This is a genomic window from Rhodococcus sp. Q (genome assembly GCF_005503035.1).
GTDB lineage: Bacteria > Actinomycetota > Actinomycetes > Mycobacteriales > Mycobacteriaceae > Rhodococcus_G.
This window is the reverse complement of sequence record NZ_SCOY01000001.1, coordinates 112,965-168,373: the sequence shown is the minus strand read 5'-3', so window position 1 is coordinate 168,373 and position 55,409 is coordinate 112,965. Positions and strand designations below refer to the sequence as shown.

Here is a 55,409-nt window from a genome sequence, read left to right as displayed (position 1 = left end):
GCTCGCCGAAGCCCGCATCCGGACGAAGGTGCTCGAGATCCTCGAGTTCCGCACCCTCTCCGCCGGTGTCGACGTCAACGGCGCCGCGTCGTCGATGCTCAAGGTCCTCGCGACCGAACTCAGCCAGCGCATCACCGAAATCGCACTCGAGGCAGCCGGTCCGCGCGGACGGGTGTACCAGCCGCACGCCACCGCGCCCGGCGGCCCGATCGCCGACTTCGTCGTCCCCGAGGGCGGCTACGTCAGCGGGCAGCCGTGGCAGGCCGTCGCGCCGCTGCGGTACCTCAACGACCGAGCCGGCTCGATCTACGCCGGTAGCAATGAGATTCAGCGGAACATTCTCGCCAAAGCAGCATTGGGGCTCTGATGGACTTCTCCCTGACCAAAGAACAGGAACTTCTCCGCGACGGACTGACCAAGTTCCTCGCCGCCCGCTACACCCTCGAGGAGAGCCGTGCCGCCGCGAAAACCGGCATCGGTTGGCAGCCCGAGATCTGGCGTAGCTTCGCCGAGGAACTCGGCATCCTCGGCGCCACCCTGCCCGAGGAGAACGGCGGACTCGGCGGCGGCGCAGTCGAACTGATGATCGTGACCGAGGCGCTCGGCCAGGCACTCGTCGTCGAGCCGTTCGTCGACACCGTCGTCATCGGCACCGGACTGCTGCGGCGCGCAGGCGGTGACCGCGCGGCCGAGATCATCGGCGAGATCGTCGAAGGCAACGCCATCACCGCATTCGCCGCGCTCGAGGCCACGTCCGGCGACAACTACGCCGAGGTGACGACCACCGCCCGCCGCGACGGTGACGAGTGGGTGCTCAGCGGCACCAAGATCGTCGTCACCAGCGCACCGCTCGCGAGCCACCTGCTGGTCACCGCCCGCACCTCGGGCGATCAGCGCGACACCGACGGCATCTCGTTGTTCGTCGTTCCCCTCGGTCTCCACAGCCTGCCCGGGCTGGACAGTCACAGCTTCCGCACCGTCGACGACCGTCAGGCCGCGGACATCACGTTCACCGACCTGCGACTGCCCGCCGATGCGCTCCTCGGAGTCGAAGGCGGCGCGCTGCCGTCGATCGAGTACGCCATCGACGAGGCAACCGCGGCGATCGCGTCCGAGGCCGTCGGCCTGATGCGCAAGGTCCTCGCCGACACCGTCGAATACGCCAAGCAGCGCAAGCAGTTCGGGCAGGCGATCGGCACCTTCCAGGTGCTCCAGCACCGCATGGTCGACATGTACATGGAAGTCGAGCAGTCCGTGGCCGCCGTGTACCTGGCGATCCTCAACCTCGATGCCGCCCCTGTCGACCGTGCGCTCGCCGTCTCCGCAGCCAAGGCGACCATCGCGCGCGCCGCACGCTTCGTCGGACAGAACGCGGTCCAGTTGCACGGCGGCATGGGCATGACCGAGGAACTGGCCATCGGCCACTACTTCCGGCGCCTGACCGTCATCGAGCACGAGTTCGGCTCCGCCGACCGGCACATCGCGCGGTTCGCGGCGCTCACCGCAAACCGGTAACGATCCCCGGCGGTTCCCTGATGTCACATTGGGTCACTTCACGAACCCCGATGTGACATCAGGGAACTCGTGTTTGTGGGGGTAGGCGCCTGGCGCGCCACGCGGCGACGGTGGCGTCGGCGTCCACCCTGTGGACGGGAACGATCGGTGCGCTCGGCGCGCGGATGTAGTCGGCGATGCGACGGTTCAGGTCCGCGACGTGGTCGCGAACGTCCCGCTCGCCGAGTAGATCGGCGACGGTCTCAGGGAGTCGCTCGATCTCGCGTCGCAGTTGCAGTGACGCCGGCAGCAGCGCCTCGGTGGACAGGCCCTCGGCCGCGAGTTTGCGCTTGACCCACCATAATTCGTCGGTGTCGGCGACATGTGGCAGCGGCTTGCCTGCACCTTCGAGGTTGTCGAAGTCGCCGCGCTCCTGAGCGAGCCGGATCTGCCGTTCGACCCACGACTCGAACGGGACGTCCCACGGTTTCCGCTCCGTCATCCGTCCATTGTGCGCCCGCGCGATCCCGTCCGAACCTCACGTGTGCTCGGACACCAGTACCGCGCGGGTGCCGGGCTCGAGGGCCTGGAAGATGTGCGCGACGTCGCCGGGGTAGGCGATGTAGTCGCCGGCGCCGAGTTCGACCGGATCCTCGCGGAGTCCGACGAGGGCGCGGCCGGCGCTGACGATGACGTGCTCGACGACGCCCGGCAGGTGCGGCTCCGATTCGCGCGGGGGCCCGGGTTCGACGTCGAGGCGGTAGATGTCACGGCGCGCATTGGGCGGGCAGGACGCGACGAGGGTGACCTGGTAGTCGGTGCGTTCGGAGTACAGCACGGGGCCTTCCCCGGCGCGGATCACCTGGACGCGGGGTCGCGGCGGGTCCACGAGCTGCGCGAACTGGATGTCGAGCGCGACGCTCAGCGCCCACAGGGTTTCGACGCTCGGGTTGCCGGTGCCCGCTTCGAGCTGCGACAACGTGGACTTGGCGATGCCGGCGCGTCGGGCGACCTCGGTCAGGGACAGTCCGGCACGGTCGCGTTCGCGGCGCAGCGAGCCTGCGATGACGTCGAGGGGTGCCTTGCTGCCGTCCGCTGCCATCTGTTCACTGTATCGGCTTATTTGTTCGCCTTGACGAACGATGGCAGAACGTTCACTATAAAGATCATGCGTTCGATCTGGCGAACAATCGATGGTGGTCTCCGCCGGGACATCGCACTGGTGTCCCTCGCGGACGGACTCGTCGGGATCTCGTACGGCGCGATCGCCGTCGGACTCGGCTTCGCGCCCTGGGTGCCGGTGCTGATGTCCGTGGTCGTCCTCGCAGGTGCGTCCGAGTTTCTCTTCGTCGGCATCGTCGCGGCAGGCGGCAGCCTCCTCGCCGCCCTCGCGGGTGGGCTGATCGTCAATGCCAGGCACCTCCCGTTCGGCCTCGCCGTCGGTGACACCGCAGGCCGCGGCTGGCGCCGGGGCCTCGGAGCCCACCTCCTCAACGACGAGAGCACCGTCTTCGCCCTCGGTCAGGCCGATCCGCGGCGCAGGCGGGCCGTGTTCTGGCTGAGCGGAATCGGGATCGGCGTCTGCTGGCCGCTCGGTGCCCTGATCGGCGCGACGGCGGGCAGCCTCATCGACGACATCGACGCCTTCGGGCTCGACGCCATGTTCCCGGCCGTGCTGATCGCGCTCGTGCTTCCCGCTCTCCGGGACCGCGCGACCGCGAAGGTGGCCCTGCTCGGGGCCGCGATCGCCGTCGCCGCGACCCCCTTCCTGCCGACCGGCGTTCCCGTGCTCCTCGCCCTCGCGGCACTCGTCGCGCTGATCTGGATCAAGCCTGGCCAACCCGAGGCGGTGCCCGCATGACCGCGACCCTGCCGCTGGTGGTGGCCGTACTGATCCTCGCCGCGGGCACGTTCGCGTTCCGGTTCGCGGGCCCGGCGCTGCGTGCGCGGGGCGTCGTCCCGGACCGGCTCGAATCCGTGCTGGCCGTCGGCGCGGTGGTGCTGCTCGTCGCGGTCGCGGTGACCAATGCGGTCACCGAGGACGGCGGCGTCGCGGGTATCGCGCGCCCCGCGGGTGTCCTGGTCGGTGGTGTCCTGGCGTGGCGGAAGGCGCCGTTCGTCGTCGTCATCCTTGCCGCCGCCGCGACCGCCGCGGTCCTGCGCCTGCTCGGTGTCCCCTGACCTCGAGGTCCCGACACGCCTGCACTTCCTGAATGGCCCATCCATTCAGTCCAACTGAATGGATGGGCCATTCAGGAAGAAGCGGCGGGAGCCCGGAAGGGAACGGCGGCGGAAATCAGGGGAGGGTGACGGCGCGGTCCTCGGTGAAGTCGACGGCGAGCGCCCGTCGGGCGATCAGCCAGCGGCCGTCCACTCGCCGGTAGGTGTCCAGGTAGCGGATCGCGACGGCGTTGTCCCGCGCCGCGCCGTCCCGGCCGACGTACAGGTGATGGGCGAGGCAGTACACGACCGCGGACGCATCGTCCTCCACGACGTCGACGACCACCTGGTGCACGGCGTGGTGCGTGCCCTTCAGGTGTGCGGTGGCGCCGAGGACGGCGGCTGCGATGGCGGCCGCGCCGACCGTCACGACCTCGCCTGCACCGCGGGTCAGCGCCGGCGGTTGGACGAACTCGGCGTCGGAGGTGAACAGTGCCGCCACCCCGTCCGCGTCCCGGGTGTCGACGGCGACGGCGTACCGTCCGGGGAGGTCGAACGGTTCGTTCATGTGAACGATTATGCGGATGACTGACGGGACTGGGGCTCGGAATCCGGTGAGCGGGAAATCGTTCCCGCCCCAGAACTTCCGTGTCATAGTCTCGATTACTGAAGCTAAATAGTTGCAGGGAGTGTGCCAGTGACGACAGCAGTGCGCGGGGGACGCGCGTCCGCCCGGCTCGTCGTCGTCGCCCTGGCGTCCTGCGGCATCGTGGTGTCGCTGATGCAGACCATCGTGATGCCGCTGCTCCCCGAGTTCCCGCGACTGCTGAACACCACCCCCGGTGGTGCGGCGTGGCTGGTGACCGCGAATCTCATCGCAGGCGCGGTCTGCGCTCCCGTCCTCGGACGTCTCGGCGACATGTACGGCAAGCGGCGACTGCTGCTCGTCGCGCTGGCCGTCATGGCGGCGGGCAGTCTGCTCGGGGCGGTGTTCGACACCTTCACCATGGTGCTCGTCGCCCGGGCGTTGCAGGGCGCCGCGATGGGGGTGGTGCCCCTCGGCATCAGCATCATGCGTGACGAGTTGCCCGCGGAACGGGTCGCGGGCGGGATCGCGCTGATGAGTTCGACGTTGGGTGCGGGCGGTGCGATCGGGTTGCCGCTGACCGGTGTGGTCGCCGAACACTTCAGCTGGCACTGGCTCTTCGGCGGCGCCGCCGTCGTGGGGCTGCTGGGGATGCTGGCGATCTGGTGGGTGGTGCCGGAGTCGCCGGTCCGCTCCGGCGGCAAGTTCGACCTCGTCGGTGCGGTCGGGCTGTCGGCCGCCCTGGTGTGCCTGCTGCTCGCGATCACGCAGGGCAACGGGTGGGGCTGGGGCAGCCCCCCGGTGCTGGGCCTGTTCGCGGCGGCGACCGTGCTGTTCGCCGCGTGGGGTGTGTACGAGATGCGGTTGGCGCCACCCGGCAAGGAGGCCGTACGGCAGCCGCTCGTGGATCTGCGGGTGTCCGCGCGCAGGCAGGTGCTGCTGACGAACATCGCCTCCGTCCTCGTCGGGTTCGCGATGTTCACGTCGTTCATGGTGAGCGCCCAGATCTTCCAGGCTCCCGAAGACACCGGCTACGGATACGGCATGTCGTTGACGCTCAGCGGTCTCGCCCTGCTGCCCGGTGGTCTCGCGATGATCGCGTTCTCCCCGGTGACCGCCCACCTGTCGCGCAGTCGCGGGCCGCGGATCACCTTCCTGATCGGGACGACGATCCTGGTCATCTCCAACTTCACCCGTGCCGTCACGCCCCACCAGTTGGTGATCGTGATCGTCGCGACGACGGTGACGTCGATCGGTGCCGCGCTCGCCTACGGCGCGATCCCGTCGATGATCATGCGGGCCGTCCCGGTCTCGGAGACCGCGGCCGCGAACAGCCTCAACGCGCTCGCGCGGTCGCTGGGCACGTCGACGTGCAGCGCGGTGGTCGCAGCTGTCACGACGGCGTCGGTGATGACGGTCGCGGGGGTCGAGTTCCCCACCCACACGGCGTATGCGGTGGTGTTCGGGATCGGTTCGGCCTCGGCGTTGGTGGCCGTCGTCGTCGGCCTGTTCGTTCCGCGTGACCGGGCACCCGAGGCCGGGAATCTACCGCTCAGTGAGACCCGACAGGACCGCGTCGACATCACTCCGTAACGTCCGACCTGGTGGGAACGCCAGGAATGGGAGATGTGCGATGGAGTTGAGGGAGTCGGCGTCGCAGCTGGAGCTGCGACGGGAACTGCGCGCGTACTTCGCGGGCCTGCTGCCGGAGGAGAAGCGGCGCACGGCGGGCGAGCAGGGCGTCGGTGGCGAGCACTTCCGGGAGGTCGTCAGCCTGCTCGGCGCGGACGGCTGGCTCGGCATCGGCTGGCCGACGGAGTACGGCGGACAGGGCCGGTCCATCGAGGAACAGTTCGTGTTCTTCGACGAGGTGCAGCGCGCCGGACTGCCGTTCCCGTTCGTCACGGTCAACACCGTCGGACCCACCCTCATGAAATACGGCACCGAGGAGCAGAAGGCCCGCTTCCTGCCCGGCATCCTGTCCGGTGACATCGTCTTCGCGATCGGCTACACCGAGCCGGAGGCCGGTACCGACCTCGCCTCGCTCAAGACCCGCGCCGTCCGCGACGGCGACGAGTGGGTGATCGACGGCAACAAGATCTTCACCTCCGGCGCGAACACCGCCGACTACGTGTGGCTCGCGTGCCGCACGGACCCCGACGCCCCGAAGCACAGGGGCATCTCGATCATGGTCGTGCCGACCGACGACGCGGGATTCTCGTGGTCACCCATCCCCACCGTCGGCGGCCTGACCGTCACCTCGACGTACTACAGCGGGATTCGCGTCGCCGACGAGAACGTCATCGGCGACGTCAACGGCGGTTGGCAGCTGATCGCCGCCCAGCTCAACCACGAACGCATCGGGCTCGCCGCGATCGGTGGTCGCACCTACGGACTGTGGCATCAGGTCCTCGACTGGGCCAAGGAGAACGGTGCCATCGAGATTCCCTGGGTGCAGCAGGAATTCGCGCGGACCCACGCCAAGCTCGAGGCCATGCGCCTGCTGAACTGGAAGATGACGGCCGCCGTCGCCGCCGACACCCTGTCCGGCGCCGACGCGGGCGCCACGAAGGCGTACGGCACCGAGACCCACATCGACGTGTACCGGACGCTGCTCGGCATCCTCGGCGCCGCCGGACGTATCCGTCCCGAGTCGCCGGGTGCCCTGCTGGCCGGGCAGATCGAGCAGATCTCGCGGCAGGGCATGGTCAACACCTTCGGCGGCGGCGTCAACGAGGTCCTTCGCGACATGGTCGCGACGATGGGCCTCGGTCTGGTCCGGGAGAAGAGGGTCAAGTGAGCGACTTCCTCACCACCCTCAAGGCATTCGAGGGCAAGACCCTGACCCCGGAGACGTGGGGGCCCGACGAGGTCAACACGCCGATGATCCGGCACTGGGTGGAGACGATGGGTGACACCAACCCCATCCACCTGGACGACGACGCGGCCCGCGCCACCGGTCGTGACGGCGCCGTCGCGCCCGCACTCATGACGCAGGTGTGGACGATGCGCACCTTCGCCGACAAGATGGCGAACAACGACCCGTCGCAGGTGTGGACCGACCTGATCGGCACCCTCGACACCGCCGGATTCACCTCGGTCGTCGCGACCGACTCGGACTTCGAGTTCTTCGCCGAACTCCGTCCCGGTGACCGGGTGTCGCTCACCGAGGTGATCGAGTCGATCTCCGAGGAGAAGACCACCGGACTCGGCGTCGGGCACTTCGTCACGACACTGAAGACGTACTGCAACGGCGGCGGAGACGTTGTCGCGACACAGCGCTGGCGCACACTGCGTTTCACACCGAAGGCGGCAGGCAAGCCGAAGGGGCTGCGTCCGCGCCCGGCCCTCAACGCGGACAACGCGTTCTGGTTCGAGGCCGCGAAGGAGCACCGTCTGGTGATCCAGCGTTGCACGGCCTGCGGCACGCTGCGTCACCCCACCGGACCGATGTGCGGGACCTGCCGGTCGCTGGACTGGGACACCGTCGACGCCTCGGGCCGCGGCACCGTCTACAGCTTCGTCGTCAACCACCACCCGCAGATCCCCGGATTCGAGTACCCGCTCGTCGTCGCGACGATCGAACTCGAGGAGGGCACCCGTCTGATCGCGAACATGACGGGCGTCGCACCGGACGAGGTCGAGATCGGCATGCCGGTGGAACTGGACTGGATCGACGCCGACCCGGATCTGACGCTGCCCGCGTTCCGGCCGGCCGCACGTGAGGAGTACTGATGGACTTCACCTTCAGCGAAGAGCAGGAAGCCGTTCGCACCCTCGCAAGCGAGGTGTTCACCAGCAAGGCGGGAATCGACCGGGTCAAGGAGGTCGAGCGGAGCGACGAGCGGATCGACCGCGACCTGTGGCGTGAACTCGCCACCACGGGCTTGCTCGGGATCGCGCTGCCCGAGGATCTCGGCGGCGGTGGCCTCGGGCTGGCCGAGCTGTACGTGCTGCTCGAACAGCAGGGCAGGCACGTTGCGCCGGTGCCGATCTGGCCGGTGACGGCGGCCGCGCTCGCGGTCGCCGAGTTCGGCACGGACGCCCAGCGCGCCGCGTTGGTTCCCGGTGTCGCCGACGGCAGCGAATTCCTGACGGTCGGGCTCGAGGAGTTCGGTCCCTACACCGACGCACCGCGGACCACGGCGACCGAGACCGACGGCCGGTGGACGCTCACGGGAGCGAAGGCCGTCGTCCCGATCACCCACGTCGCGCATCGCGCGATCGTCTCGGCCGCAACCGAGACCGGTGCGGCGCTGTTCGTCGTCGACCTTGCCGCCGAGGGTGTCTCGATCGAGCAGACCCAGTCCACCGACTGGACGATCTGCGGGAACGTCACCCTCGAGTCCGCGCCCGCCGAACTTCTCGGACCGGCCGACGGCACCACCGCGCAGTGGCTGGTCGATCGCGTCGAGCTGGCTCTCGCCGCTATCCAGATCGGAGTGGGTTCCGGCGCCGTGGAGCAGGCCGTCACCTACCTCAACGGCAGGCACCAGTTCGGGCGTCCGCTCGCGACGTTCCAGGCGGTCGGACACCAACTCGCCGACTGCTACATCGACCTCCAGGCGATGAGCGTCACCCTGTGGCAGGCCACGCAGAACCTCGCGGACGGCGCGGATCCCGGAACCTCCGTCCTCGTGGCGAAGTGGTGGGCCACCGACGGCGGTCAGCGGGTCGTGCACCGCACCACACACCTGCACGGCGGCATGGGTGTCGACACCGACTACCCGGTGCACCGGCACCTGTTGTGGGGCAAGCAGATCGGTGCAACCCTCGGCGGGTCGGCATCGGATCTGGCGCGTCTCGGTGCCCAGCTCGCCGCCGGGGTCGAGGTCGCCGGATGACCGCGACGATCGATCGGACCGGCCGCGGCTACGACGACATCGCGGTCGGTGACGTGCTTCCCGAGTTGGCGATTCCGCTGACGCGCACGCTGATCGTCGCGACGGCCCTCGCCACCCGCGACTTCCAGGACGTGCACCACGACCCCGATCTGGCGCGCGAGCGAGGTTCGAAGGACGTGTTCATGAACATCCTCACCAGCAACGGGCTGGCGGGACGATTCGTGACGGACTGGGCGGGACCGCATGCGGCGGTGCGCCGCGTGAAGATCCGCCTCGGTGCCCCGAACTATCCGGGCGACACGATGACGATGACCGGTGAGGTGGTCGCGAAGGACGACGGCCTGGTCGAGGTGAAGGTCGTGGGTGCGAACAGCCTCGGCAATCATCTGTCCGGAACCGTCACCGTGTCGTACCCCGCCAGCGAAGGGAAGGACGTCTGATGGCCGTCAGTCCGCTCTCCGGTGCCGCCGCGATCGTCGGTATCGGTGCCACCGAGTTCTCCAAGAATTCCGGTCGCACCGAGCTGCAGCTCGCGTGCGAGGCTGTCACCGCGGCCCTCGCCGACGCAGGCATCGACCCGTCCGAGGTCGACGGCTTGACCACCTTCACGATGGAGACGAACGGCGAGATCCTCGTCGCCCGCAACTGTGGGCTGGGGGAGCTGAAGTTCTTCTCCCGCATCGGCTACGGCGGCGGCGCCGCGTGCGCGTCGGTGCAGCAGGCGGCGATGGCCGTCGCGACCGGTGTCGCCGAGGTCGTGGTCGTGTACCGCGCGTTCAACGAACGCTCCGGCATGCGTTTCGGCCTGGGTCAGCACGACCGCCCGATGGACAGCACGGCCGATCGGGCGGCGTACGCCTGGCTCACCCCACAGGGCCTCTCGACTCCCGCTCAGTGGGTCGCGATGTTCGCTCGACGCTACATGCACCAATACGGTGCGACGAGTGAGGATTTCGGACGGGTCGCGGTGGTCGCCCGTAAGCACGCCGCCAACAACCCCGCAGCATGGTTCCACGGGAAACCGATCACGCTCGAGGACCATCAGAACTCCCGGTGGATCGCCGAGCCGCTGCACCTGCTCGACTGCTGCCAGGAGACCGACGGTGGTCAGGCCCTCGTCGTCGTTTCGGCCGAACGTGCCAAGGACCTGCGCCACACGCCCGCGATCGTCAAGGGCGCCGCGCAGGGCAGTGGCAAGGACCAGCACATGATGGCGAGCTACTACCGCCCCGACATCACCGGCATCCCGGAGATGGGACTCGTCGGACGCCAGCTGTACGCGCAGGCCGGCCTGACGCCGGACGAGATCGATGCGGCGATCCTCTACGACCACTTCACCCCGCTGGTGCTCCCGCAGCTCGAGGAGCTCGGATTCTGTGGCCCCGGTGAGGCCAAGGACTTCATCCGCGCGGGCAACCTGGAGATCGGTGGCCGGTTGCCGAGCAACACCCACGGTGGTCAGGTGGGCGAGGCGTACCTGCACGGCGTCAACGGGATCGCCGAAGGTGTCCGACTGGTCCGCGGCACGTCCACCAACCAACCCGACAACGTCGAGAACGTGATCGTCACGGCGGGAACCGCGGTTCCCACGAGCGGTCTGATCCTGGGAGCAGCCTGATGACAACGACTCTGGATGCGGGAAGCTGGCGGGGCACCGACCTCGGCACCCGGACCGTGAGCTACACCGAACGCGACGCGATCCTCTACGCGCTCGCCGTCGGTGCGAAGGCGACCGACCTGGACCTCGTGATGGAGGACCGGCTGCGGGTGCTGCCGACATTCGCGCTGACACTCGCGCAGTGGGCGCCCGACGAACTGGGCTCGCGCGGCGCGTTCGACACCAAGACCGCGCTGCACGGCTCGCAGGAGTTGACGGTGCTCGCCCCGCTGCCGCGCTCCGGTGAGATCGCGTTGTCGGCCCGTGTCGGTGAGGTGTGGGACAAGGGGGCCGCCGCCGTGTTCGAGGTGGTCGTCGAGAGCGACTACTTCGTCGCGACATGGTCGCTGTTCGCGCCCGGCTACGGAGGATTCGGCGGTGAGAGAGGGCCGTCGAAGCCCGCGGGCCCGTCCGGCGATCCCACCGTGACCACGGACCTGGTGACCGCCGGGAACCAGACGGCGCTCTACCGGTTGCTCGGCGACATGCACCACATCCACATCGACCCGGTCGCCGCCGCGGTGATCGGGCAGCCCCGCCCGATCATGCACGGACTGTGCACCCTGGCGGCGAGCACGCTGCCGCTGGCCCGCGAACTGGGCTCACACCCCGCGGACCTGGCACAGCTGTCGGGACGCTTTGCCGCCCCGATGTTTCCGGGCGACACGCTGCCGCTCCGCGGCTGGCTCGGGGACGGCGGCGTCGACTTCGAGGTCGGCGGCGCGATCACCGGCGCCCACGCCCGATTCGAGGCGTAGGCATGGACAATCCGGCAGACTTCGCAAGTAAGGCGGTGCTGATCACCGGCGGCACCAAGGGCATCGGCCGCGTCGTCGCCGAGACGTTCCTCGCCGCCGGAGCCGACGTCACCGTCTGTGCTCGCAGTGCCCCCGACAGTGAGATCGAGAGCGGTGGTCGCCGAGCACATTTCGTCTCCGTCGACGTCCGCGACGCCGACGCGGTGAAGGCGATGGTCGATGCTGCGCACGCACGGATGGGCCGACTGGACGTTCTGGTCAACAACGCGGGCGGTTCACCCGACGCGGACGCCGCGACGGTCTCGCCCCGGTTCGTCGACAAGATCGTCGCGTTGAACCTGTTGGCGCCCTTCTACGTTGCGCAGGCCGCGAACGCGGTGATGCAGCAGCAGGACACCGGCGGCGCGATCGTCAACATCGGTTCGGTGTCGGCGCACGACCCGCAACCCGGCACCGCCGCGTACTCCGCGGCGAAGGCAGGCCTGCTGATGCTGACGAAGGCACTCGCGCTGGAGTGGGCGCCGAAGGTCCGCGTCAACCACATCACGACCGGACTGATCCGCACCGAGGCCGCGGCGTCGGTGTACGGCGAGGACGGCGGTGCCGCGGTCACCCGCACCCTGCCGATCGGCCGGATGGCGGTGCCGTCGGACATCGCAGGCGCCTGCCTGTTCCTCGCCGGACCGCTGTCGGCGTACGTCAACGGCGCCGACATCGCCGTCCACGGCGGCGGCGAGTACCCGGCCCGCTACCTGGCCACCCACCCCGAAATCTGATCGGAGCACGAACATGGGCATCCTCGACGGAAAGGTCGCGATCGTCACCGGCGCAGGCCAGGGCATCGGCCGCGGCATCTCGCTGGCACTGGCGAAGGAGGGCGCGGCGATCGCAGTCGCGGGCCGAACCGAGTCGAAACTGCACAAGACGGTCGCGGAGATCGAGGAGTTCGGCGGGCGCGCGATCCCCGTGCGCTGCGACGTCTCGGCCGCCGACGACATCGACGCCGCCGTCGCGACCACCGTCGACCAGCTGGGCGGTGTCGACATCATGGTCAACAACGCCAACGACTCCAAGCCCGGCAAGCTGCTCGACGTCGTAGACGCGGACTTCGAGCGGGCGTTCGCGTCCGGACCGCTTGCGACGCTGCGATTCATGCGGGCATGCCACCCGCACATGGTCGCGCGCGGCGGCGGGTCGGTCGTCAACCTGGTGACCTCGGCGTCCGTGCGGTGGGACGCCAGCAACTACGGCGTCTACGGGTCCATCAAGGAGGGCACGCGCGTCCTGACCCGTGCGGCCGCGGCGGAGTGGGGACGTGACGGCATCCGCGTCAACAACGTTGCCCCGCATGCGATGACGCCTGCGCTGCAGTGGTGGATGGACAAGAACCCCGAGGAGGCGGAGGCCTTCGTCGCGGGCATCCCCCTCGGCCGCGTCGGCGACCCGGAGTCCGACATCGGCCGCGCTGTGGTGTTCCTGTGCTCCGAGGATTCCCGGTACCTCACCGGTGCCACTGTTCCCCTCGACGGTGGCCAGTCCCGCTGGGGTTAGGCCCTGTCCACAACCTGTGCACACAGGTTGTGGAGTACGCGCAGGGGTGTTGTGCGCGCAATTCCTATGTGCACGTTGCAGTATCCGTGTGCGCAGGGGATTTCGCTGGTCGGATGGCGGTCCGCTACAGCACCCCTGCGTCGACGGCGGCGAGGCGGTACCACTCGGCGAGGGTGTCGACGGTCTCGTGCGCGTTGAGGCCGCTGGGGTTCGGCACCACCCACAGTGCCGCGCCCTCGAGATCGTTCGGTTGTCTCCCGGTCGATGCCTGACGAAGCCCGAATGCCGTGCGGTACGCCGTCACCCCGGCGACCGCGACGACGGCGGGACGCGTCGAGCGCACGACCCGACGCAGTCGCTCGGGGCCTTCGCGTAGCTCGGACGCCGTCAGTTCGTCGGCCCGGGCGGTGGCGCGTGGCGCGAGGTTGGTGATCCCGATCCCGCGGCTGAGCAACAGGTCCCGGTCGGCGTCGGACATCCCGGCGCTCGGGTCGATGCGGTGCGGCACGATGCCCGCGCGGTGCAGCGCGGGATAGAACCTGTTGCCGGGACGGGCGAAGTGCGCTCCGGTCGCCGCGGTCCACAGACCGGGGTTGATGCCGACGAACAGCAGTCGGCATCCTGGCCCGATCAGGTCCGGGACCGCGGCGTCGCGGAACGACTCCAACTCGGCGCGTGTGAAACCCATCGCGCCAGTAGATCATCCGCTCAGGCGTTGTCGAGCACAGACGTCCCCGACTCGACGCGCATCGCCTTGGATGTCTCGACGCCCGAGTTCGGGTTGAGCTTGTCGACGGCACGGAAAGCGAACCGTGCCTCGCTCGCGTCGACCTCGAGGATCCCGTAGCCGTGCGCGACCATGTCGGCGTGCTTGAGGTGCGGGTTCTTCGCGAGACGGCTCGCTTCCTCGGCCCTGGCCCCGCTCGTGTCGACGCCGCTGCTGGTGTAGCCGCCGTCGCCGGTGTTGGAGGACGTCACCGACGGAACGACGAACTCGACGCCCGCGCGCCGGGTCCCGGGCGCGTTCACCTGGGCGCCGCTCGGAGTTCCGGGAGCGAACCCGGTGTCCCACAGTTCGCCCGCCCAGCCGTCGTGGTCGTCGCCGGTGACAAGAAGGAGATTCTCGACGGATTGTGCTGCAGTGGAGAGAATTTCGTTGCGTTCGGCCCCGTAGCCGTCCCAGGTGTCCATGTACGCGCGGGTGCCCTGGTCCTCGACGACCATGCCCATCATCATGTTCGGGTTCGCGACGACCTTCCACCGGGCGTCCGAAGTGGTGAGTCCATTGAGGAACCACTGCTTCTGCTGTGCACCCAGCATCGTCCGGCCCGCGACGTCGGCATCCGCGCAGACGATGTGGTCGAGGGAGTCGCCGCATCCCTGCTTGTCACGGTACTGGCGAGTGTCGGGCGCGAACAGTTCGACGGTGCGGCCCACGCGCAGCGACCGGTAGGTGCGGGTCGGGTCGCCCGCGAATCGGGGGACGGGCATGTGCTCGAACCACGACTGCCACGCCTGCTGCTTCTTCTGCTGGAAGCCGATCGCGCCCTCGATCGGCGAGATGACGGGGAACGTCCAGCCGTCCTTGCTGTAGTTGTTGCGGAACTCGTGGTCGTCCCAGAGTGGTACGAACGCGTGACTGCTGTGCATCGCTCGCAGGTCGGCGTCGGTGCGGTATCTGCGGTACTTGTCGCGCATGGCGTCGAGGGTCTGAGGGAAGGCGTTGCTCTCCACCCCACGGACGCCGGGCTTGGTGAACTCGTACACGTAGTCGCCGAGACAGACGACGAAGTCGAGGTCCTCCGCGGCGAGGTGCCGGTGCGCCGCGTAGTAGCCCTCCTCGAAGCCCTGACAGGTGAACCAGCCGATGCGGACCGGTTCGTTGGAGTCGGCGGGCCGCAGCGTCCGGAACCGTCCGACCGGGGACTCGCCGCCGTCACCGCGGAACTGGTAGTAGTACGCCTCGCCGGGCGCCAACCCGGTTGCGTCGAAGTGCACCGTGCCGTCGGCATCGCCCGACACCTGCACGCGTTCGGCGATGACGGGACTGGACAGGTCCTCTCGCGCCGAGACGATCAGCGCCAGTTCGCCTCCGGTGGCACTGCTCCCTGCACTGCCGGTGGAGACGCTGCTGCCTGCCGCGCTACCGGCCCCGACCCGAGTCCACAACGTGGCACCGTCCGTGCGCGGAACACCGGCCATCACGCCGTTGCCGAACTCGGGGTTCCGGATCAGTCCCGGTCCGGCGTCGGGTGCCTGACGCAAAAGGGGTGCGGCGTTCGCGCCTGCGGGGAACAGCGCTGCCCCACAGAGAGCGGTGGCGCCGACCAGGAATGCTCGGCGGGAGACGTTGGTGGACGGGAAGGGCACAGGACACCTCGGAGGGGAGGGGACAGTTACACATTTACACTAGACGTAACTTTGCATTCGCTCCGAGTTTTCTCGATGTTCACCGATCGTTCCGTGCGGGGTGAAGTGCGGCCTCCACCGCATCGGCGGCCGTCACCGGGTCCTCGTGCTCCCAGATCCGGACCACGGTCCAGCCCGCCGCGGCGAGCCGATCGTCGGTGTCGCGGTCGCGGGCGACGTTCCCGTCCAGTTTCGTGGCCCACCACGCGGCGTTGTTCTTCGGCGACGTGGCGTGCCGCGGGCAGCGATGCCAGAAGCAGCCGTCGACGAACACCGCGACCCGGGCCCGCGAGAACACGAGGTCTGCGCGCCGGCGCATTCCGGGAAGGGGTGCCCGGTCGACCCGGTACCGGCGACCACGGCGATGCAGCTCCCTCCGCAACGCCAACTCCGGCGCGGTGTCGCGGCGACGCTGCGCACTCATCCTGGCGCGGGTCGCCGCCGAATCCGGAAGTGGCCGGGCCGTCATGGATGCCATTGTCCGTCGATCGTGGCGATCACGAGATGCCCGGCTGTTTCACCGGTGTTCACCGGTCCGGGGTTGCGCCGACCGGCCCTCTCAGTCTCCTGCCAGCTTCGCCCCGTACATTCCGCCCGTGCGTACCCGCCTCCTACCCCGGCACTGGCCCCTCGGGCTGGCCGCCCTGATCGTTGCTGCAGGCATCCTCGCCGTGTTCGGTCCGGCCGACATGGCGAGCAACCCCGTCATCGGCTGGTCGAGCTCCCTCTATCGGGACGTCGACGCCGTCACCGCGTCCTGGCCTGCAGGCGCGGGGACCGTCAGCGATCTCGTCGCGGAAGCGGGCCTGGTCGCCCTCGCGCTGATGCTCGCGGTGTCGTTGTGGTGGGGTCGCGGTGACACCCGCACCCTCGCAGTCGGCTTGGCCGCGGGCGCAGGCGCGGCCGGATCGGCCCTGGCGACTCTCGCCGTGAAGTCGGTCGTCACCGAGGAACGGCCCTGCACCGCACTCCCGGGAGTGCACGCACTCTCGGAGTGCCCACCGCTCGGTGACTGGTCGTTCCCCAGTAACCATTCCGGAATCTCTGCGGCCCTCGCCACTGCGGTGGTCCTCGCCGGCTATGCGGCGCGTCGGACGTGGATGTCCGTGCTCGCCTGCGTCACCGCGGTGATCGTCGGCTTCTCCCGGGTCGTCAGCGGGGTGCACTACCCGCACGACGTCGCCGCGGGGCTGGTGTTCGGCTCGTGCATCGCACTCGCCTTCGCAGTGGCCCTGACGCCGGTCGCGACGATCGTGGTGCGCCGCGTCGGTCTCGGCTCTCCCCAGCGCGAGCCCGCGCACTACTAGGGCATGTCGTTTCGGCGTCCCTGATACGGGCGGTGCTCGGCGAGCCTGCCTGGGTTCAGTCGACGAGGGCAGGTTCCTCGGGAACGGGCGCGGAAGCGCGGCGAGCAGGCGCACAGAAGCCGACAGCGACGGCGGCGACGAGCAGGATCCCACCCAGCACGTAGGCGGCGTTCGACATCCCGTCCATGAACGCCGATCGCGCGAAGTCGGCGAGCTGCTCCCCCTGCGGACCGGCCATCTTCGCCACTTCGAGTGCGGCCGCGAGGGACGATCCGACCGGTTCCTTCGCCGCTTCGGGGACCGCGTCGACGGCGGGCGCGATCTCGCGGCTGTAGGTGGAGGCCAGCAGGCTGCCCGCCAGCGCGATCCCGATGGCGGCGCCGACCTCACGGGTGGTGTCGTTGACGGCGGACGCGACGCCCTGTTTGTCGTCTGGGGTGTTCTCGACGATCGCGTGCGTGGCCGGTGCAGTGCAGAGGCCGAGGCCGAACGCGTAGATCATCAGGCACCACACCGTGGTCCAGTACCCGCTGTCGGCGTCGATGGTCGCGAACGCGAACATCCCGACTCCCGTCAGGCTCAAGCCGACGACGCTGAGCCAGCGCAGTCCGACACGCGGGAGCAGCCACGGGACGACCGCGGACATTCCCATCACCGGTATCACCATCGGAGCCAGCGCGATCCCGGACATCAGCGGACTGAATCCTCGCACCAACTGCATGTACTGCACGACGAGGAAGAACATCGCGAACGATGCGAGGAACTGCAGCGTCATGGACAGTGACCCGGCGCTGAACCCGCGATTGCCGAACAGTCGCACGTCGAGCAGGGGCTCCGCGCGGCGCAACTCGACCACGACGAATGCCGTTCCGCACACGACAGCGATCACGAGAGCCGTGACCGGCAGCGGGTCCGACCAGCCGCGGAGCGGACCTTCGAGCATGCCGAGGACGAAACCGCCGACCGCGCCGACCGACAGCAACGAGCCGGGCACGTCCATCCGTGGGGGGTGCTCGGCGCGCGACGGTGGGATGGTCCAGGTGACCACGAACAGTCCGATCGCGCCGACGGCGAACCCGACGAAGATCGACTGCCACGACCAGTGCTCGAGCATCAGGCCGGAGATGACCATGCCCGCGATGCCGCCGATCGCGGCGACGCCCGCCCAGATCGCGACACCGCGAGCACGATGTTCGGGCGGGAATGTGGCCACCAGCAGCGACAACGTCGCGGGCATCATGAAGGCGGCGCCGACGCCGGCGAATGCGCGGAACGCGATGATCCAGGTGGGGGAGTCGAGCCAGATCGGTCCGAGGGAGGCGATGCCGACGATCGCCAGACCGATGAGCAGCACCCCGCGGCGGCCGTACCGGTCGCCCAGCGCACCTGCGGGCAGCAGAAGCGCAGCCAGGGTGAGGGTGTAGCTGTCGATGATCCAGGTCAGTTCGCCCTGGGTGGCACCGGTGTCGAGGGCGATGGCGGGCAGGGCCGAATTGAGGGCAGCCATCGCGGCGATGACCAGGGCCACGCCCGAGCACACCACGAAAAGCGTCCAGATCTCCCGGGCGGTCAATCCGGTTCGTGCATTCATGCGCGGCCTTCCCCGAGGCAAAATGAGACTGTCAGTATCGTTTGTGGTGTCGGGGTTCCACAACCCACAGGTTTCGTGAGCGATGGGAGGGTGCCGTGAACGCGGACGTTTCGGGACGCGTCGACCCGCGCAAGGCGCGGTCGCGGGCGCGACTGCTCGACGCGGCGACGACCCTCCTCGCCCGCGGCGGGATCGACGCCGTGACGATCGACGCCGTCACCGAGGCCGCCCACGTCGCACGCGCGACGCTGTACCGGCACTTCGACAGCGGTACCGAACTGCTCGCCGCAGCCTTCGCGCGCCTGGTGCCGCCGGCGTCGTCGGTGCCTGTGGGTGCGACGCTGCGCGACCAATTGATCGCACTCGTCGAAGAACAGGACAGGCTCATCGACGAGGCCCCCGCACAGCTGACGGCGATGTGCTGGCTCGGGATGGGGCCCGGAATCGGCGGTCCCGTGTCCGTTCGCGCCGCCAACGCGGACCGAAGCGAACTGCACTCGCTGCGGCAGCGCATCGTCACCCGGTACCGGGAGCCGTTCGACCGCGTCTTCACGAGCGCGGAATGCCGCGAACAACTCGGCGAGTTCGACCACGACGTGGCCCTCGCGCAGCTGATCGGACCGCTCGTGTTCGTGCGGCTGGCGACACTGCCTCCCCTCGACGCCCGCGTGCGGGAACAGATCGTCGACGACTTCCTCGCCGCGCGAGGCCGGGCAGTGGGTCGCGACGTGGCCGCCGCGGAGGAGTGACACCGCACCACCGAGGTTCGGCGAATCGCAGCAAACGACTGCACGGGCTTGCGCATGCGCGGATACTGATGAGATACCTCCCGGCCACCCGTCGGTGCACCTGGCGCCCATCGCCGCCCCGCTGCGCCGCCGTCGGCACCGATACACACCCCGTATCGGCTCTCCACGCCGGACGGCGATTGCCCCGACAGGCGCATCTGAGGGAACCGAGAGGCATGCCCTGTGAGCTCGTCTCCCACGGACCGGGCGTAAGGCCCGGCGCGGCGAACCTCCTGGAGGTCGGACGATGGCCAAGAAGGCGACATTCGTGGTCGTGGTGATCGCGGCACTGATCGGATACCTGGGCGTGGGAACCTCCGCGGCCGCTCCACCTGCCGTGATGGGAGGAGGCACCGGCATCATTCTCGGCAACGAGGCGCTGTGCACGTTGACCGCCATCGGTCACGACAACAGTGGCAAACTCGTCGGTCTGACGGCAGGACACTGCGGCGAACCGGGCTACGAGATCGTCCCCGAACGCAGACAGGACGTCGGCATCGTGGGCCACATGGTCGGCAAGAGTCGCGAACTCGACTACGCGGTGATCGAGTTCGACCCCGCGAAGGTGGTCCCGGTCAACCGCATCGGGCCGGTCACCATCACCGCGGTCGGGACACCCGCCAACTTCCCGGACGTGGTGTGCAAGCAGGGGCTTCGCACCGGAAACACCTGCGGCATCGTGTGGGGCGACCTGCTGCGGACCAACGAAACGTGGACCCAGATGTGCGTGATCGAGGGTGACTCGGGATCGCCTGTCGTCCGCGGGACTACATTGGTCGGCATGGTGAACGCCTACTTGGGGGTCGCGTGTCTCGGCCCCGAACTCGGAACCGACATCGACATCATCCTGGCGGATCTCAACGCGCACGGCGGCGTTGGCGCAGGCTTCCGTCCGATCTGATCACGTATGCCCCCTCGCTCCCGGCTCGGTGACCGCCTCACCGAGCAGAATCTCACTGACCTCGCCGCCGCCATCGCAGATGGAAAACGCGCCACCGTCTACCTCAACGACGCCACACCGAGCCTCGGGCTGCCCGCGGGCTGTTCCGCGAAAGTGGTGTCGGTGGACGGCACCACGGTGCTGATCCGACCCAAGGGTGTCAATGACGAACTGCCTTTCGAGGCAGACGAATTGCGGATGACGCGGAACCCCTCGCAGCCCGCTGCGAAGCCGGCACCGGCGCCGAAGCCGGCTGCTCCGCCGGCCCGACCGCGGTCGGCAGCAGCGCAGGCCGCCCTCGACCGGTCCGCGGCCTCCGCGCCCAAACCGGTGTCGCCGCAACCGAAACCCCTCCCCACCACACCGAAGGACGCTGTGACAACTCCGACCCCCGACGCCGCGCCCGCGCCGGCGCCGAAGCGCCCCCGCCGCACGAAGGAACCCGTCGGCGTCAGCGTCACCCTGCACGCGGAGGCGGGAGGCGAATGGACCGTCACCGTCACCCACGGCGCGAAGCGTCCCGGCAAGGCCGCACCGGTGTCCGCGGATTCGGTCGAGCGGGCGGTCCACGAACTCGGCGATCCCGCTGCGGAGGAGGCTGTCGCGTCGGTACTCTCGGCCGCCCGCGAGGCCGCCGCGAAGCGCGTCGAGGAACTCAGCAAGCAGCTCGACGAAGCCCGCAGCGCGCTCGAGTCTTTGGGGTCCTAGCCCGCCCCACCTCACCTCTGCTTCTCCTGAATGGCCCATTCATTCGGTCAGACCGAATGAATGGGCCATTCAGGCAGGTGGGCGCTGGGACCGTCAGCGGCGCAGGGTGTACGCCTTGAGCCTGTTGTAACCGCGGACCCGCAGGGTGCGCATGGAGCGCACCTGGAACTCGTGCTCCGATTCGAGGGCGTCGGCCATCGCGGAGTCGATGAGGACGGTGCCGGGGCGGGCGGAGCTGGTGAGCCGCGCGGCGATGTTCACGACCGCGCCGTACACGTCCCCGAACCGGACGAGCACCTCGCCGAGGGCGAGCCCGACACGAAGATTCGGCAGTTCCTCGGTGCTCTGTGCGGCGTCTTGCAGCGACAGGGCGATGCGGGCGGCGTCGACGGGGTCCTCGGCCGCGAAGAGCACTTCGTCGCCGACGTTCTTGATCACCCAGCCGCGGTTCTGACTGATGACGGTGGTGACGGTGGACTCGAAGAACTCGAGCAGCGTGGTGAGTTCGGTGATGTCGAGCCGGCGGGTGAGGCTGGTGTAGCCGACCATGTCGGCAAACCCGATCGCGAGCGTGCGCCGGTCCGTGTCCTCGCTGCGCCGGTCGAGGAAACGGGCCGCGTTCGACGCGAGGTGCCGCCGCCACGCGTAGGACTGGAGCTTCTCGAGGGTGGGCAGCATCTGCTCGGCGACGAGGGAGGCGGCGGCGGCCACCGCGCGCGGGTCCACTTCGTCGCCTGCCTCGTGGTTGCGGACCCGATCGGCGACATAGGTGTTGAGCAGGCCCAGCTGCCACTCGGCGAGCCGTGAGAACGCCTGTCCGAGTGCGCGGGTCACCGACACCTCGAGGCCGGGGTCGATGATGCCGGCGTCGACCAGGGAGGTGATCGACTTGAGTGCATCGACGTCGGCGTCGGTGAACATCGGCTCGTCGGGTTTGTCGTCGTGGGCGAATCCCAGCGCGACCCACAGGCGTTGGGCCCGTTCGAGGGGGACACCGGCGATCTCGGCGGCCTGTTCGCGGGTGTACTTGAACTCTCCGCCGAGGAGGCTCCGTTCCACCTCGGCTTCGATCATCTCGAACTCGCGGGCGCGCCGCCGTTCGTGGTCGCGATCAGCCACACACAGCCCCGTTCGATGCCGAACCCACGAGTTTCGTGTACTTGGCGAGCACTCCGCGAGTGTACCGGGGCGGCAACGGCTCCCATCCCTGTGCGCGCAGCGTGAGTTCGCCCTGGTCGACGAGCACGTCGAGACGCCCGGTGCCGACGTCGAGGCGGATCGGGTCGCCGTCACGGACGAACGCGATCGGTCCGCCGTCGGCGGCCTCGGGTGCGACGTGCCCGACGCACAGCCCGGTGGTGCCGCCGGAGAAACGGCCGTCGGTGAGCAGCAGGACGTCCTTGCCGAGTCCGGCGCCTTTGATCGCGGCGGTGATCGCGAGCATCTCCCGCATCCCGGGCCCACCCTTCGGGCCTTCGTAGCGGATGACGACGGCATCCCCCGCGGTGATGGTGCCGTCCTCGAGGGCGTCGAGCGCGGCGCGTTCGCGGTCGAAAACGCGTGCCGTCCCGGTGAACACGTCGGACTCGAAGCCGGCCGACTTGACGACGGCACCGCCTGGTGCGAGTGATCCGGCGAGGATGGTGATGCCGCCGGTCGGGTGGATCGGTGAGTTCATCGCGCGCAGCACCTTGCCGTCCGGGTCGGGGGGTGCGATGTCCGCCAGGTTCTCCGCGAGCGTGCGTCCGGTGACGGTCAGGCAGTCGCCGTGCAGCAGACCCGCGTCCAGGAGGGCCTTCATGACGACGGGGACGCCGCCGATGTGGTCGACGTCCTTCATCACGTAGGCGCCGAACGGTTTGACGTCGGCGAGGTGCGGCACCTTCGCGCCGACGCGTTTGAAATCGTCCAGGGACAACGGGACCCCGGCCTCGTTGGCGATCGCCAGCAGGTGCAGCACCGCATTCGTGGATCCGCCGAACGCCATCACCACCGCGATCGCGTTCTCGAACGCCTCTTTCGTCAGGATGTCCGACGGGACGATCCCGCGGCGCAGCAGCTCGACGACGGCCTGCCCGCTGCGGCGGGCGTATCCGTCGCGGCGGCGGTCGGTGGCGGGTGGCGCGGCCGATCCGGGCAGCGACATGCCCAGGGCCTCGGCGGCGCTGGCCATCGTGTTGGCGGTGTACATGCCGCCGCAGGCGCCCTCGCCGGGACAGATCGCGCGTTCGATGGCGTCGACGTCCTCGCGGCTCATCAACCCGCGGGCGCACGCGCCGACGGCCTCGAACGCGTCGATGATGGTGACGTCCTTCTCGGTGCCGTCCGAGAGCTTCGCGATGCCGGGCAGGATCGATCCGGCGTACAGGAACACCGACGCGAGGTTCAGGCGGGCGGCGGCCATCAACATGCCGGGCAGCGACTTGTCGCACCCCGCGAGCAGGACGGACCCGTCGAGGCGTTCGGCCTGCATCACCGTTTCGACGCTGTCCGCGATCACTTCCCGTGACACCAGCGAGAAGTGCATGCCCTCGTGGCCCATCGAGATGCCGTCCGACACCGAGATGGTGCCGAACTCGAGCGGGTATCCACCCGCCGAGTGGACGCCGTCCTTCACTGCCTGAGCGAGCCGGTCGAGGGACAGGTTGCAGGGAGTGATCTCGTTCCACGACGACGCGACCCCGATCTGGGATTTGCCCCAGTCGTCGTCGCCCATCCCGACCGCGCGGAGCATGCCGCGGGCGGCGGTCTTCTCCAACCCGTCGGTGACGTCGCGGCTGCGCGGTTTGACGTCAGGGACGCCGTGGGGCGTGACGTCGGGTTCGTTCGTCATCGTGTGCCTCCTTCGGTCGGTCGGGGATCGCGCCCGGTGAGCGCGAGGAGTCGGTCCTGCAGCGGTGCGTCGTCCGGCACGGGGACCGGGGCAGCGAACAGTCCGCTGGCACCGAGCATGTCGCGCTGTTCGTCGAACACGTCCCACACGGCGGCGACGAGTCGGGTGTCGAGCGTTTCGTCGGCGCCGGTCGCGCGGGCGAGGTCCCACGCGTGGACGGTGATGTCGCAGACCTGTTCGCGCAGATAGTGATCCACCGTGACCACGGCATAGGACAGGTGTACGAGTGAGGACGCGGGCGCGACGTCCCAGGCGGCGGTCGCCAGCCCCGAATACTGATTCCACTCGGCGACCAGGTCGTCCTCTCGCAGCGGTCGGATCCGCTCCTCGGCCTCGCTGATCGTGAGCCCGCCGAGCAGTGGTGGCACCCACTGCTGTTCGACGACGACGTGCCGGACGAGGGCGGTGACGTCCCAGTCGGTGTCGGGTGTCGGGGCGGACCAGTCGGTGATCGGCTCGACGCGCGTGGAGAATTCGTGTTGAGCCTGGCGCAGCAGCGCCAACCACTCCAGGGCCACGGCGTCACCCCTCCTGTTGTGGGGGCTCGGGGTGGATGACGCTGAACACGCCGCCCGTCGGGTCGGAGAGGACGGCGATGCGTCCCGCGCCGGGAATGTGGAAGGGGTCGACGAGTGTCGCTCCGCCCGCGGCGATGGACTGTTCGGCGGTGGTGTCGGGATCGTCCACCGCGAAGTAGACCTGCCAGTGTGCCGGTGCTCCGGGGATCTGCGGTGTGGCGCACCCGCCGATGTCCTCGCCGCCTGCGTGCAGCACGGTGTAGCTGCCGTCCGGCATCGGCGTCGCCGTGGACGTCACGCCGAACACGGTGTCGTAGAACGCCAGCGCGGACGCCGGTTCGGCGGTGATCAATTCCGACCACACGAGGGCGCCCGCTTCGCCGCGCAGGCCCGCACCGATGTGCCTGCCTGCCTCCCACAGTCCGACGACGGCGCCTGTCGGATCGGCGACGAATGCCATGCGGCCCGCGTCACCGACGTCCGCCGGGTCCATCAGCACCTGGCCACCCGCCCCGGGAACCTTCGCCGTCGTCGCGGTCACGTCGCCGGTGGCGAGGTAGGTGTTCCAGTGCGACGGCGTCTCGGGCGGGGTGCCGGGCGGCTGTCCGCCGACGGCGGCGACCGCGTGTCCGCGGAGTTGCGCCATCGCGTACACCCCGCCGTCGGCGTTCGGCATCCGCTCGAACTCCCAGCCGAGCAGCCGGGCGTAGTAGTCCTCGGCCGCGGCGGGGTCGCCCGCCGCCAGGTCGACCCAACAGGGCACGCCCTCCGGGTAGTGCGAGCGGGTGGGCATGGTGACGTCCTTTCGCGTGGAAATTCGGTCCTGCAGATCCCCGCCCACGACCTCGTCGGGCGGAGACCTGCATCCACGCTTCCAGTCCGCGGTGCGTTTGAAAAGTGGAGCGGCTGTATCGAGATGTCGCCGATGCCGTCTCCGCGGAGCCGGGCGCGTGACCGGCACCCCGGTGACGTCGCCGCGCGGGTCCCTGACCTGCTGTGTCGACCCGATCGTGTGGTCGCGGCGGTGCGGTACCCGTCGCGAACGATGGGAGGGGTCACGGTGCCGGGGACTGGAAGCGTGGATGTGGGTGGACTCGATGTGGGTGGACTCAAGGGGCCGGATGCCGTCGCCGGGGTCCGTCGGTGGCCGGCTCTCGACCCACTCAGCGATCATCGTGTGCGGAATCGAACTCCGGCACGAGCGCGGGAGCCGAGACGTCGCAGTGGGGTTGGCATTCGATCGAATCAGCGTGTTCGCCAGTGGGTTTCGCCGACGGAACCAACAGAGCAGCGATCGCGGCACCCGCGAGCATCAATCCGGCGCAGATCAGCATCGCGACGTGGAACCCGGCGTCGAACCCGTCGACGTCCGAGTAGTCGGTGATGCCCGCCAGCCCGGGCAGTGCCGCGACGGCGAGCAGCTGCGCCGTCCGGGCGACGGCGTTGTTCACACCGGAGGCGATGCCGGCGCGGTCCGTGGACACCGACCCGAGGACGGCCCCGGTCAGCGGCGCCACGAGTGCCGACAGGCCGAGTCCGAACACCAATACCGCAGGCAGGACGTCCGCGACGTACGAGGCGTCGGGGCCGATCCGGAGCATCAGCAGCAGGCCGACCGCTCCGACCAGTGGTCCCACCGTCATCGGCAGCCTGGCCCCGTGATGCTGCGCCCAGCGTCCCGCACGGGACGACAGCACCAGCATCAGGACGGTGATCGGTAGCGTCGCCACTCCCGACGCGATCGGCGAGTACCCGGCGACGATCTGCAGCTGCAGGACCAGGAGGAAGAACACCCCGCCCAGCGCCGCATACACGGCGAGGGTGACCAGATTCGCCGCGGTGAACACCCGCGACCGGAACAGTGACGGCGGCACGAGCGGATTCGTGGAGCGTCGCTCGGTGACGACGAACAGGCCGAACGCGACAATCCCGATGCCGACGGGTATCGCGTGTCCGGCGATCAGACCGTAGGTCAGGGCGGCGAGGGCGACGATGCCGAGCGCGGTGCCCGGGATGTCGAGTCGTCCGTGAGCGTGCGGGTCGCGGCTGTCCGGGACGTGCCGAACAGCGACCCACACCACGGCAGCCGCGAGGGGAACGTTGAGCCAGAACACGGCCCGCCAACTCGCGACCTCGACGAGCCAGCCACCGAGGAACGGCCCGGCCGCCGACGCGACACCGCCGAGCCCGGACCACAGTCCGATGGCGGCGCCGCGATCGTCGTCGTCGATGGTCGCGGACAACAGCGCGAGGCTGCCGGGGGTGAGCAGTGCGGCACCGACGCCCTGCACGATGCGGGCCGCGATGAGCAGTTCGATGTTCGGTGCGAGTGCACAGGCCGCCGAGGCGACCGTGAACCACACGGTGCCCCAGACGAACACGCGACGCCTGCCGAGGCGGTCGCCGAGAGCGCCCGCGAGCAGGATGAGTGAGGCGAGGGTGAGGGTGTATCCGCTGACCACCCATTGCAGGTCGGCGACGGAGGCACCGAGGTCCTCGCCGATGCGGGGAAGTGCGATGTTCACGACCGTTGCGTCGAGCATCGCCAGCGACGAGCCGAGGACCGTCGCGACTATCACGGCCCGGCCCGTCGGTGACCGCAACGGGACAGTCATGGGTGTGACGCTACGCCCCGACGTTCGGGGCAGCCGGATTCAAATCCGCTGCCTGCGCATTCGCGTGCCGTCACCCCTCGAGGCGCGGATTCGGCGCGAACCGTGCGGTTACATCGTCCCCGCTCAACCAATCACACAAGGAGAAGTTCAATGGCAGTTGCACGTGCGACCCGCGAAGGTTCGATTTCCGACGACAACCTCGCTCTCATCAAGCAGATCCAGCCGATCGTGACCGGTGTCGGCGCCATCGTCGGCGGCCTCGGCGCGGTCCTCACCGTGGTCGGTGCCGCGTCGGCGTTCAGCTGAGCGCCTGTGCCTGTGCGCGGGTTTGGTGGTGAGGGCCACCAAACCCGCGCACTTGCGCGTTGTGCCTACTTGTAGTCAGTGCCTACTTGTAGTCGTAGAACCCACGGCCGGTCTTGCGGCCCAGACGGCCCGCGTCGACCATGCGACGCAGCAGCGCCGGCGGAGCGAAGTGCGGCTCCGCGAACTCCGCGTAGAGCGACTCCGCCGCGGCCAGCGCGATGTCGAGGCCGACGGTGTCGAGCAGGGTCAGCGGACCCATCGGGTAGCCGCAGCCACCCTTCATCGCCGCGTCGATGTCTTCCTTCGACGCGTAACCCGACTCCAGCATCCGCACCGCCTGGCACAGGTACGGGATGAGCAGCGCGTTGACGATGAAGCCGGACCGGTCACCGGCCTGCACGGCCGTCTTGCCCAGCGTGTTCTTCGCGTAGTCGGTGACGGCGGCGGCCGTCTCCGGAGCGGTGACCAGCGTGGAGATGATCTCCACCAGCGGCATTACCGGCACCGGGTTGAAGAAGTGCACGCCGACGACCTGCTCGGGACGCCGCGTGGCGCCCGCGACCTTGATCACCGGGATGGAGGAGGTGTTGGTCGCGAGGATGCCGGACGGCTTCACGATCTTGTCGAGCTTGCCGAAGATCTCGTACTTGAGAGCCTCGATCTCCGGCGCGGCCTCGATGACCAGGTCGCGGTCCGCGAACTCCTCGATGTCGAGGGTGACCCGCACGCGGGCGATGGCCGCGTCGGCCTCTTCCTGCGTGATCTTGCCCTTGGCGACACCGCGGGAGATGGACGTCGCGATGCGCGCAGTGGCGGCGTCGGCGAACTCCTGCTTCGTCTCGAGCACCAGGACGTCGCTCCCGGCCTTCGCGCACACCTCGGCGATTCCGGCACCCATGGTGCCGCCACCGATAACTCCGATCAGCTCCACAGCTTCACTCCAAACCTGGAAATCTCGTCATGTTGTCGGGCTCATTCTGCTATGCGCCGACAATCGGGCCGCCGTCGGCGTCAGCGGTCGACTGATGCATGCATCCGCACGTTGCCGAGAAGATGTGCCGGAATGAGCGCGCCGATGCGTCGGGTCGTTGTACGAATGCTCACCGCTACGACCCGGTTCACGAGGCCGGAGATCACGCTCGGTGGCGTATTCCGCCGGTCGAGCGCGCGGAATGTGGTCGCGACAACCTCGGGCGCCGTCTGCATCGGCACCACTGCTGCGGCGTACGAGCCGACGACGTCGAAGAACTCCGTCCGCGTGGGTCCCGGGCACACGGCGAGCACGGTCAGTCCCGTACCGCGGGCCTCCGCCCACAATGCCTCGGAGAAGCTGAGTACGAACGCCTTCGTCGCTGCGTAGACGGCCATCCCGGGTATCGGCTGGAATGCCGTCGTGCTCGCGATGTTGACGAGCGCGCCGCCGTGGCCGGCGAGCAGGTCGGGCATGAACACGTGCGACAGCTCGACCAGGGCGTTCACGTTGAGTTGGATCTCGGAGTCGAGTCTGTCGAGGTCGGCGGACGCGAAGTCGCCGAAGGTTCCGAATCCGGCGTTGTTGATCAGCGAGCCGACACGAATTCCGCGTGCGGTGAGTTCTCCGCGTAGTCGGGCGGCGGCGCCCGCGGCGGCAAGATCGGCGGGCAGCACCGTGACGGTCACGCCGTAGTCGCCGCGGAGTTCGTCAGCGAGTTGTTCGAGACGATCGGCGCGCCGGGCGACGAGCACCAGGTCGGCGCCGCGATCGGCGAATCGTCGGGCGAACTCGGCGCCGAGGCCGGAGCTGGCGCCGGTGACGAGGACGGTTGTTCCGGATACGTCGATGGACATGTCTGCTCCTCGGGGTCGGTTGGATCCGCCATCCGTGGTTCGGGAGACCTGACGTGATTCGTACATCGATCCTGTCACCGACCCCACACTGTGGGAAAGGCTCCGGACCCTCGGGCTGTGCACGCTCCTACCGCGAGGACGTGTGGACGCACTCGTGCCAGCAAATCACCGGCGAGAAGTCGGACGCGTGATGTGCGGAACCACCGGCCGGCGCAGATCCGACCGGTGGTTCCGCGGCTCGTCGGGCTCCGCCTCAGCCGGCCCGTGCCATCGGGGGAAGGACCCGCCGGTTGCACACCTCCATCAGCTCGGCGACGACGTCCGCGTCGAGGGTGCCGCGATTCGGCCCGGTGAGGATGCGGCGGACGCGCTGGAAGTACTGAGGTGCGTTGATGCCGAACGCGACGTAGATGTCCTCGTCGGACCCGCCGTTCCAGTGCCGCCACCTGACGGCGTGTTCGAGCATCGCAGCGTCGTTGGTCATCGGTTGCCTCCTTCGGGCGGCAGTTGACGGTGCAGCGGGCCGGGAGCGGTTACCGCAGTTGGTCTTTCATGACCTTTCCGGTCGCGTTCAGTGGTAGTGCGTCGAGGAACTCGACGAAGCGGGGGGCCTTGAACCCGGCCATCCGCTCGCGACCCCAGGCGATCAGGTCCTCGGCCGCGACGGGACGCTTCGGTACGACGAACGCCTTGCCGACCTGCCCGAGTCGCTCGTCGGGGACCCCGATCACCGCCACCTGGTCGACATCCGGGTGCTCGAGGAGGAACCCTTCGATCTCCGCCGGGTACGCGTTGAAGCCGCCGACGATGAACATGTCCTTCTTGCGGCCGATGATGCGCAGCCGCCCGCCGTCGTCGAGGCTGCCGAGGTCGCCGGTGCGCAGCCACCCCTCGGCGTCGATCGCGTCCGCGGTGGCGGCCGGATCGTCGAGGTATCCCTGCATGACGTTGTAGCCCCTGATCAGCACCTCGCCGTCGTCGGCGATGCGTACTTCGATTCCGTCGCAGGGTGTTCCGACGGTCGTCGCGATCTGCTCGAACGTGTCACCGGGCCGGGATGCGGTGGCGGTGCCACCCTCACTGAGGCCGTACCCCGTCATGATCGTCTCGAAGGGCAGTTCGCTCTTGACGCGCCGGATCAACTCCACCGGAATGTCCGCCGATCCCGTCACCGCCGCGCGCAGCGACGACAGATCCCGCTCGCGGGGAGCTGAGAGCAGCGACTGGTAGAGCGTCGGCGGTCCGGGGAGCATGGTGACCTTCTCCCGTTCCACGAGGTCGAGCACGTCCTCGACGTCGAGCACCGGTACCGGCAGTACCGTCGCGCCGCGGATCATCGACGCGACCACCCCGGCCTTGTATCCGAACATGTGGAAGAACGGGTTGACGATCAGGTACCGGTCGCCCTCCCGCAGGTCAGCGAGGTCACACCACTCCGAGAACATCCGCAGCGTCTGCAGGTGATTCATCATGACGCCCTTGGGGCGCCCGGTGGTTCCGGAGGTGTACATGATGTCGGCGATGTCCTCGCCCGCGATCTCGCACTCGAAAGGGTCACCGCTGCAGAGGAAGTCGGACTTGATGTCGACGATCGGCACGTCGACGGCCACCGAGTGGTCGAGGTCGAGGAACCCCTTCTGGACGAGAACGAGCTTCGCCCCGCTGCGGCGGACGATGTCGGTGGCCTCGTCCGACTTGTACCGCGTGTTGACGGGGACGAGCACTCCGCCCGCGGTGAGCAGGCCGAACGCGGCGATGATCCATTCGGCGGAATTGGGCGCCCAGATCGCCACCCGATCGCCCTTCCGGACGCCGGCCGCGGCGAAAGCTCCCGCGGCTCGGCGGATCCGGTCGGCGAGTTCGGTGAAGGTGATTCGGAGCGGCCCGTCGACGACCGCTTCGGCGTCACCGAAGCGGTCGGCCGCACTCAGGACCATCTCGGGGATGGTCTGCCACTTCATACGCCCAGCAGCCTCGCAAGGTTGCCGCCCATGATCTTGGCCTGGTCCTTCTCCTCGAGATGGTCGAGCATGTCGGCGAAGTGGGTGGGCTGCGCGAGTCCCTCGGGGTGGGGGAAGTCGGATCCGAACAGCACGCGGTCGACACCAACGAGGTCGATCAGATCGGTGACGCCCTCCTCGTAGAAGGGGCTCACGTGGATGCTGCGCTTGATGGCCGCGACCGGGTCCTGCATCCCGAACCCTTCGGGGGCCTTCTTGTAGGTGTCCGCGAGGGTTTCGAGCAGCGGTCGCAGCCAGCTGGCGCCGCTCTCGATGACGGCGATCTTCAGGTCGGGGAAGCGGAACAGCGCGCCGTGGCACACCCACGAGGCGACGGTGTCCTGCACCGGACGCCACTCGTTGACCATGCTGAACGTGTTGGTCTGGAAGGGGAGCATCTCGCCGTCGCTGCCGTCCCACTCGGCGTCGTGGCGGGCGTAGCCGCTGTCGGACGAGTGCATCGCGACGAGGATGTCGAGCTCGACGACGCGCTTCCAGAACGGATCGAATTCGGGGAGCGCGAACGAGCGGGGGCCCTTGTAGCCCGGGACCGGAGCCGGCCGGATGAGGACGGCCTTCGCGCCGCGCTCGGCGACCCACTCGAGCTCCTCGATCGCCTTGTCCACGTTGGGCAGGGTGATGACCGGCGTTGTGAAGATCCGATCCTTGTAGTTGAACTGCCAAGTCTCGTAAAGCCATTCGTTGAGCGCGTGGACGACGACGTGGATGGCGTCGGGATCGTGCCGCATGCGCTCCTCGACGAGGCTCGCGAGGGTCGGGAACATCAGGGTGCGGTCCACGCCGAGCTCGTCCATCAGCTCCAGGCGGGCGGCGGGCTCACGGAAGGCGGGGATCGACTTCATCGAGGAGCCGAAGATCTCGCGCCTGCTCTTGCCTTCGGGGTTGCCGTTCTTGAAGTAGTCCTCCATCGCGCCGGGACGCGCGACCACCTCGAAGGTGGGGTTCGGGATGTACTCGCTGATCTGGCCGTTGATCGCGATCTTGGTGCGGCCGTCGACCTGGACGTACTTGATGACGCCCTTGTACTTCTCGGGGAGGAACTTGGTCAGCGCCTCGGGGGTCTCGTACAGGTGGTTGTCCGCGTCGAACAGCGGATACGGCAGCTCTTTGGGTGGCATGTGATCCTCCTTCTCGATTTATGAGAATACTATTCTCTTCATGTGAGTGTCGCAATATCGTGCCGAACGACGAACTTCTGGATCTTGCCGCTGGCGGTCCGGGGAAAGTCGTCTACCTGGTGCAACTGCTCCGGCCACTTCTGTTTGGCCAGTCCCGCGCGATCGAAACCCGCGCGCACTTCCGCCATCGTCGGCGCCGTACTGCCGGGACGCATCCGGACCACCGCCGCGGCACGTTCGCCGAGGCGAGCGTCGGGAACCGCCACGACAACGGCCTCCGCGACACCGTCGAGCGTGAGGAGAACCTCCTCGACCTCCAGCGCGCTGATGTTCTCGCCGCCGCGAATGATGATGTCGGCCTTGCGATCCGTGATGGTCAGGTACCCGTCCGTGTCGAGAACGCCGATGTCGCCCGTGTGGTACCAGCCGTCCGCGTCGAACGCCTTCTCCGTCAGCGCGAGATCGGTGTAGCCGATGCACAGGTCCGGCCCGCGGCTGAGGATCTCGCCGTCCTCGGCCAGCCGGATCTCGACGCCGGGCAGCGGGTCACCGTCGGTGAACAGGCGTCTGTCGGCCGGTGCTGTATGCCGGGATCCGGTGATCGACGGGTGCTCGGTGCTGCCGTACGACCGGAAGACGGTGATGCCGAGGTCGTCGAGGCGGGTGGTGACCGCGGACGGGACGGACGATCCGCCGAGACCCGCGTACTTCATGAACGGCAGGTGGTCCGGGGTGAAGTCGGGGTGGTCGAGCAGGCTGGTGATGAAGTACGTGGCGCCGCCGCCGACGGTGAGCCCGTCGCTCTCCATCAGCGAAAGTGCCTGCGCCGGATCCCAGTTGTCGGTGAGGTTGACCGCGGTGCCGTCGAGGACGGGAATCAGGAACGCGTTGATCATGCCGATGAAATGCCCGACGGGCGCCGCCGTGAGCTGGCGTCCGCGATCCGGCGGGTAGAGACCGGCGAGCTGCCGGGTCTCGTGCCCGAGCGTCTGATGGCTGTGTACAACACCTTTGGGTGAGCTCGTGGTGCCGGAGGTGAAGGCGATCAGCGCGGGCTCGGCGGGGTCGACCGCGAGAACACCGGGGAAGGGGTCGGTGGCGAGCAGGTCGTCGAAGTTGTGCCCATGGTCGGCGGTGCTGCCGACGATTCCGACGACAGGGACGTCCGCGCACAGGTCGGCGTGGAACTCGGTGCGCCCGAAGCCCTCCGTCGTGACGAGAACCTTCGGTTTGGTGTCGCAGAGGATGAACTCCAGCTCCCTGCGTCCGTAGAAGTGGACGATCGGCACGACGGTGGCGCCGAGGAGCGAGGAGGCCCAGAAGACGGCCGCTGCCTCCATCCAGTTGGGCAACTGGAACGCGACCACGTCGCCGGGGCCGACGCCCCGCGCATCCAGGCCCGAAGCGAGCCGTCGCGCGACGAGTTCGACGTCGCGGAACGTCCCCGACCAGGGCCTGGTCGCGGAGTGGACTCGGAACTCGATGTCCGGGGCCGCGGCGAGACCGCGGGCGAGGAGGTCGCCGATGGTGTCCCGGGTCCACCACCCCTCGGCTTCGTATCTCGTGACCAGTTCGCCTGGAATGTGTCGCATGCCGAGTGCTCCAATGCCCGTCGCGGAGCCCGCGCCCGGGCGTGATGACGGCGCCGGCGGGGTCGTCCGACTGATCCGATGTCAGCAGCGGATACATTATTCTCAGATCAAGAGAATGCCAATATCGGTTGGGAGAATGAATCATGGTCGAGCTCGAGTTGGATCAGGGTCTGGCGGTCATCACGATCAACCGCCCGCACGCCCGCAACGCCATCGCTCCCGAGACGATGGACCAGTTGGACCGGGCGCTGGACGAGGCGGCGGGCGCGCAGGCGCTCGTGGTCACCGGGGGTGGCGACAAGGCATTCGTGTCCGGCGGTGACCTCAAGGAACTGAGTCTGTTGCGCACCGAGGAGCAGGCCGCGGACATGGCGTGGCGGATGCGGTCGATCTGCGACCGGATCGCGACGTTCCCCGCACCGACGATCGCCGCACTCAACGGACACGCGCTCGGCGGCGGGGCGGAAGTCGCTGTGGCAGCGGATATTCGGATCGCCGCCGACGACATCAAGATCGGCTTCAATCAGGTGTCGCTCGCGATCATGCCTGCCTGGGGTGGTGCCGAGCGGCTCGCGGCGCTCGTCGGGCGCGGTCGCGCGCTGATGCTGGCCGGATCGGGCACGATCCTGCCCGCGGAGGAGGCCGCTCGACTCGGCCTCGTCGACCGGGTGCTGCCGCGTGAATCGTTCGACGACGGGTGGCGGACGCTGGCCCGATCACTGGCGAAGCCGTCGTCGGAGCCCATCAAGCGGGTCGTCGGCGGCGCGTCGGAGTCCGAGGCGGTCGCGGCGTTCGCGCGACTGTGGGTCGCCGACGCGCACTGGGAGGCCGCCGACAAGGTGCTGAGCAAGAGTCGCTGATCCGCGAAAGTGCAGTTCCCGTCGCGCCACCTCTGGTGATGCGACGGGAACTGCACACGGTCCGGCCCGTCAGCCCCCGACGGTGGCCTGACGGTGCCGCACCCGCGAGGTGACGAACGCGGCGACCGCGCTCGCGGCCGTTACCTCCGTGCCTGGCGCCGCGGCGGCGATGATCGCCTGGACGGTCCGGCGGCACCGGCCGCAGTCGGAACCGGCCCCGCACGCCGAGGCGACCTCCCGCGACGTGCGAGCACCCTTGGAGACGGCGTCGTCCACCATCTGGTCGGTCACGCCGCGGCACAGGCAGATGTACATGGCAACCCCCGGTGGGTCAGTCGAGGAACAGGTCGAGCTGCGGGTTGTCGCCGCCGCCGTAGCGAGACAGGTCGGTGACGCCGGACTCGGTGAGGACGTCGGCGTCGATGAAGCACTGACCGGTGGTGGTCCGGGCGGGACGGGACAGAACGTCGACGGCGGCGTCGGCCATGATCTCGGGGCTGCGCGAAGACGACAGCAGGTTCTCGCCGTCCACCATGTTCGCCACGGCCGAGGTCGCGATGAAGGTCTGCGGCCACAGGCAGTTCGCGGCGATTCCGGCGTCGGCGAACTCGGCGGCGAAACCCAGTGTCAGCAAGGTCATTCCGTACTTCGACAGGGTGTACGCGGGATGGGCGCCGAGCCAGTGCGGGCTCATGTTCACCGGCGGGGCGATGGTGAGGACGTGTGGATTGGCCGACGCGCGCAGGTGCGGGAGGCAGGCCTGAGTGAGCAGGAACGTGCCCTTGCAGTTGATGTCCTGCATGAGGTCGTACTTCTTACCGGACAGCTGCTCGGTCGGGTCGAGTCCGATCGCGCTCGCATTGTTCACGCAGATGTCGATGCCGCCGAACCGCTCGACGGCGGTCGCGGCGGTCCGGGCCACGTCCTCGTCGTTTCGGACGTCGCCCACGACGGCCACCGCCTTACCGCCCGCCTCTTCGATCTCGGCGACCGCGGTGTGGACGGTGCCCTGCAGTCGCGGGTGCGGCTCGGCGGTCTTGGCGAGGAGCACCACGTTCGCGCCCTGCCTGCCCGCAGCGACCGCGATCGCCAGTCCGATTCCGCGGCTGGCGCCGGAGATGACCATCGTGCGGTCGGTGAGGGTGTTCTGTCGGCTGGACATCGTTCTCCCGTCGAGTCGGAGCCACCACCACGGGGCTCCATTCTCTGTGATGATATTGGCATTCTCATTTTCTGCAAGTATCGTATCCGCTGTGACTGACATCGTTGAGACCTCGTCGGGGATCCCGCTGGAGGCGGTCTACGGGCCGACCGACACCGGTGTCGCCCCGCCCGCCCCGGGGGCCTTCCCGTTCACCCGAGGCAACTTCTCTTCCGGATACCGCGGCCGGCTGTGGACGTTCCGGCAGTACTCCGGATTCGGTACCGCCGAGGAGTCCAACCGGCGCTATCGCTATCTCCTCGAACAGGGCGGTACCGGCCTGTCGGTCGCCCTCGACCTGCCCACCCAGTGCGGCTACGACTCCGACGACCCCGAGGTCACCGAGGAGGTCGGCCGGGTCGGTGTCGCCGTCGACACCCTCGCCGACGCGGAGGTGCTCTTCGACGGCATCCCGCTCGACAAGATCAGCACCAGCTTCACCATCAACGGCACGGCCGCGATCCTGCTCGCCTTCTACGTCGCCGCCGCCGAACGCAAGGGCGTCCCGCGCGAGAAACTCACCGGCACCATCCAGAACGACATCCTCAAGGAGTACGCCTCCCGCGGAACGTGGATCTGGCCGCCGGAGCCGTCCCTGCGGCTCATCGCGGACACCATCGAGTTCTGCGCGGCCGAGGTCCCGAGGTTCAACGCGATCTCCGTTGCGGGAGCGCACTTCCGCGACGCGGGCGCCAACGCGGTGCAGGAGATGTCGTTCACCCTCGCGGACGGCGTCACCTACTGCGACACCGTCGTCGAGCGGGGCCGGATGACGATCGACGAGTTCGCGCCCCAGATCTCCTTCTTCTTCTACACGCACGGCGACTTCTTCGAGGAGATCGCGAAATACCGTGCCGGACGTCGTCGTTGGGCCACCATCGTCCGCGAGCGGTACGGCGCGACCACCGACAAGGCCGCGATGTTCCGGTTCGGCTGCGTCGCGGGCGGTGCCTCGCTGTACGCACCGCAGGCCCAGAACAACCTGGTGCGCGTCGCCTACGAGTCGATGGCCTCTGTCCTGGGTGGTGTGCAGTCGATGTTCACCGCGGCATGGGACGAACCGTTCGCACTGCCCAGCGAGGAATCGGCGACGCTTGCGCTGCGCACCCAGCAGATCCTCGCCTACGAGACGGGCGTGACCCGCGTCGCCGACCCGCTCGGCGGCTCCTACTTCGTCGAGGCGCTCACCGACGCCACCGAAGCGAAGATCATCGAGATCATGGCCGACCTCGAGGCACACGGCGGCATGGTCCGCGCCATCGAGGATGGCTACCTGCAGGGCCTGATCGCCGACGAGGCGTACACCCTGCACAAGCAGATCGAGGCGGGGGAGCGTCCGGTCGTCGGCGTCAACAAGTTCACCTCCAACGAGCCCGCCCCCGAGATCGGCACCTACGAACTCGACGCCGAAGGACGGGAACTCCAACTGAAACGACTCGCGAAGGTCAAGGCCGAACGGGACCCCGACGCGGTTCGCACGACCCTCGCCGCACTGTCCCGTGCAGCGGAAGGAACGGACAATCTGATGCACTCCCTGATCGACTGCGCCAATGCGTACTGCACCGTCGGCGAGATGGTCTCCGCGCTCAAGGCCGTGTGGGGCGAGTTCCAGCAGCCGGTGGTGTTCTGATGACCGCCCGCATTCTTGTTGCCAAGCCCGGCCTCGACGGGCACGACCGCGGCGCCAAGATCGTCGCCAGGGCCCTGCGTGATGCCGGCTTCGAGGTCGTCTACACCGGCATCCGGCAGCGCATCGAGGACATCGTGTCCATCGCACTGCAGGAGGATGTCGCCGTCGTCGGCCTGAGCATCCTCTCCGGCGCGCACGTCGCACTGACGACGCGTGTCGTCGAGGCACTGCGGGAGGCAGACGCCGCGGACATCGACGTCATCGTCGGCGGCACCATCCCGCAGGAAGACGTCCCCAAGTTGCTCGACGCCGGGGCCGCGGCGGTGTTCCCCACCAGCACGCCCCTCGACGTCCTGGTCACCGAGATTCGCAAGCTGACCGGAACGCCCTCCCCGACCTGACCGAAACGCCGCACCCGGTCGAAGGCGCCGGGTGTGCATGCAGGACAAATCAACTCGTCAAACCTGGAGGTAACGTGCGGATCGGTGTGATGGTGGGGCCGGAGCGGGGAGATTCCGCGAAGAAGGTCTCCCGGATGATGGCCGACGTCGAGTGGGCGGAGGCGGCAGGCCTGGACACCGTGTGGGTTCCTCAGGTCCCCAACGACTTCGACGCGTTGACGGCAGTCGCGCTGATGGGTACGCGAACGTCGAGGATCGAGATCGGGACCGCGGTCGTGCCGCTGCAGGCGCAGCATCCGATCGCGCTGTCCCGGCAGGCACTGTCCGTGCACGCCGCGATCGGCGGACGGCTGGCGCTCGGTGTCGGGCCGTCGCACCACTGGATCGTGCAGGACATGCTGGGCCTGCCCTACGAGAAGCCGGCGAAACTGACGCGTGACTACCTCGACGTCCTGAACGCGGCGTTGGCGGGGACGGGCAGCGTTGACGTGGAGAACGACACCTTCACCGTGCACAACCCGTTCGATCTGCCGCCGGTCGCGCCGATGCCCGTGTTCGTCGCGGCGCTCGGCCCGGTGATGCTGAACATCGCGGGCGAGCAGGCCGACGGGACCGTGCTGTGGATGGCCGACGACCGCAACATCGCCGAGCACATCGGGCCCCGAATCAGGAAGGCCGCGGACAACGTGGGGCGCCCCGCGCCGCGCATCGTCGCGGGTCTGCCGGTCTGTCTCTGTCGTCCGTCCGAGGTCGACACCGCCCGCGAGCGGGCGAACCGGATCCTCGCCGAGGCCGAGGTGTCGCCGAACTATCAGCGTCTCCTCGAACACGGCAGCGTCCGCGACGTCGGCGACCTGTGCATCGCGGGCGACGAGGAGGCCATCATGGCCGGCTTCCGCCGGTACGCGGAGGCGGGCGCCACCGACATCTCGATGCGCCTGCTGCCGATCGGCGACACCCGCGACGAGCTGGTGGCATCGAAATACCGCACGCGGGAAGTCGTGGCCGAGCTGGTCAAGGAGTTGCGGTGACCAACGGAGGGGCTGCTGCGGGGCCGCTCGCGGGAATCAAGATCCTCGAGGTCGGGCACATCCTCGCCGGACCGTACGCGACGATGCTGCTCGCCGATCTCGGCGCGGAGGTCACCAAGATCGAACCGCCGACCGGCGATCTTTCCCGCCAGGTGAGCGACGCGTACTTCGCCAGTCTCAACCGCGGCAAGCGGAGCATCTGCCTCGACCTCACCACGGAGGGCGATCGACGACGCCTCGGTGAGTTGGCCGCCGATTCCCATGCGCTGCTGGTGAATTTGAAGCCTTCGGCGATCCGCAAGTACGGACTGGACTATGAGTCCCTGCGTCAGTTCAACGACAGGATCGTGTGTGTCGCGCTCACCGGCTACGGGCTGGACGCGGGCGACGAACCGGCGTTCGACTACGTGGTGCAGGCGCTCACCGGAGTTGCGTCACTGACCGGCGACCCGGACGGACCGCCGATGCTGCCGGGCTATTCGGCGGCCGACAACTCCACGGGGATGACCGCCGCGCTCGGCCTGCTCGCGCAGATCGTCTCGGGACGCGGTGGGCAGGTGGACGTGTCGCTGCGCGACGTGATGCTCTCCCAGTTGAACTACCGCGCCTCGGCGTACCTCAACGAGGGTGCCGAACCGAAGCGGATGGCCAACGGCGCGCACTCGTACTACGTTCCTGCGCAGTTGTTTCCGACTGCCGATGGCCATCTCGCCTTGTTCGTCACCCATGACGGCTTCTGGAAGAAGTTTGCCGCCCAGGCGGGCATCGACGGATTCGACACCATGGCGGAGCGGGCGCAGCGACGCGACGAGGTGCTCACCGTCGTGACAGCCGCGCTCGCCACCGACACGGCAGCGAACTGGGAGGCGCGGCTGCGCCCGCTCGGGGTTCCCGCAGCGGCGATTCGGACGCTGCCCGAGGCACTCGCGGAGACTCCAGGTGCCGTGGTCACGGCGGGGGACTACCGCCTCATCGGAAGTCCCATCCGCATAGCGGGATTCGAGCCCGACTACGGGCCGCCACCCGTGCTCGGCGAGCACGGGTGGGCGACCGTCCGGGAGTGAGTAGCGGTGTGCACCTGGGCCCGGACCGAGCCAGACGATCTCGGTTGAGGGGAACCCCAAGCCCGTCAGTCAGGGCTTTGGGTTCCCCTCAACCGAGTGTTTCGCGCAGCGCCGCCCGGGGACACTGCACGATCGCGTCCCGCACCGCCTCCTCGAGGTGCGCGGGTACCGGACCGGATGCCACGGTGAGTTCCTCGTTGTCGTCGAGGTCGAAGACGTCCGGCGCCAACCCGACGCAGATCGCGTTGGCCTCGCAGCGATCGAAGTCGGCTTCGACGTGCATCAGAGGTACCAGCCGCCGTTGACGCCGATGATCTGACCGGTGATGAATCCCGCTGCGTCCGAACACAGGAACGCGGTCGCCGCGGCCACGTCGTCGGGGGTGCCGATCCGCCGGACCGGTGTCATGGTGGCCAGGGCGTCGAGGTTGATCATCGCGTCGTGCTTGGCGCCTTCCCGGGCCATCGGGGTGTCGATGATCGACGGCGGGATGGTGTTGGCGGTGATACCGAGGGGCGCGAGCTCGAAGGACAGTGCCTTCGTGAGCGCGATGACACCGCCCTTCGAGGCCACATAGTGCGCGCGGTCGGGCGCACCGGACTGTGCACTCGACGAGGAGATGGTGACGATGCGTCCCCAGCCGGCTTCCTTCATGTCGGGGACGACGGCCTGCACGCAGTGGAACGTGCCGGTGAGGTTGACGGCGAGGACGCGGTCCCAGTCGTCGAGGGTGATGTCGCCGAACGGTGCGGTGGACTCGATTCCTGCGCTGGTGACCATGATCCGTACCGGGCCGAGCTCGCGCCGCACCTGGTCGAGGGCCTTGTCCACGGCGCCGCGATCGGTGACGTCCACCTCGGCTGCCAGCGCGGTGATTCCGCTCTCGCGCAGTTCGTCCGCGGCCTTCTGCACCACGTCGCCCTGCCGGTCGAGGAGGGCGACGGGGTGTCCGCCCTCGCCGAGCTGCCGGGCAACGGCGAGGCCGATTCCCGATGCGCCGCCGGTGATCACGGCGACGCGGCCTGCCGCGATGCTCTCGTTGTCGGTCATGAAGGTCTTCTCTCTTGTCGCGGTGGGGTCGGGACCCGGTGTGATCAGGGGGCGGGAACGAACTCGAGATGGAGCGCGGTGAGCCCGCGCAGGATGTATGTCGGCTCGTAGCTGTAGCGCCGTTCGCCGACGGGGCCGTGATGCTCCTCGGAGATGGTGATGTCCGTCGTGCGGTCGAGGAAACGTTCGATGGTGATCCGGGCTTCGGTTCGGCTGAGCGGGCCGCCGGGGCACGAGTGGATGCCCTTGCCGAACGCGAGGTGCTCGCGGGCGTTGTGCCGGTCGACGTCGAACTCGTGCGGATCCTCGAAACGGCGCGGATCACGGTTGACGGCACCGGGATTGACCATCACCGTCGTGCCCGCGGGGATCTCGACGCCCGCGAGCGTCGTCGAGGTGCGGGTCAGGCGGAAGTCGCTCTTGACCGGGCCCTCCATCCGCAGCATCTCCTCTACGAAGTTCGGGATGAGGGAGCGGTCCTCGCGCAGCTGCTTCTGCAGTTCGGCGTCCTCGGCGATGCGCTGCAGTGCCGCCGTGATGAGGCGGGCGGTGGTGTCCTGTCCGGCGCCGAACAGGAAGGTCGCCAGGCGCACCAGTTCGATGATCTCGGGCGTTGTCCCGTCGGGGTAGGTGGCCTCGGCGAGGCTGGTCAGCACGTCCGAGCGCGGTTCGGCGCGGCGGTCCTCGAGGTAGGCGGTGAACTTGGCGTCCAGGAATTCGAGGGGGTTTGCGACCATCGCGTCGGCTTCGCTCATCGCGCCGGGCTTCTGCGCGCCGAGGTGGACGCGGAACATCTCGTGGTCCTCGGCGGGCACGCCGAGCAGGTCCGCGATGGTCAGCAGCGCGAAGGGCTGGCCGTACTCACGCATGAGCTCGCACTTGCCCGCATCGAGGAACTCGTCGATCTGACGGTCCGCGAGTCCCCACAGGAACTCCTCGTTCTCCTTGATGCGTCGCGGTGTCAGCAGCTTCCCGAGCAGGGAGCGGGTGCGCTGGTGCATCGGCGGGTCGAACGTGACGAGGTGTTCCGCCAGTGGGAACTGGTCGCGGAACTCCTCGATCTGCGCGCTGATGTCGTCACCCTCGGGCTGGAACGGCAACGGGGGGAACGGGCCGATCGGCGCGATGATGTTCGAGAAGGTGTCGGCGTCGCGGAGTACCTCGACCGCCTCGTCGTAGCCGGTCACCGCGACCACGTTGTACACGGGCAGGTGCTTGACCGGGCACTGCTGGCGCAGGTGGTCGAAGTAGACGTGCGGATCGTCGACGACCGCCGGATCCGTGAAGTAGTCGAGAGTGTCGAAATCGGTCACCGCAGCCTCCTGGAAGCGTCCCCTGAACCACAATGCTGAGCAGTCGATCAGCATTTGTTGGGCACATGCTTAGCACGGTGCCGGTTGTGTGGTCAAGGACACACATGCGGGTTCCGGCCGCGTCGACGTCGCCGGACGATTGCACGTCCGAAAACGATGCTCTACCATTTCGGAAACGTTATTCTCGCTGCGTGGCGCCCTGGACTGCCGGCGCGCGCGCCCCGACGGCACCAGGATGCTTCATGACATTCGTGATCACGCAGCGTTGCTGCAACGACTCCAGTTGCGTCCCGGAATGCCCGGTCGACTGCATTCGACCCCGGCCCGACGATCCCGACTACTCGAGCACCGAGATGCTGTACATCGATCCGGACACCTGCATCGACTGCGGCGCGTGCGCCGAGGTCTGCCCTGTCGACGCGATCTACTCGGACTTCGACCTGCCCACCGCACTGGAGCGCTTCGTCGACGTCAACCGCTCCTACTTCGAACTCAATCCGCTCGACAACTCGCGGCTCCTGCCGCCGTCCGCACCCAAGCGGCTGCCCGCCGAGCTCGGCACCCTGCGGGTCGCTGTCGTCGGGTCCGGTCCCGCAGGCAGCTACGCCGCCGAACAGCTCATCCGGCACGGCAACGTGGAGGTCGAGATCTTCGACCGGCTCCCGACCCCGTGGGGTCTGATCCGCAACGGTGTCGCGCCCGATCATCCCGAAACGAAGGGCGTGGTCGACAGGTTCACCTCGGCGTTCAAGTCCGACGCCGTGCGGATGCACCTCGGCGTCGACGTCGGTACCGACATCACCCTCGACGAGCTGCGCGAGCACCATCACGCGGTGGTCTACGCGGTCGGTGCGCCCGGCGACCGGCGTCTCGGGGTGCCGGGCGAGGACCTCGACGGCAGCCATTCCGCGACGGAGTTCGTGGCCTGGTACAACGGCCATCCCGACCATGCGGACCGGGTGTTCGACCTGTCCGGCGACCGGGCGGTGATCTTCGGCAACGGCAATGTCGCGCTCGACGTGGCCCGCGTCCTCGTCCTCGATTCGGACGAGCTGGCGAAGACCGACATCGCCGACCACGCGCTGAAGGCTCTGCGCGACAGCAGTATCCGTGAGGTGGTCGTCGTCGGCCGTCGCGGTCCGGTGCAGGCGGCGTACTCGACTCCCGAGTTCCTGGCGCTCGGACACCTGCCCGGCGTCGACATCGTCGTCGACGAGGCCGAGCTGGACCTGGACGCGGCCAGCAGTGCCGTCGTCGACTCCCCGGACGCGCATCCCGCGCTGCGTCTGAAGGTGGATCTCGCCCGCGAGTACGCCGCCCGCCCCGTCACGCCGGGAAACCGGCGAATCGTGTTCCGCTACCTCGCGTCCCCGACGGAGTTGCGTGGTGACGGCGGACGTGTCACCGCGGTCGAGTTGGTGCACAACACCCTGGGTGACGACCTCGCGGCGAACCCGACCGACCGGACCGAAACCCTGTCCGCGTCATTGGTGTTGCGGTCGGTCGGGTATCGCGGCAAGCCGGTCGACGGGCTTCCGTTCGACGAGGCACGGGCGATACTGCCGAACGACCGCGGCCGCGTCGAGGGCGTCGAGGGCGTGTACACCACCGGCTGGATCAAGCGGGGACCACGCGGCGTCATCGGAACCAACCGCGCCGACTCCCAGGAAACCGTCGACGCCCTGATCGAGGACTTCGAGGGTGGCAGGCTCGCCGCTCCCGCGGGCGGCCGCGCCGCGCTCGCGGCACTGCTCGCCGACCGGGTGCCGGGCCTCGTCGACAAGGCGCGGTGGAGCGAGGTGGACAAGGCGGAGAAGGCTGCGGGAAAGGCGGCAGGCAGGCCCCGGGTCAAGGGCGTTCTGCCGGAGTAGAGGAGTCGGGGGAGTCGATGAGGGACTGCCCGCGACCCCACGGCATGAACACCGCGAACACGACGGCGGTGACGAGCACGCTGACGACCATCAGCGTCGCCGACTGCTTCCACCCCTGCATGGCGGCATCCTGCATCACGTACACGAGGCTGTTCGGATCGGTGAGGTCGGTGATCGCCGGGGGCAGGTCCGTCCGCTCCAGGATGGACAGGATGGAGACGGGCGAGTTCTCGACGAGGTCCCGCTCGCGCTCCGACACGAAGTTCCCGACGAGCGGCCCGTAGGAGTCGAGCTTCTCCGAGACGACCTCGTGGTATTTGCCGAACAGGACGGAGCCGAGTACCGCGATTCCGAGTGCGCCGCCCACCTCGCGGGTGGTGTCGTTGACCGCGGATCCGGCGCCCGCAGCGGACGCGGGCACGGATGACATGATCGAGTCGGTGACGGGCCCGGTGACGATGCCGAGGCCGGCGCCCATCAGGATCATCGACCCGAACGGGATGTCCCAGTACGTGGTTGCCACGGTGGCATGGCTCGCCCAGTAGAGGCCGGCCGCGAGGATCGCCATGCCCGTCACGACCACGCCCGCGTGCCCGTACCGGTAGCCGAGCCACGCGGCGACAGGCGCTCCGACGCCGACCGCGAGCGCGAACGGCAGCGAGTGGATGCCGAAGGTGAGCGGATCCATCATCAGCACGGCCTGGAAGTACTGACTGACGATGAACAGGAACCCGAACATCGCGAAGTACGAGACCGCGAGGGCGAGTGCGGGGAAAGCGAACCGGCGGATCCGGAACAACCCGACGTCGAGGACCGGGTAGGGGGCGTGCAGCTCGCGGACGGCGAACGCCGCGAGAAGTGCCAGAGCCCCGGCGATTCCGCCGAGCGTCAGCGGCGACACCCAGCCGTGGCGCGGTGCCTCGATGAAACTCCACACGAGGAGGAACACGCCGAGGAGTGAGAGCACGATTCCTGGGACGTCGAGTGGACCTGTTGTTTCCGAACTCGATTCGCGGACGAAGACGAGGGAGGCGGCCGCCACCACCAGGGCCAGCGGCACGTTGGCCCAGAAGACGGCGTGCCAGGAGAACTGGGTGAGGAGCCAGCCGCCCACGACGGGGCCGAGTGCGACGGCGAAGCCGGCCATCGCGGTCCAGGCGGCGATGCCCGCGGCGCGTCCGCGTCGACTGGGGAAGGCCGCCGTGATGATCGCCAGGGTCGCCGGGAACACGGCTGCGGCGGCGATTCCCATCGCGGTGCGCGCGACCAGCACCTGGGTGAGTGAGTCCGCGGCGGCTCCGACGATCGACGCAGCCGCGATACCGACCAGTCCACCCAGCATGACGCGGCGCCTGCCGAGTCGGTCACCGAGGTGCCCGAACATCAGGAGGAATCCGGCGAACGGAAGCGTGTAGGCGTCGACGACCCACTGCAGTCCGCCGAAGCCCGCTCCGAGGTCGTTGGCGAGGGTGGGCAATGCCACCACGACGACGGTGTTGTCGATCAGGACGAGCAGGACGGCGAGGCACGACGTCACCAGGGCGCCGAGCGCCGCCCACCTCTCACGCGGAGACGTTTCCGCCTGGTCCTCGATCACCGGCATGCCCACGGCGTACCCCCTGAAGTCACCTTGGTGAATTAAGCGTTACTTGAAGTAACACTATCTAACGGGTGACGACACTAGGCGCCCGCGTCGAACGCGCGCAAGGGGAGAGGGGTCTACTCGTACTCGACGACCACCGAGCAGTCGGGAACGCCCTGGCAGGTGAGGACCAAACCGTCGGCGATCTCGTCGTCGGACAAGACCTCGTTGTTGCGCATCGTCGCGGTGCCCTCGGTGAGCGTGGCGATGCAGGTACCGCAATTGCCCGCCTCGCAGGAGAAGGGCGGGGCCAGGCCGCCGCGGCGTGCGCTCTCCAGAATCGTCTCGCCCTCCTGGAGGGCGACTTTCACCGTCTTGCGGTCGAGGACGACCGTCACCTCGCCTGCCGCGGAAGGCGTTGGGGCCGGCTTGGGTTCGGGCTGCTTCGCGGCGACCGTGCCGCCGCCGAAACGCTCGCTGAACACACGGCCCGGCCCGGGCAGTGCCTCCTCGACGAGCGCCATGAACGGTTCGGGCCCGCACAGGTAGCTGTCGCCGTGGACGTCGTCGCCGACGAAGGCGCGGACCGCGTCGGCGTCGAGGAAACCGCCGTTGCTGTCGAGATGTCGGGTGACGGACAGTCGCCCCGGGTACCGCTCGACGAGTTCGTCGAGGAGGGCGCCGAAGATGACGGAGTCCTCGTCGCGGTCCGCGCACAGCAGGCGCACCGGGCGGTCGGTGGTGGCCAGCGCGCTCTTGGCGAGGGACAGGATCGGCGTGATGCCGCTGCCGCCGCTGAATCCGAGCACGGGCGTGACGCCCGGGCGCAGCAGGAACGTGCCCGCGGGCCGGGTCACCTCCACCTCGTCGCCTTCGATGACGTTGTCGTGCAGCCAGTTCGACACGCGCCCACCGCGGACCCGTTTGACCGTGGTCATGAGCTCGCCGTCGGTCTCGGGTGCGCTGGACATCGAGTAGGAGCGGAAGAGGGCGCGGCCGTCGACGGTCACCTTGAAGGTGCAGAACTGTCCGGCCTGGTAGGAGAACGGCTCGTCGTGGGGTGCGAGGACGTAGGTGCGTGCGTCCGCGCACTCCTTGACGATCCGCGTCACGGTCGCGCGCTGGAACATCGGGGGTCTCGCCATGGACCGTAGCCTCCTGGTATTAAGGTTCTATCAATCAGAGAATACTATTCTCTCTGACGAGATAGGATCTTCTCAATGTCGAATTCCCACAACCCACCGGGGGGTTCGGTCGCGGTCGACACGGCTGTCGACCCGCCGGACACGCCCGTCCTGGTCTTCGAGGATCGGGAGTACACGCTCGCCGAGGTGGACGCCCTGGCGGGCGGCATCGCCGCGGCACTCGCCGCGTCGGGAGTCGGCCCAGGCGACCGCGTCGCACTGATGTCGTCGAACCGGCCCGAGTTCGTGGTCGCGGTCCGCGGAATCTGGCGACTCGGCGCCGCCGTCGTCCTGATCAGCCCGGCCTGGAAGCGTGACGAGGTCGCGCACGCGCTCGCCGTTTCGCGGCCGGCATACGCGGTCGGTGACAGTCCCGTGCTCGGTGACCTCACGCCCATGCTGCACCTCGACGACCCGATCGCCCCCGCGGACGGGACGTATCCGGCCCCCGACCCCGACAGCGACGCCGTCCTGGTGTTCAGTTCCGGCACCACAGGCATGCCGAAGGCCGTCCGGCACACCTTCGCCTCGTTCGCCGCCGCCGTCGATCACTGGACGGCCGCACTCGACCTGACGGGCGCTGACCGCATGCAGATCGTGACGCCGCCCTCGCACATCCTCGGCCTGCTCAACATCGCCACCGCCCTCGACTGCGGCGCCTGGATCCGACTGCACCGCCGGTTCGACCTCGACGCGATGCTGCACCACATCGAGGCCGACCGGATCACCGTCGAGATGGCCGTCGCACCGATCGCACTCGCCATCGCGTCGCATCCCGACCTCGAGTCGTACGACCTGTCGTCCCTGCGGTACATCATGTGGGGTGCAACTCCGGTGACGCCGAGCGTCGCCGAACGGGTCACGCAGCGGACCGGCGTCGGCTGGATGCCGGCGTACGGTGCCAGCGAACTGCCCGTCATCGCCTGCAATCCGATCGACGGCGCCCGCCTGGACAGCGTCGGCAAACCCGTTCCCGGAGTCGATGTTCGAATCGCGTCCCTCGACACGGGGGAACCCGTCGCCACCGGCGAGGTGGGGGAGATCCAGACGCGGTCGGCGTCGCTCATGGTCGGATATCTGCCCGACGAGGCGACCGCGGACGCCTTCGTCGACGGGTGGTACCGCACCGGCGACGTCGGCTACCTCGACGCCGACGGCTGGCTGCGAATCACCGACCGCCTCAAGGAAATGATCAAGGTGAAGGGGTTTCAGGTCGCGCCCGCCGAGGTCGAGGCCGTCCTGCACGGCCACCCCGACGTCGTCGACTGCGCGGTGTTCGGCGAACCCGACGCGGTGTCCGGTGAGGCCATCGTCGCGGCCGTGCAGACCTCGAACCCCATCGCCGAGGAGTCGCTCACCGAGTACGTCGGGGAGCGACTCGCCACCTACAAGCGGCTGAGCCGCATCGTGTTCGTGCCCGACATCCCGCGCCTGCCCTCCGGCAAGGTGCTGCGTCGAGAACTCAAGGAGCGCCATGGACGTACGTCTGACCAGTGAGCAGCGGCAGTTGCGTGACGCTGCCGCGAAGTTGGCCGACGATCTCGGCCCCGGCTCGGTTCAGGATCTCGGTGACGAGCTCCGGGTGGCGCGGCTGGAGAAGACCGTCGACACCACCGGCTGGCGGTCCCTGCGGTCCGACGGCGCCTCCGGTGTCGAGGTCGCGATCGTGGCCGAAGAGTTCGGTCGGGGCCTCGTCGACGTCCCGTTCCTCGGACCCGTCCTCGCCGACGACCTGACCCGGCACGTGCTCGACACCCAGCCGTCGTGGGCGATCGTCGTCGGCGCAGAGGCTTTCGACACTCGCGGTATCGGTCGCGCGGTGGCATTGCGGGACAACATGATCGACAGCGTCGACACAGGAGACACCGTCGCGGCAGCGGACCTGACACGACAATTCGCCGAACTCGGTGACGACACCGAGCACCTCGGACAGCTGTCCGCGGATCACGCGCAGCGGTGGTACGCACTGGCGCTGGTCACCACCTGCGCCGACCTGGTCGGGACGTCGCGTGGAGCGCAGGCGACGGCGTGCGACTACGTGAAGGTCCGCGAGCAGTACGGCAGGACGATCGGGTCGTACCAGGCCGTCGCGCACCTGCTGGCCGACAACGAGGCACTGATCGAGGGTTCCATCAGCGTGCTGCGCCACGCGGCATGGGCGGTGGACGAGCTTCCCGCGGACGAGGCGGTCCGGGCCGCCCGCGTCGCCAAGCTGTACAGCGCCCGGGCAGCACGCACCGTGTGCGAGAACGCCATTCAGGTGCATGGCGGCATCGGCAACACCTGGGAGTGCCTCGAGCACGCCTATCTGCGGCGGGCGTTGACGTCCACCGAACTGTTCCCCGTGAGCCTGAAGGAGATCGATCGTGGACTTTCGTGACTCGCCGGACGAAGCCGCCTTCCGGGAGCGGTTGCGGGTCTGGCTGACCGACAATGCAAAGAAGTTCCCGACCTCCGGGGACGAGTACTGGGCCAGGCAGGGCGAGTGGCACCAAGCACTGTACGGGGCAGGCTTCTTCGGGCTGTCGTGGCCGAAGGAGTACGGCGGACAGGAACTTCCACCCGTCTACGACGTGATCCTCGACGAGGAACTTGCCGTGGCGGGAGCGCCGCCGCGTCCAAGTCTCGGCTACCTCGTCACCGGACTCGGCCACCACGGCAGCACGGAACTCGCCGCCCGCTTCCTACCCGGCATGATCAACGGAACCGAGCGATGGTGCCAAGGGTTCAGTGAGCCGGGCGCCGGCTCGGACCTGGCGTCGCTCACCACGACCGCCACCCGCGACGGCGACGACTACGTCATCAACGGGCACAAGATCTGGACGAGTTACTCCGACGTCGCCGACTGGTGCCTGCTGCTCGCCCGTACCGATTCGAGTGTGCCCCGGCACAAGGGCATCTCGGGCTTCATCGTGCCCATGAACCAGGCAGGCATCGAGCAGCGCCCGCTCAAGATGATCAGCGGTGTCACCAAGGAATTCGGCCAGGTGCTGTTCGACGGAGCCCGCGTCCCCGCAGACCAGATGGTCGGGGCTCCCGGTGAGGGCTGGAAACTGGCGATGACCGTTGTCGGACACGAGCGCGAACCCTCCACCCTCGGATACGCCGCGCGGTACGGGAAGCTGGTTCGCCAGTTGGCGTCCCGCGTGGACGGCACGCTGCCCGAGGAACTGGCATGGGCGGCGGTGCAGTCCGAGATGCTGCGGCTGCACGTGCGGCGCCGATTGTCCGAGCAACTCGACGGTGTCACGCACGGTTCCGAGGGGTCGCTCGACAAGCTCCTCATGACGTGGGTCGACCAGTCGGTCGGGCACGCCGCGCTCACCGTCGGCGGGTCTCGTGACGAGGAGATGTTCGGCTCGTACCTGTACAGCCGCGCGCAGTCCGTCATGGGTGGGACCTCGCAGATTCAGAAGAACATCATCGCCTCACGCATCCTCGGATTGGGAGTCTGACATGTACGACATGCCCGAAGAAGTCGACGTCCGCGCCGAAGGGTCGCTGCGGATCATCACGCTCAACCGGCCGGGCGCCCTCAACGCCGTCAACGACGACCTGCACAGTGGACTCGCGCGGTTGTGGCCGCAGTTGAGCGCGGACCGGGGTGCCCGCGCCGCGGTGCTGACGGGTGCCGGTAAGGCGTTCTCCGCGGGCGGCGACTTCAGCTACCTCGCCGAACTCGCCGAGGACCCGGACCTGCGGGCGAAGACCATCGCGCACGGACGCGACATCGTCCTGGGCATGGCGCGGTGCCGAATCCCGGTCATCGCGGCGGTCAACGGCCCCGCGGTCGGTCTCGGCTGCAGCCTCGTCGCGCTGAGCGACATCGTGTACATGGCCGAGTCCGCGTACCTCGCCGACCCGCACGTGCAGGTCGGACTCGTCGCGGCCGACGGCGGCCCGTTGACCTGGCCGCTGCAGATCAGTCTGCTGCTCGCGAAGGAATTCGCGTTGACGGGTGTCCGGATCCCCGCGGAGCGGGCGCGGGAACTGGGGTTGGCGAACCACGTGGTGGCCGACCCGTTCGCCGATGCTCTCGCCTGCGCGCAGAAGATCGCCACTCAACCCCAGCAGGCGGTCGAGGCGACGAAGCGGATGCTGAACCTGCACATCGAACGGGCCGTGCTCGCCTCCCTCGACTACGCGAACGCCGCGGAGGACCAGTCGTTCCAGACCGAGGACTTCCGCGCCAACATCGCGAGGCTGACGGCGGTCAAGGCGTAGTCGTGTCCCGCATCCCATATCGAGTGAACGAGAACGCAATCCCGGGCGTCGGCAGCGCACGAGACCCGGGATTGCCTGGGGGACGAGGGTATGGCTCCCAATTCCTGTTCTCGGCGCCCCGGGTGCATCCGAGAGGGATCGGGAGACACGCCCTAGCTGGCGCTTCCGCTGTCGACGCCGCGTCGCTCGACGTTCGCCCAGAACCCGAAGTTGTTCTGCAGCGGGTCGACATCGCTGGAGATGGTGTAGCCGGAAATCGAACTGGGGAAGCAGCCGAACCACTTGGTTTCGATGCGGAGCTTCTCGCCCTGCTTGAGCAGGGGGCTGAACTGCTGCGCTCCGCCCATTTCCTGCAGCGTCACGTTGGGCCAATCTCGGCCGTACGCGGTGACTTCCATCCACCGCACCATGTACCACGAGTCCGCCCACGGATCGCCCGGCTTCCCGAAAGCGCAGTACACGCCGCCGATCAGGTCGAGATCGACCGGGCCCACCGGGGCCGCCTGTGCCGGCGCGGCGACCACACCTCCGGCGGCAATTCCGACTGCAGCGGCGCCCGCGATGGCGGCACGCATCAATTTCGTCTTCATCCTCGCTCCTTCGGGCTGGACGTCACACGCAACGTTGCCTTGTTGGGAAGTGAATCGGTCGAAAGGGACCGCGCGTTACGCGAACTCGGTGACGGTCCTTCGAACAGAGGTGCCGGTCGCCCCGTCGCGTGCGATCTCCACCGTGTCCGAACACGGAATCGGGTGGCCGTTCCCCCACGACGAGAACGGTATTCACATTGTGTAGCAGTGGGTTAGAGTCGGCTGGTTCATCCACCGTGAACGCCCTGCGCCCTGGAGGTCGTGGAATGGCCGAAATCGGAACTCCCGCCACGTCATCGGGAAGCGGAGACGACCTCGGTGCCGCCGGACTACGGTTCGAACGGGAGGGGCCGATCGGCTGGTGCGTCATCGACCGGCCCGCGGCGCGCAACGCGTTCACGCCTGCGATGTACTACGGTCTCAGACGTGCTGTCCGGCTGGTCAATTCGGATCCCGAACTGTCGGCTTTGATCATCACCGGCGTGGACGACGTCTTCGCCGCAGGCGGTGACCTCGGTGGTCGCACCGAGCCGGGCGACCGGCTGCCGGATGGTCTCGGTCACGACATCCTGCCGTTCCTGACGATCCGGGACAGCCGGGCACCGGTGATCGCGGCGGTCAACGGGATCTGCCAGGCCGGAGGGCTGCTGGTCGCCATGATGGCGGACGTCGCCGTCGCAGGTGACCGTGCCACGTTCCGGGTGCCCGAACTGCTGCGCGGGATTCCCGATGCGACATTCGCGGCCGCGCTGCCCGCTCACGTCGGACTCGCCGTCGCGCGGGACCTGCTGCTCACCGCCCGGCGTTTCGACGCCGCCGAGGCGCAGCGGCTCGGGGTGATCTCCCGGGTCGTCCCGCACGACGACCTGCGCGCCGCCGCGCTCACCGCGGCGCGGGAGATCCTGCAGACCGCGCCCGAGGCTCGGGTCCAGGTCAAGCGGATGCTCAACGAGCGCTACGGCCTGATCGACTACCAGACCATGAACGCGGCACTGGAGACGTCACCCGAGCCGCGGGAAGGCATGCGCGCCTTCATGGAGAAGCGCAGGCCGAACTGGGTTCCCGCCAATCTGCCGGACTGACGTGGTGCACTTTCGGAGCGCGGGGTCTTCGAAAGTGCACCGCTCGTCAGCTCGCCGGGACGAGAGTCTCGGATCGCTGGACGGTCCCGGTGATCCCCCGAGAGTCCTGCGCCGCCAGCAGGACCGCCGCTCGGCCCATCGTCTCCGCCGGTTCGACCATCTCCGGCGGGATGGTGATGCCGCTGCCGCCCGCGGTCCAGCCCTCGGTGAGCACGACTCGTGACGGGCTCAGGCAGTTGACGGCGATGTTGTCGCCCTTCAGGTCCGCCGCCAGCCCGAGGTACAGCCGTTCGACCGCGGCCTTCGACACCCAGTAGGCGTTCGATCCGCGGTCGGTCATGGCGACGCCGGTGGTGGTGACCGCGATCAGTGATCCGGTGCCGCGGGCACGGACGTGCGGGATGACGGCCTTCGTCACCAGGAACACACCGGTGAGGTTGACGTCGAGGCACAGTTGCCAACGTTTGAGCGGTGTCGATTCGATCGGACCCTGCCAGAGCACGCCCGCGTTGGCGACGAGGATGTCGATGCCGCCGAACTCGGCGACCGTCGTATCCACGGCCGACTGGACGGACTGCTCGTCGGTGACGTCGCAGGGCACGGCGAGTGCCCGGCCTCCTGCCTCGGTGATCCGGTCCGCGACCGCGCCGATCGTGCCGGGAATCCGGCCTTCCTCCTCCGATCGCGCGGCAACCGTCACCGCCGCACCCGCCTGCGCGAGTGCGACGGCGACGGCCGCCCCGATGCCGCGGCTCGCGCCCGCGACGAACGCGACCTTGCCGTCGAGGGAGGTCACTTCGGCGGGAACCGGAGGGCGCCGTCGAGGCGGATGACCTCACCGTTCAGGTAGTCGTTCTCGATGATCGACGCGGCGAGGGTGGCGTACTCGGAGGGCTTGCCCATGCGCTTGGGATGCGGAACCTGCGGTCCCCAGTACGCCTCGAGCTGCTCGCCCGCCTTGCCGTAGGCGGGTGTCAGGATCGTGCCGGGTGCGATGGTGCACACCCGGATTCCGAGCGGCGAGAGGTCGCGCGCGGCGACCAGGGTCATGCCGACGACGCCGCCCTTGGCCGCCGAGTAGGGGAGCTGGCCGATCTGGCCCTCGAATGCTGCGATCGACGCGGTGTTGATGATGACGCCGCGCGTGCCGTCCTCGAGCTGGTCCTGCTTGGCGATCGCGGCCGCCGACAGTCGGAGCACGTTGAAGGTCCAGGTCAGGTACGAGTCGACGGTGGTCTTGAAGGCCTCGAGCGACATCGGGCTGCCGTCCTTGCCGACGAGGCGTCCGCCGCCCGCCGGGCCGCCGTGACAGTCCACCGAGATGCGCAGCGGGCCGAGGGATTCGGCCTCTGCGATGGCGGCGCCGACCGAGTTCTCGTCGCCGGCGTCGGTCCGCACATAGCGCACGCCCAGCTCCGCCTCGAGAGCCTTGCCCTTGTCGTCGGCGACGTCGGCGACGACGACCTTCGCGCCCGCCGCGTGGAGTCGGCGGACGGTGGCCTCGCCGAGACCGCCGGTACCGCCGACGACCAGCGCGGAGCTGCCTGTGATCTGCATATTGATTTCCCTTCTTGCAACTATGGCTCTCTTGCTGTGAGAATGATGTTCTCATGAACATCAGCATGATTCTAGAGATGGCCGCTTCCGACGGTGATCGGGTCGCAGTGACCGGCGAAGGCCGGTCACTGACCTCGGCGGAGCTGCTGGAATACGCAGGCAGGGCCGCACACCGGTTCCGTGATCACCCGGCGGTGCTGTACCTGGGCGCCAACCATCCCGCCTACCCGGTCGCGCTGTTCGGCGCCGCGCTCGCGGGCGTCCCGTTCGTGGCGCTCAACTACCGTCTCGGCGACGCGCAGCTGACCGCGCTGCGCGACAAGCACGCGGGCGCAGTCGTTCTCGAACAGGACGACCTCGGCGGATTCCTGGATTCCCTCGATGAGGGGGAGGGTGGCGACGAGTTCCCCGAATGGGACGGCGACGCGGTTGCGGCGATCATCTACACCAGCGGCACCACCTCGGACCCCAAGCCCGCGGTGCTGCGGCACCGCCACCTGTTGGCCTACGTGCTCAACACACTCGAATTCGGTTCGGCCGACCCGGACGACGCTGCGCTGGTGGCCGTTCCGCCGTACCACATCGCGGGCCTGACGAACCTCCTCTCCAACCTGTACACGGGGCGCCGCGTGGTCTATCTGGCCGCGTTCACGCCGACGGGGTGGCTGGAGACGGTCCGCGGTGAGCGGGTCACCCACGCCATGCTGGTGCCGACGATGCTCGCGCGAATCGTGAACGAACTCGGCGACGCCGACGCGGACACCCCGTCGCTGCTGAGCCTGGCGTACGGCGGCTCCCGTACCCCTCGACCGGTCCTCGAACGTGCGCTGCGGGCCTTCCCCGCAACGGGATTCGTCAACGCATACGGTCTGACCGAAACCGCGTCGTCGGTGGCGGTGCTGTCCCCGAACGACCACCGGGAGGCGATCGCGTCGTCCGACCCGGCCGTGCGTGATCGACTCGGCTCGGTCGGACAGCCGTTGCCCGGCATCGAGTTCGAGATCCGCACCGAGGCCGACGAGACCGTTCCCATCGGCGAGACGGGACTGGTTTTCGTGCGCGGCGAGCAGATCTCCGGCGAGTACG

General features: G+C 68.6%; 58 protein-coding genes (2 of these 58 cut by a window edge). 30 read left to right on the top strand and 28 right to left on the bottom strand.

The genetic code is table 11. The features are described from left to right. Positions 1-367, top strand: partial view of an acyl-CoA dehydrogenase family protein gene (locus tag FFS72_RS00890; RefSeq protein ID WP_137872170.1) — the 3' portion only. 860 nt of this gene lie to the left of the window's left edge; the window shows 367 of its 1,227 coding nt (coding positions 861-1,227); its start codon lies off the left edge, out of view; it ends in the stop codon at positions 365-367. Further along, positions 367-1,515 (top strand): acyl-CoA dehydrogenase family protein, encoded by a 1,149-nt coding sequence (locus tag FFS72_RS00885; RefSeq protein WP_137872169.1) that lies wholly within the window; start codon positions 367-369, stop codon positions 1,513-1,515. Before FFS72_RS00890 ends, FFS72_RS00885 begins: the two co-directional genes overlap by 1 nt. A gap of 58 nt (positions 1,516-1,573) precedes the next feature. Here FFS72_RS00885 and FFS72_RS00880 read toward each other — a convergent pair whose 3' ends face one another. Beyond that, positions 1,574-1,996, bottom strand: coding sequence for a DnaJ family domain-containing protein (locus FFS72_RS00880; protein WP_137872168.1), 423 nt, complete (start codon positions 1,994-1,996; stop codon positions 1,574-1,576). 36 nt (positions 1,997-2,032) lie between these two features. Next, the gene (locus tag FFS72_RS00875; RefSeq protein WP_137872167.1) at positions 2,033-2,596 is read right to left on the bottom strand and encodes a helix-turn-helix domain-containing protein; all 564 of its coding nucleotides are present in this window, start codon (positions 2,594-2,596) and stop codon (positions 2,033-2,035) included. A 66-nt stretch (positions 2,597-2,662) separates the two neighbouring features. Between FFS72_RS00875 and FFS72_RS00870 the strand changes: the two genes are divergently transcribed. Next, positions 2,663-3,355, top strand: a complete 693-nt coding sequence (locus tag FFS72_RS00870) for an AzlC family ABC transporter permease (RefSeq protein WP_137872166.1) — start codon at positions 2,663-2,665, stop codon at positions 3,353-3,355. Next, entirely contained in the window at positions 3,352-3,675 is a 324-nt protein-coding gene (locus FFS72_RS00865) for an AzlD domain-containing protein (protein ID WP_050064072.1), read from the top strand. Before FFS72_RS00870 ends, FFS72_RS00865 begins: the two co-directional genes overlap by 4 nt. A gap of 115 nt (positions 3,676-3,790) precedes the next feature. Here FFS72_RS00865 and FFS72_RS00860 read toward each other — a convergent pair whose 3' ends face one another. Then, positions 3,791-4,222, bottom strand: coding sequence for a nuclear transport factor 2 family protein (locus FFS72_RS00860; RefSeq protein WP_137872165.1), 432 nt, complete (start codon positions 4,220-4,222; stop codon positions 3,791-3,793). Positions 4,223-4,351: 129 nt separating this feature from the next. Between FFS72_RS00860 and FFS72_RS00855 the strand changes: the two genes are divergently transcribed. Genes FFS72_RS00855 through FFS72_RS00815 form a run of 9 tightly spaced genes read left to right on the top strand, consistent with a single transcriptional unit; the run spans position 4,352 to position 13,050 of the window. After that, positions 4,352-5,833, top strand: coding sequence for an MFS transporter (locus FFS72_RS00855; protein WP_137872164.1), 1,482 nt, complete (start codon positions 4,352-4,354; stop codon positions 5,831-5,833). Positions 5,834-5,873: 40 nt separating this feature from the next. After that, the gene (locus tag FFS72_RS00850; protein ID WP_137872163.1) at positions 5,874-7,040 is read left to right on the top strand and encodes an acyl-CoA dehydrogenase family protein; all 1,167 of its coding nucleotides are present in this window, start codon (positions 5,874-5,876) and stop codon (positions 7,038-7,040) included. Continuing rightward, on the top strand, positions 7,037-7,975 hold the full coding sequence (locus FFS72_RS00845; protein WP_137872162.1) for a bifunctional MaoC family dehydratase N-terminal/OB-fold nucleic acid binding domain-containing protein: 939 nt from the start codon (positions 7,037-7,039) through the stop codon (positions 7,973-7,975). The genes FFS72_RS00850 and FFS72_RS00845 overlap by 4 nt, the downstream gene beginning before the upstream one ends. After that, complete coding sequence (locus tag FFS72_RS00840) at positions 7,975-9,084, top strand: acyl-CoA dehydrogenase family protein (protein WP_137872161.1); 1,110 nt, start codon at positions 7,975-7,977, stop codon at positions 9,082-9,084. Before FFS72_RS00845 ends, FFS72_RS00840 begins: the two co-directional genes overlap by 1 nt. Next, entirely contained in the window at positions 9,081-9,524 is a 444-nt protein-coding gene (locus FFS72_RS00835; RefSeq protein WP_137872160.1) for a MaoC family dehydratase, read from the top strand. The genes FFS72_RS00840 and FFS72_RS00835 overlap by 4 nt, the downstream gene beginning before the upstream one ends. Then, positions 9,524-10,702, top strand: coding sequence for a lipid-transfer protein (locus tag FFS72_RS00830; protein ID WP_137872159.1), 1,179 nt, complete (start codon positions 9,524-9,526; stop codon positions 10,700-10,702). The genes FFS72_RS00835 and FFS72_RS00830 overlap by 1 nt, the downstream gene beginning before the upstream one ends. Continuing rightward, the gene (locus FFS72_RS00825) at positions 10,702-11,499 is read left to right on the top strand and encodes a MaoC/PaaZ C-terminal domain-containing protein (protein WP_137872158.1); all 798 of its coding nucleotides are present in this window, start codon (positions 10,702-10,704) and stop codon (positions 11,497-11,499) included. Before FFS72_RS00830 ends, FFS72_RS00825 begins: the two co-directional genes overlap by 1 nt. 2 nt (positions 11,500-11,501) lie before the next feature. Beyond that, a complete protein-coding gene (locus FFS72_RS00820; RefSeq protein ID WP_137872157.1) occupies positions 11,502-12,275 on the top strand; it encodes an SDR family oxidoreductase in 774 nt (257 codons plus the stop codon). Positions 12,276-12,288: 13 nt separating this feature from the next. Then, the gene (locus FFS72_RS00815; protein WP_137872156.1) at positions 12,289-13,050 is read left to right on the top strand and encodes an SDR family NAD(P)-dependent oxidoreductase; all 762 of its coding nucleotides are present in this window, start codon (positions 12,289-12,291) and stop codon (positions 13,048-13,050) included. Positions 13,051-13,174: 124 nt separating this feature from the next. On the opposite strand, the gene FFS72_RS00810 is transcribed toward FFS72_RS00815, so the two are convergent. From FFS72_RS00810 to FFS72_RS00800, 3 genes are all read right to left on the bottom strand, one after another. Then, positions 13,175-13,738, bottom strand: coding sequence for a mismatch-specific DNA-glycosylase (locus tag FFS72_RS00810; protein ID WP_137872155.1), 564 nt, complete (start codon positions 13,736-13,738; stop codon positions 13,175-13,177). 20 nt (positions 13,739-13,758) lie between these two features. Beyond that, positions 13,759-15,420 carry an alkaline phosphatase D family protein gene (locus tag FFS72_RS00805; RefSeq protein ID WP_137872154.1) on the bottom strand — a complete coding sequence of 554 codons (1,662 nt, stop codon included), beginning with the start codon at positions 15,418-15,420 and terminating at the stop codon, positions 13,759-13,761. Between the two features lie 79 nt (positions 15,421-15,499). Further along, positions 15,500-15,928 (bottom strand): very short patch repair endonuclease, encoded by a 429-nt coding sequence (locus FFS72_RS00800; protein WP_137872153.1) that lies wholly within the window; start codon positions 15,926-15,928, stop codon positions 15,500-15,502. Between the two features lie 127 nt (positions 15,929-16,055). Between FFS72_RS00800 and FFS72_RS00795 the strand changes: the two genes are divergently transcribed. Continuing rightward, a complete protein-coding gene (locus tag FFS72_RS00795) occupies positions 16,056-16,766 on the top strand; it encodes a phosphatase PAP2 family protein (protein ID WP_171018501.1) in 711 nt (236 codons plus the stop codon). A gap of 55 nt (positions 16,767-16,821) precedes the next feature. Here the strand turns inward: FFS72_RS00795 and FFS72_RS00790 are convergent, their stop codons facing one another. Next, positions 16,822-18,357, bottom strand: coding sequence for an MFS transporter (locus FFS72_RS00790; protein ID WP_137872151.1), 1,536 nt, complete (start codon positions 18,355-18,357; stop codon positions 16,822-16,824). Positions 18,358-18,452: 95 nt separating this feature from the next. Here FFS72_RS00790 and FFS72_RS00785 point away from each other — a divergent pair, with 95 nt between their 5' ends. The 3 genes from FFS72_RS00785 to FFS72_RS00775 all read left to right on the top strand — a co-directional run bounded on the left by FFS72_RS00785 (position 18,453) and on the right by FFS72_RS00775 (position 20,793). Continuing rightward, entirely contained in the window at positions 18,453-19,106 is a 654-nt protein-coding gene (locus tag FFS72_RS00785; protein WP_137872150.1) for a TetR/AcrR family transcriptional regulator, read from the top strand. 286 nt (positions 19,107-19,392) lie between these two features. After that, on the top strand, positions 19,393-20,046 hold the full coding sequence (locus FFS72_RS00780) for a S1 family peptidase (RefSeq protein ID WP_137872149.1): 654 nt from the start codon (positions 19,393-19,395) through the stop codon (positions 20,044-20,046). 6 nt (positions 20,047-20,052) lie between these two features. Continuing rightward, positions 20,053-20,793, top strand: coding sequence for a DUF6319 family protein (locus FFS72_RS00775; RefSeq protein WP_137872148.1), 741 nt, complete (start codon positions 20,053-20,055; stop codon positions 20,791-20,793). Positions 20,794-20,886: 93 nt separating this feature from the next. Here the strand turns inward: FFS72_RS00775 and FFS72_RS00770 are convergent, their stop codons facing one another. The 5 genes from FFS72_RS00770 to FFS72_RS00750 all read right to left on the bottom strand — a co-directional run bounded on the left by FFS72_RS00770 (position 20,887) and on the right by FFS72_RS00750 (position 26,819). Continuing rightward, the gene (locus FFS72_RS00770) at positions 20,887-21,912 is read right to left on the bottom strand and encodes an adenylate/guanylate cyclase domain-containing protein (protein WP_249353063.1); all 1,026 of its coding nucleotides are present in this window, start codon (positions 21,910-21,912) and stop codon (positions 20,887-20,889) included. Next, positions 21,905-23,626 carry a dihydroxy-acid dehydratase gene (gene ilvD / locus FFS72_RS00765; RefSeq protein ID WP_137872147.1) on the bottom strand — a complete coding sequence of 574 codons (1,722 nt, stop codon included), beginning with the start codon at positions 23,624-23,626 and terminating at the stop codon, positions 21,905-21,907. Before ilvD ends, FFS72_RS00770 begins: the two co-directional genes overlap by 8 nt. Then, positions 23,623-24,204, bottom strand: coding sequence for a TIGR03086 family metal-binding protein (locus FFS72_RS00760; RefSeq protein ID WP_137872146.1), 582 nt, complete (start codon positions 24,202-24,204; stop codon positions 23,623-23,625). Before FFS72_RS00760 ends, ilvD begins: the two co-directional genes overlap by 4 nt. Before the next feature lie 4 nt (positions 24,205-24,208). Further along, on the bottom strand, positions 24,209-24,997 hold the full coding sequence (locus FFS72_RS00755) for a VOC family protein (protein WP_137872145.1): 789 nt from the start codon (positions 24,995-24,997) through the stop codon (positions 24,209-24,211). 370 nt (positions 24,998-25,367) lie between these two features. Further along, positions 25,368-26,819, bottom strand: a complete 1,452-nt coding sequence (locus FFS72_RS00750; RefSeq protein ID WP_137872144.1) for an MFS transporter — start codon at positions 26,817-26,819, stop codon at positions 25,368-25,370. Positions 26,820-26,969: 150 nt separating this feature from the next. On the opposite strand from FFS72_RS00750, the gene FFS72_RS26285 reads away from it, so the two are divergent. Beyond that, positions 26,970-27,125: a hypothetical protein gene (locus tag FFS72_RS26285; RefSeq protein ID WP_171018500.1), complete on the top strand. Its 156-nt coding sequence runs from the start codon at positions 26,970-26,972 to the stop codon at positions 27,123-27,125. An 82-nt stretch (positions 27,126-27,207) separates the two neighbouring features. On the opposite strand, the gene FFS72_RS00745 is transcribed toward FFS72_RS26285, so the two are convergent. From FFS72_RS00745 to FFS72_RS00720, 6 genes are all read right to left on the bottom strand, one after another. After that, complete coding sequence (locus FFS72_RS00745) at positions 27,208-28,056, bottom strand: 3-hydroxybutyryl-CoA dehydrogenase (protein WP_137872143.1); 849 nt, start codon at positions 28,054-28,056, stop codon at positions 27,208-27,210. A gap of 80 nt (positions 28,057-28,136) precedes the next feature. Beyond that, positions 28,137-28,952: an SDR family NAD(P)-dependent oxidoreductase gene (locus tag FFS72_RS00740; RefSeq protein ID WP_137872142.1), complete on the bottom strand. Its 816-nt coding sequence runs from the start codon at positions 28,950-28,952 to the stop codon at positions 28,137-28,139. Between the two features lie 253 nt (positions 28,953-29,205). Further along, the gene (locus FFS72_RS00735; protein ID WP_137872141.1) at positions 29,206-29,436 is read right to left on the bottom strand and encodes a hypothetical protein; all 231 of its coding nucleotides are present in this window, start codon (positions 29,434-29,436) and stop codon (positions 29,206-29,208) included. A gap of 49 nt (positions 29,437-29,485) precedes the next feature. Beyond that, entirely contained in the window at positions 29,486-30,913 is a 1,428-nt protein-coding gene (locus tag FFS72_RS00730) for a FadD3 family acyl-CoA ligase (RefSeq protein ID WP_137872140.1), read from the bottom strand. Further along, positions 30,910-32,091: an amidohydrolase family protein gene (locus tag FFS72_RS00725; protein ID WP_137872139.1), complete on the bottom strand. Its 1,182-nt coding sequence runs from the start codon at positions 32,089-32,091 to the stop codon at positions 30,910-30,912. The genes FFS72_RS00730 and FFS72_RS00725 overlap by 4 nt, the downstream gene beginning before the upstream one ends. Before the next feature lie 38 nt (positions 32,092-32,129). Then, positions 32,130-33,683, bottom strand: a complete 1,554-nt coding sequence (locus FFS72_RS00720) for an AMP-binding protein (protein ID WP_137872138.1) — start codon at positions 33,681-33,683, stop codon at positions 32,130-32,132. 143 nt (positions 33,684-33,826) lie between these two features. Here FFS72_RS00720 and FFS72_RS00715 point away from each other — a divergent pair, with 143 nt between their 5' ends. After that, a complete protein-coding gene (locus tag FFS72_RS00715; RefSeq protein ID WP_137872137.1) occupies positions 33,827-34,543 on the top strand; it encodes an enoyl-CoA hydratase/isomerase family protein in 717 nt (238 codons plus the stop codon). A 69-nt stretch (positions 34,544-34,612) separates the two neighbouring features. On the opposite strand, the gene FFS72_RS00710 is transcribed toward FFS72_RS00715, so the two are convergent. Then, the gene (locus FFS72_RS00710) at positions 34,613-34,858 is read right to left on the bottom strand and encodes a (2Fe-2S)-binding protein (protein WP_137872136.1); all 246 of its coding nucleotides are present in this window, start codon (positions 34,856-34,858) and stop codon (positions 34,613-34,615) included. Positions 34,859-34,874: 16 nt separating this feature from the next. Further along, on the bottom strand, positions 34,875-35,705 hold the full coding sequence (locus FFS72_RS00705) for an SDR family oxidoreductase (protein ID WP_137872135.1): 831 nt from the start codon (positions 35,703-35,705) through the stop codon (positions 34,875-34,877). A 91-nt stretch (positions 35,706-35,796) separates the two neighbouring features. Here FFS72_RS00705 and FFS72_RS00700 point away from each other — a divergent pair, with 91 nt between their 5' ends. The 4 genes from FFS72_RS00700 (at position 35,797) to FFS72_RS00685 (ending at position 39,870) form a co-directional block, all read left to right on the top strand. Beyond that, the gene (locus FFS72_RS00700; protein WP_502704057.1) at positions 35,797-37,374 is read left to right on the top strand and encodes a methylmalonyl-CoA mutase family protein; all 1,578 of its coding nucleotides are present in this window, start codon (positions 35,797-35,799) and stop codon (positions 37,372-37,374) included. Beyond that, positions 37,374-37,775, top strand: a complete 402-nt coding sequence (locus FFS72_RS00695) for a cobalamin B12-binding domain-containing protein (protein WP_137872133.1) — start codon at positions 37,374-37,376, stop codon at positions 37,773-37,775. Before FFS72_RS00700 ends, FFS72_RS00695 begins: the two co-directional genes overlap by 1 nt. A gap of 74 nt (positions 37,776-37,849) precedes the next feature. Next, positions 37,850-38,806, top strand: a complete 957-nt coding sequence (locus tag FFS72_RS00690; protein WP_137872132.1) for an LLM class F420-dependent oxidoreductase — start codon at positions 37,850-37,852, stop codon at positions 38,804-38,806. Then, the gene (locus FFS72_RS00685) at positions 38,803-39,870 is read left to right on the top strand and encodes a CaiB/BaiF CoA transferase family protein (protein WP_137872131.1); all 1,068 of its coding nucleotides are present in this window, start codon (positions 38,803-38,805) and stop codon (positions 39,868-39,870) included. Before FFS72_RS00690 ends, FFS72_RS00685 begins: the two co-directional genes overlap by 4 nt. Positions 39,871-39,958: 88 nt before the next feature. On the opposite strand, the gene FFS72_RS00680 is transcribed toward FFS72_RS00685, so the two are convergent. Genes FFS72_RS00680 through FFS72_RS00670 form a run of 3 tightly spaced genes read right to left on the bottom strand, consistent with a single transcriptional unit; the run spans position 39,959 to position 42,233 of the window. Then, positions 39,959-40,153 (bottom strand): ferredoxin, encoded by a 195-nt coding sequence (locus FFS72_RS00680; protein WP_137872130.1) that lies wholly within the window; start codon positions 40,151-40,153, stop codon positions 39,959-39,961. Next, positions 40,153-40,920, bottom strand: a complete 768-nt coding sequence (locus FFS72_RS00675; RefSeq protein WP_137872129.1) for an SDR family NAD(P)-dependent oxidoreductase — start codon at positions 40,918-40,920, stop codon at positions 40,153-40,155. The genes FFS72_RS00680 and FFS72_RS00675 overlap by 1 nt, the downstream gene beginning before the upstream one ends. A gap of 44 nt (positions 40,921-40,964) precedes the next feature. Further along, entirely contained in the window at positions 40,965-42,233 is a 1,269-nt protein-coding gene (locus tag FFS72_RS00670) for a cytochrome P450 (RefSeq protein ID WP_137872128.1), read from the bottom strand. 242 nt (positions 42,234-42,475) lie between these two features. Here FFS72_RS00670 and FFS72_RS00665 point away from each other — a divergent pair, with 242 nt between their 5' ends. After that, positions 42,476-44,104 carry an FAD-dependent oxidoreductase gene (locus tag FFS72_RS00665; RefSeq protein ID WP_137872127.1) on the top strand — a complete coding sequence of 543 codons (1,629 nt, stop codon included), beginning with the start codon at positions 42,476-42,478 and terminating at the stop codon, positions 44,102-44,104. Here FFS72_RS00665 and FFS72_RS00660 read toward each other — a convergent pair. Continuing rightward, positions 44,082-45,707 (bottom strand): MFS transporter, encoded by a 1,626-nt coding sequence (locus tag FFS72_RS00660; protein WP_137872126.1) that lies wholly within the window; start codon positions 45,705-45,707, stop codon positions 44,082-44,084. The genes FFS72_RS00665 and FFS72_RS00660 overlap by 23 nt on opposite strands. Before the next feature lie 116 nt (positions 45,708-45,823). Next, positions 45,824-46,831 (bottom strand): ferredoxin--NADP reductase, encoded by a 1,008-nt coding sequence (locus FFS72_RS00655; protein ID WP_137872125.1) that lies wholly within the window; start codon positions 46,829-46,831, stop codon positions 45,824-45,826. Positions 46,832-46,906: 75 nt separating this feature from the next. Here FFS72_RS00655 and FFS72_RS00650 point away from each other — a divergent pair, with 75 nt between their 5' ends. The 4 genes from FFS72_RS00650 to FFS72_RS00635 are packed head-to-tail and all read left to right on the top strand — an operon-like array spanning position 46,907 to position 51,094. Beyond that, positions 46,907-48,367 (top strand): class I adenylate-forming enzyme family protein, encoded by a 1,461-nt coding sequence (locus FFS72_RS00650; RefSeq protein ID WP_137872124.1) that lies wholly within the window; start codon positions 46,907-46,909, stop codon positions 48,365-48,367. Then, positions 48,345-49,250, top strand: coding sequence for an acyl-CoA dehydrogenase family protein (locus FFS72_RS00645; protein WP_137872123.1), 906 nt, complete (start codon positions 48,345-48,347; stop codon positions 49,248-49,250). Before FFS72_RS00650 ends, FFS72_RS00645 begins: the two co-directional genes overlap by 23 nt. After that, complete coding sequence (locus FFS72_RS00640; RefSeq protein WP_137872122.1) at positions 49,237-50,325, top strand: acyl-CoA dehydrogenase family protein; 1,089 nt, start codon at positions 49,237-49,239, stop codon at positions 50,323-50,325. Before FFS72_RS00645 ends, FFS72_RS00640 begins: the two co-directional genes overlap by 14 nt. 1 nt (position 50,326) lies before the next feature. Continuing rightward, a complete protein-coding gene (locus FFS72_RS00635; protein WP_137872121.1) occupies positions 50,327-51,094 on the top strand; it encodes an enoyl-CoA hydratase/isomerase family protein in 768 nt (255 codons plus the stop codon). A 152-nt stretch (positions 51,095-51,246) separates the two neighbouring features. Here FFS72_RS00635 and FFS72_RS00630 read toward each other — a convergent pair whose 3' ends face one another. Next, positions 51,247-51,684, bottom strand: coding sequence for a hypothetical protein (locus FFS72_RS00630; protein ID WP_137872120.1), 438 nt, complete (start codon positions 51,682-51,684; stop codon positions 51,247-51,249). Positions 51,685-51,950: 266 nt separating this feature from the next. Here FFS72_RS00630 and FFS72_RS00625 point away from each other — a divergent pair, with 266 nt between their 5' ends. Continuing rightward, positions 51,951-52,766 carry an enoyl-CoA hydratase/isomerase family protein gene (locus tag FFS72_RS00625; RefSeq protein WP_137872119.1) on the top strand — a complete coding sequence of 272 codons (816 nt, stop codon included), beginning with the start codon at positions 51,951-51,953 and terminating at the stop codon, positions 52,764-52,766. 46 nt (positions 52,767-52,812) lie between these two features. Here the strand turns inward: FFS72_RS00625 and FFS72_RS00620 are convergent, their stop codons facing one another. Both FFS72_RS00620 and FFS72_RS00615 read right to left on the bottom strand, forming a co-directional pair. Beyond that, positions 52,813-53,562, bottom strand: coding sequence for an SDR family NAD(P)-dependent oxidoreductase (locus FFS72_RS00620; protein WP_137872118.1), 750 nt, complete (start codon positions 53,560-53,562; stop codon positions 52,813-52,815). Further along, entirely contained in the window at positions 53,559-54,323 is a 765-nt protein-coding gene (locus FFS72_RS00615) for an SDR family NAD(P)-dependent oxidoreductase (protein WP_137872117.1), read from the bottom strand. The genes FFS72_RS00620 and FFS72_RS00615 overlap by 4 nt, the downstream gene beginning before the upstream one ends. Before the next feature lie 53 nt (positions 54,324-54,376). Between FFS72_RS00615 and FFS72_RS00610 the strand changes: the two genes are divergently transcribed. Then, positions 54,377-55,409, top strand: partial view of a class I adenylate-forming enzyme family protein gene (locus FFS72_RS00610; RefSeq protein ID WP_137872116.1) — the 5' portion only. The gene runs 401 nt beyond the window's last position; only the first 1,033 of its 1,434 coding nucleotides appear in the window; its start codon is at positions 54,377-54,379; its stop codon lies off the right edge, out of view.

Bases quoted from the DNA above. Each gene is read 5' to 3' on its own strand.
- FFS72_RS00880 (WP_137872168.1), bottom strand. From the start codon at position 1,996: ATGACGGAGCGGAAACCGTGGGACGTCCCGTTCGAGTCGTGGGTCGAA.
- FFS72_RS00800 (WP_137872153.1), bottom strand. From the start codon at position 15,928: ATGACGGCCCGGCCACTTCCGGATTCGGCGGCGACCCGCGCCAGGATG.
- FFS72_RS00680 (WP_137872130.1), bottom strand. From the start codon at position 40,153: ATGCACGTCGAAGCCGACTTCGATCGCTGCGAGGCCAACGCGATCTGC.
- FFS72_RS00630 (WP_137872120.1), bottom strand. From the start codon at position 51,684: ATGAAGACGAAATTGATGCGTGCCGCCATCGCGGGCGCCGCTGCAGTC.
- FFS72_RS00780 (WP_137872149.1), top strand. From the start codon at position 19,393: ATGGCCAAGAAGGCGACATTCGTGGTCGTGGTGATCGCGGCACTGATC.
- FFS72_RS00735 (WP_137872141.1), bottom strand. From the start codon at position 29,436: ATGACCAACGACGCTGCGATGCTCGAACACGCCGTCAGGTGGCGGCAC.
- FFS72_RS00775 (WP_137872148.1), top strand. From the start codon at position 20,053: ATGCCCCCTCGCTCCCGGCTCGGTGACCGCCTCACCGAGCAGAATCTC.
- FFS72_RS00635 (WP_137872121.1), top strand. From the start codon at position 50,327: ATGTACGACATGCCCGAAGAAGTCGACGTCCGCGCCGAAGGGTCGCTG.
- FFS72_RS00860 (WP_137872165.1), bottom strand. From the start codon at position 4,222: ATGAACGAACCGTTCGACCTCCCCGGACGGTACGCCGTCGCCGTCGAC.
- FFS72_RS00725 (WP_137872139.1), bottom strand. From the start codon at position 32,091: ATGCCACCCAAAGAGCTGCCGTATCCGCTGTTCGACGCGGACAACCAC.
- FFS72_RS00815 (WP_137872156.1), top strand. From the start codon at position 12,289: ATGGGCATCCTCGACGGAAAGGTCGCGATCGTCACCGGCGCAGGCCAG.
- FFS72_RS00730 (WP_137872140.1), bottom strand. From the start codon at position 30,913: ATGAAGTGGCAGACCATCCCCGAGATGGTCCTGAGTGCGGCCGACCGC.
- FFS72_RS00840 (WP_137872161.1), top strand. From the start codon at position 7,975: ATGGACTTCACCTTCAGCGAAGAGCAGGAAGCCGTTCGCACCCTCGCA.
- FFS72_RS00625 (WP_137872119.1), top strand. From the start codon at position 51,951: ATGGCCGAAATCGGAACTCCCGCCACGTCATCGGGAAGCGGAGACGAC.
- FFS72_RS00675 (WP_137872129.1), bottom strand. From the start codon at position 40,920: ATGACCGACAACGAGAGCATCGCGGCAGGCCGCGTCGCCGTGATCACC.
- FFS72_RS00750 (WP_137872144.1), bottom strand. From the start codon at position 26,819: ATGACTGTCCCGTTGCGGTCACCGACGGGCCGGGCCGTGATAGTCGCG.
- FFS72_RS26285 (WP_171018500.1), top strand. From the start codon at position 26,970: ATGGCAGTTGCACGTGCGACCCGCGAAGGTTCGATTTCCGACGACAAC.
- ilvD (WP_137872147.1), bottom strand. From the start codon at position 23,626: ATGACGAACGAACCCGACGTCACGCCCCACGGCGTCCCTGACGTCAAA.
- FFS72_RS00810 (WP_137872155.1), bottom strand. From the start codon at position 13,738: ATGGGTTTCACACGCGCCGAGTTGGAGTCGTTCCGCGACGCCGCGGTC.
- FFS72_RS00740 (WP_137872142.1), bottom strand. From the start codon at position 28,952: ATGTCCATCGACGTATCCGGAACAACCGTCCTCGTCACCGGCGCCAGC.
- FFS72_RS00830 (WP_137872159.1), top strand. From the start codon at position 9,524: ATGGCCGTCAGTCCGCTCTCCGGTGCCGCCGCGATCGTCGGTATCGGT.
- FFS72_RS00615 (WP_137872117.1), bottom strand. From the start codon at position 54,323: ATGCAGATCACAGGCAGCTCCGCGCTGGTCGTCGGCGGTACCGGCGGT.
- FFS72_RS00655 (WP_137872125.1), bottom strand. From the start codon at position 46,831: ATGGCGAGACCCCCGATGTTCCAGCGCGCGACCGTGACGCGGATCGTC.
- FFS72_RS00835 (WP_137872160.1), top strand. From the start codon at position 9,081: ATGACCGCGACGATCGATCGGACCGGCCGCGGCTACGACGACATCGCG.
- FFS72_RS00695 (WP_137872133.1), top strand. From the start codon at position 37,374: ATGACCGCCCGCATTCTTGTTGCCAAGCCCGGCCTCGACGGGCACGAC.
- FFS72_RS00870 (WP_137872166.1), top strand. From the start codon at position 2,663: ATGCGTTCGATCTGGCGAACAATCGATGGTGGTCTCCGCCGGGACATC.
- FFS72_RS00720 (WP_137872138.1), bottom strand. From the start codon at position 33,683: ATGCGACACATTCCAGGCGAACTGGTCACGAGATACGAAGCCGAGGGG.
- FFS72_RS00755 (WP_137872145.1), bottom strand. From the start codon at position 24,997: ATGCCCACCCGCTCGCACTACCCGGAGGGCGTGCCCTGTTGGGTCGAC.
- FFS72_RS00790 (WP_137872151.1), bottom strand. From the start codon at position 18,357: ATGAATGCACGAACCGGATTGACCGCCCGGGAGATCTGGACGCTTTTC.
- FFS72_RS00645 (WP_137872123.1), top strand. From the start codon at position 48,345: ATGGACGTACGTCTGACCAGTGAGCAGCGGCAGTTGCGTGACGCTGCC.
- FFS72_RS00825 (WP_137872158.1), top strand. From the start codon at position 10,702: ATGACAACGACTCTGGATGCGGGAAGCTGGCGGGGCACCGACCTCGGC.
- FFS72_RS00875 (WP_137872167.1), bottom strand. From the start codon at position 2,596: ATGGCAGCGGACGGCAGCAAGGCACCCCTCGACGTCATCGCAGGCTCG.
- FFS72_RS00660 (WP_137872126.1), bottom strand. From the start codon at position 45,707: ATGCCGGTGATCGAGGACCAGGCGGAAACGTCTCCGCGTGAGAGGTGG.
- FFS72_RS00665 (WP_137872127.1), top strand. From the start codon at position 42,476: ATGACATTCGTGATCACGCAGCGTTGCTGCAACGACTCCAGTTGCGTC.
- FFS72_RS00650 (WP_137872124.1), top strand. From the start codon at position 46,907: ATGTCGAATTCCCACAACCCACCGGGGGGTTCGGTCGCGGTCGACACG.
- FFS72_RS00885 (WP_137872169.1), top strand. From the start codon at position 367: ATGGACTTCTCCCTGACCAAAGAACAGGAACTTCTCCGCGACGGACTG.
- FFS72_RS00710 (WP_137872136.1), bottom strand. From the start codon at position 34,858: ATGTACATCTGCCTGTGCCGCGGCGTGACCGACCAGATGGTGGACGAC.
- FFS72_RS00705 (WP_137872135.1), bottom strand. From the start codon at position 35,705: ATGTCCAGCCGACAGAACACCCTCACCGACCGCACGATGGTCATCTCC.
- FFS72_RS00820 (WP_137872157.1), top strand. From the start codon at position 11,502: ATGGACAATCCGGCAGACTTCGCAAGTAAGGCGGTGCTGATCACCGGC.
- FFS72_RS00715 (WP_137872137.1), top strand. From the start codon at position 33,827: ATGGTCGAGCTCGAGTTGGATCAGGGTCTGGCGGTCATCACGATCAAC.
- FFS72_RS00865 (WP_050064072.1), top strand. From the start codon at position 3,352: ATGACCGCGACCCTGCCGCTGGTGGTGGCCGTACTGATCCTCGCCGCG.
- FFS72_RS00850 (WP_137872163.1), top strand. From the start codon at position 5,874: ATGGAGTTGAGGGAGTCGGCGTCGCAGCTGGAGCTGCGACGGGAACTG.